The organism is Nonomuraea sp. NPDC005501 (genome assembly GCF_040605905.1).
Classification (GTDB): domain Bacteria; phylum Actinomycetota; class Actinomycetes; order Streptosporangiales; family Streptosporangiaceae; genus Nonomuraea.
In genome coordinates, this window is sequence record NZ_JBEXDT010000067.1 from 1 (window position 1) to 55,226 (window position 55,226).

The 55,226-nt window shown below is 71.9% G+C and carries 53 protein-coding genes; 43 read left to right on the forward strand and 10 right to left on the reverse strand.

All coding sequences use genetic code 11. From position 1 onward, the window contains the following. Window positions 1–135: 135 nt before the first annotated feature. From ABZS51_RS28190 to ABZS51_RS28255, 14 genes are all read left to right on the forward strand, one after another. Entirely contained in the window at window positions 136–600 is a 465-nt protein-coding gene (locus tag ABZS51_RS28190) for a MarR family transcriptional regulator (protein WP_355447002.1), read from the forward strand. Window positions 601–644: 44 nt separating this feature from the next. Then, complete coding sequence (locus tag ABZS51_RS28195) at window positions 645–1,856, forward strand: MFS transporter (RefSeq protein WP_355447005.1); 1,212 nt, start codon at window positions 645–647, stop codon at window positions 1,854–1,856. A gap of 69 nt (window positions 1,857–1,925) precedes the next feature. Beyond that, window positions 1,926–2,591, forward strand: a complete 666-nt coding sequence (gene pdxT / locus ABZS51_RS28200) for a pyridoxal 5'-phosphate synthase glutaminase subunit PdxT (protein ID WP_310712353.1) — start codon at window positions 1,926–1,928, stop codon at window positions 2,589–2,591. Between the two features lie 3 nt (window positions 2,592–2,594). Continuing rightward, entirely contained in the window at window positions 2,595–3,347 is a 753-nt protein-coding gene (locus ABZS51_RS28205; protein WP_310712352.1) for a YebC/PmpR family DNA-binding transcriptional regulator, read from the forward strand. Between the two features lie 235 nt (window positions 3,348–3,582). After that, on the forward strand, window positions 3,583–5,415 hold the full coding sequence (locus tag ABZS51_RS28210; RefSeq protein WP_355447009.1) for a hypothetical protein: 1,833 nt from the start codon (window positions 3,583–3,585) through the stop codon (window positions 5,413–5,415). Between the two features lie 11 nt (window positions 5,416–5,426). Beyond that, window positions 5,427–6,590 (forward strand): GNAT family N-acetyltransferase, encoded by a 1,164-nt coding sequence (locus tag ABZS51_RS28215; RefSeq protein WP_355447012.1) that lies wholly within the window; start codon window positions 5,427–5,429, stop codon window positions 6,588–6,590. 265 nt (window positions 6,591–6,855) lie between these two features. Continuing rightward, the gene (gene ruvC, locus ABZS51_RS28220) at window positions 6,856–7,458 is read left to right on the forward strand and encodes a crossover junction endodeoxyribonuclease RuvC (protein ID WP_355447015.1); all 603 of its coding nucleotides are present in this window, start codon (window positions 6,856–6,858) and stop codon (window positions 7,456–7,458) included. Continuing rightward, a complete protein-coding gene (gene ruvA, locus ABZS51_RS28225) occupies window positions 7,455–8,075 on the forward strand; it encodes a Holliday junction branch migration protein RuvA (protein ID WP_355447018.1) in 621 nt (206 codons plus the stop codon). The genes ruvC and ruvA overlap by 4 nt, the downstream gene beginning before the upstream one ends. A 220-nt stretch (window positions 8,076–8,295) precedes the next feature. Beyond that, entirely contained in the window at window positions 8,296–9,327 is a 1,032-nt protein-coding gene (gene ruvB, locus ABZS51_RS28230) for a Holliday junction branch migration DNA helicase RuvB (protein WP_355447021.1), read from the forward strand. Window positions 9,328–9,539: 212 nt separating this feature from the next. Beyond that, window positions 9,540–9,950: a preprotein translocase subunit YajC gene (yajC, locus tag ABZS51_RS28235; protein WP_355447024.1), complete on the forward strand. Its 411-nt coding sequence runs from the start codon at window positions 9,540–9,542 to the stop codon at window positions 9,948–9,950. A gap of 43 nt (window positions 9,951–9,993) precedes the next feature. After that, window positions 9,994–11,811, forward strand: coding sequence for a protein translocase subunit SecD (secD, locus tag ABZS51_RS28240; RefSeq protein ID WP_355447027.1), 1,818 nt, complete (start codon window positions 9,994–9,996; stop codon window positions 11,809–11,811). A gap of 1 nt (window position 11,812) precedes the next feature. Further along, window positions 11,813–12,820, forward strand: coding sequence for a protein translocase subunit SecF (gene secF / locus ABZS51_RS28245; protein WP_355447030.1), 1,008 nt, complete (start codon window positions 11,813–11,815; stop codon window positions 12,818–12,820). Window positions 12,821–12,988: 168 nt separating this feature from the next. Continuing rightward, window positions 12,989–13,507 (forward strand): adenine phosphoribosyltransferase, encoded by a 519-nt coding sequence (locus tag ABZS51_RS28250; protein WP_310712343.1) that lies wholly within the window; start codon window positions 12,989–12,991, stop codon window positions 13,505–13,507. A 172-nt stretch (window positions 13,508–13,679) separates the two neighbouring features. Next, window positions 13,680–15,875: a bifunctional (p)ppGpp synthetase/guanosine-3',5'-bis(diphosphate) 3'-pyrophosphohydrolase gene (locus ABZS51_RS28255; RefSeq protein ID WP_310712342.1), complete on the forward strand. Its 2,196-nt coding sequence runs from the start codon at window positions 13,680–13,682 to the stop codon at window positions 15,873–15,875. A 128-nt stretch (window positions 15,876–16,003) separates the two neighbouring features. Here the strand turns inward: ABZS51_RS28255 and ABZS51_RS28260 are convergent, their stop codons facing one another. Continuing rightward, a complete protein-coding gene (locus tag ABZS51_RS28260; RefSeq protein ID WP_310712341.1) occupies window positions 16,004–17,233 on the reverse strand; it encodes a DUF349 domain-containing protein in 1,230 nt (409 codons plus the stop codon). 60 nt (window positions 17,234–17,293) lie between these two features. Continuing rightward, complete coding sequence (locus ABZS51_RS28265) at window positions 17,294–18,181, reverse strand: peptidylprolyl isomerase (protein WP_355447034.1); 888 nt, start codon at window positions 18,179–18,181, stop codon at window positions 17,294–17,296. 139 nt (window positions 18,182–18,320) lie between these two features. Here ABZS51_RS28265 and ABZS51_RS28270 point away from each other — a divergent pair, with 139 nt between their 5' ends. From ABZS51_RS28270 to aspS, 3 genes are read left to right on the forward strand one after another with little or no spacing between them, the layout of a single operon-like run. Beyond that, window positions 18,321–19,001 (forward strand): MBL fold metallo-hydrolase, encoded by a 681-nt coding sequence (locus ABZS51_RS28270; RefSeq protein ID WP_355447037.1) that lies wholly within the window; start codon window positions 18,321–18,323, stop codon window positions 18,999–19,001. Beyond that, entirely contained in the window at window positions 19,001–20,257 is a 1,257-nt protein-coding gene (hisS, locus tag ABZS51_RS28275; RefSeq protein WP_310712338.1) for a histidine--tRNA ligase, read from the forward strand. The genes ABZS51_RS28270 and hisS overlap by 1 nt, the downstream gene beginning before the upstream one ends. Next, complete coding sequence (gene aspS / locus ABZS51_RS28280; RefSeq protein ID WP_355447040.1) at window positions 20,254–21,990, forward strand: aspartate--tRNA ligase; 1,737 nt, start codon at window positions 20,254–20,256, stop codon at window positions 21,988–21,990. Before hisS ends, aspS begins: the two co-directional genes overlap by 4 nt. Before the next feature lie 149 nt (window positions 21,991–22,139). Here the strand turns inward: aspS and ABZS51_RS28285 are convergent, their stop codons facing one another. Further along, the gene (locus ABZS51_RS28285; RefSeq protein ID WP_310712336.1) at window positions 22,140–23,027 is read right to left on the reverse strand and encodes a peptidylprolyl isomerase; all 888 of its coding nucleotides are present in this window, start codon (window positions 23,025–23,027) and stop codon (window positions 22,140–22,142) included. Window positions 23,028–23,196: 169 nt separating this feature from the next. Here ABZS51_RS28285 and ABZS51_RS28290 point away from each other — a divergent pair, with 169 nt between their 5' ends. From ABZS51_RS28290 to ABZS51_RS28330, 9 genes are all read left to right on the forward strand, one after another. After that, window positions 23,197–23,682, forward strand: coding sequence for a hypothetical protein (locus tag ABZS51_RS28290; protein ID WP_355447043.1), 486 nt, complete (start codon window positions 23,197–23,199; stop codon window positions 23,680–23,682). A gap of 119 nt (window positions 23,683–23,801) precedes the next feature. Continuing rightward, on the forward strand, window positions 23,802–25,043 hold the full coding sequence (locus ABZS51_RS28295; RefSeq protein WP_355447111.1) for a replication-associated recombination protein A: 1,242 nt from the start codon (window positions 23,802–23,804) through the stop codon (window positions 25,041–25,043). A gap of 193 nt (window positions 25,044–25,236) precedes the next feature. Then, window positions 25,237–25,680 carry a DUF948 domain-containing protein gene (locus ABZS51_RS28300; protein WP_355447046.1) on the forward strand — a complete coding sequence of 148 codons (444 nt, stop codon included), beginning with the start codon at window positions 25,237–25,239 and terminating at the stop codon, window positions 25,678–25,680. Further along, window positions 25,677–25,907 (forward strand): hypothetical protein, encoded by a 231-nt coding sequence (locus ABZS51_RS28305; RefSeq protein WP_310712333.1) that lies wholly within the window; start codon window positions 25,677–25,679, stop codon window positions 25,905–25,907. Before ABZS51_RS28300 ends, ABZS51_RS28305 begins: the two co-directional genes overlap by 4 nt. A 46-nt stretch (window positions 25,908–25,953) precedes the next feature. Further along, window positions 25,954–28,626, forward strand: a complete 2,673-nt coding sequence (gene alaS / locus ABZS51_RS28310) for an alanine--tRNA ligase (protein WP_355447049.1) — start codon at window positions 25,954–25,956, stop codon at window positions 28,624–28,626. A gap of 1 nt (window position 28,627) precedes the next feature. Further along, window positions 28,628–29,110, forward strand: coding sequence for a Holliday junction resolvase RuvX (ruvX, locus tag ABZS51_RS28315; RefSeq protein WP_355447052.1), 483 nt, complete (start codon window positions 28,628–28,630; stop codon window positions 29,108–29,110). Window positions 29,111–29,156: 46 nt separating this feature from the next. Next, window positions 29,157–30,389 (forward strand): endolytic transglycosylase MltG, encoded by a 1,233-nt coding sequence (gene mltG, locus ABZS51_RS28320; protein WP_355447055.1) that lies wholly within the window; start codon window positions 29,157–29,159, stop codon window positions 30,387–30,389. 232 nt (window positions 30,390–30,621) lie between these two features. Next, window positions 30,622–31,779 (forward strand): endolytic transglycosylase MltG, encoded by a 1,158-nt coding sequence (gene mltG / locus ABZS51_RS28325; protein WP_355447058.1) that lies wholly within the window; start codon window positions 30,622–30,624, stop codon window positions 31,777–31,779. Between the two features lie 168 nt (window positions 31,780–31,947). Further along, complete coding sequence (locus tag ABZS51_RS28330; protein WP_355447061.1) at window positions 31,948–32,802, forward strand: shikimate dehydrogenase; 855 nt, start codon at window positions 31,948–31,950, stop codon at window positions 32,800–32,802. On the opposite strand, the gene ABZS51_RS28335 is transcribed toward ABZS51_RS28330, so the two are convergent. Next, entirely contained in the window at window positions 32,777–33,199 is a 423-nt protein-coding gene (locus ABZS51_RS28335; RefSeq protein ID WP_355447064.1) for a type II toxin-antitoxin system VapC family toxin, read from the reverse strand. The two genes, ABZS51_RS28330 and ABZS51_RS28335, sit on opposite strands and share 26 nt — an antisense overlap. Beyond that, window positions 33,196–33,453, reverse strand: a complete 258-nt coding sequence (locus tag ABZS51_RS28340; protein WP_355447066.1) for a type II toxin-antitoxin system Phd/YefM family antitoxin — start codon at window positions 33,451–33,453, stop codon at window positions 33,196–33,198. Before ABZS51_RS28340 ends, ABZS51_RS28335 begins: the two co-directional genes overlap by 4 nt. A 344-nt stretch (window positions 33,454–33,797) precedes the next feature. On the opposite strand from ABZS51_RS28340, the gene infC reads away from it, so the two are divergent. The 7 genes from infC to ABZS51_RS28375 all read left to right on the forward strand — a co-directional run bounded on the left by infC (window position 33,798) and on the right by ABZS51_RS28375 (window position 41,152). Continuing rightward, window positions 33,798–34,403, forward strand: coding sequence for a translation initiation factor IF-3 (infC, locus tag ABZS51_RS28345; protein WP_355447114.1), 606 nt, complete (start codon window positions 33,798–33,800; stop codon window positions 34,401–34,403). A 123-nt stretch (window positions 34,404–34,526) separates the two neighbouring features. Further along, on the forward strand, window positions 34,527–34,721 hold the full coding sequence (gene rpmI / locus ABZS51_RS28350; protein ID WP_310712325.1) for a 50S ribosomal protein L35: 195 nt from the start codon (window positions 34,527–34,529) through the stop codon (window positions 34,719–34,721). A gap of 24 nt (window positions 34,722–34,745) precedes the next feature. Continuing rightward, the gene (gene rplT, locus ABZS51_RS28355) at window positions 34,746–35,129 is read left to right on the forward strand and encodes a 50S ribosomal protein L20 (RefSeq protein ID WP_310712324.1); all 384 of its coding nucleotides are present in this window, start codon (window positions 34,746–34,748) and stop codon (window positions 35,127–35,129) included. A 179-nt stretch (window positions 35,130–35,308) separates the two neighbouring features. Next, window positions 35,309–36,112, forward strand: coding sequence for an RNA methyltransferase (locus ABZS51_RS28360; RefSeq protein ID WP_355447069.1), 804 nt, complete (start codon window positions 35,309–35,311; stop codon window positions 36,110–36,112). 232 nt (window positions 36,113–36,344) lie between these two features. Then, the gene (locus ABZS51_RS28365; protein WP_355447072.1) at window positions 36,345–37,427 is read left to right on the forward strand and encodes a PAS domain-containing sensor histidine kinase; all 1,083 of its coding nucleotides are present in this window, start codon (window positions 36,345–36,347) and stop codon (window positions 37,425–37,427) included. A 129-nt stretch (window positions 37,428–37,556) separates the two neighbouring features. Beyond that, window positions 37,557–38,597 carry a phenylalanine--tRNA ligase subunit alpha gene (pheS, locus tag ABZS51_RS28370; RefSeq protein WP_310712457.1) on the forward strand — a complete coding sequence of 347 codons (1,041 nt, stop codon included), beginning with the start codon at window positions 37,557–37,559 and terminating at the stop codon, window positions 38,595–38,597. Beyond that, a complete protein-coding gene (locus ABZS51_RS28375; protein ID WP_355447075.1) occupies window positions 38,597–41,152 on the forward strand; it encodes a phenylalanine--tRNA ligase subunit beta in 2,556 nt (851 codons plus the stop codon). The genes pheS and ABZS51_RS28375 overlap by 1 nt, the downstream gene beginning before the upstream one ends. 54 nt (window positions 41,153–41,206) lie before the next feature. On the opposite strand, the gene ABZS51_RS28380 is transcribed toward ABZS51_RS28375, so the two are convergent. Continuing rightward, complete coding sequence (locus ABZS51_RS28380; protein WP_355447078.1) at window positions 41,207–41,812, reverse strand: Uma2 family endonuclease; 606 nt, start codon at window positions 41,810–41,812, stop codon at window positions 41,207–41,209. An 87-nt stretch (window positions 41,813–41,899) separates the two neighbouring features. On the opposite strand from ABZS51_RS28380, the gene ABZS51_RS28385 reads away from it, so the two are divergent. Then, the gene (locus ABZS51_RS28385; protein WP_355447081.1) at window positions 41,900–42,133 is read left to right on the forward strand and encodes a hypothetical protein; all 234 of its coding nucleotides are present in this window, start codon (window positions 41,900–41,902) and stop codon (window positions 42,131–42,133) included. A 6-nt stretch (window positions 42,134–42,139) separates the two neighbouring features. On the opposite strand, the gene ABZS51_RS28390 is transcribed toward ABZS51_RS28385, so the two are convergent. The 4 genes from ABZS51_RS28390 to ABZS51_RS28405 all read right to left on the reverse strand — a co-directional run bounded on the left by ABZS51_RS28390 (window position 42,140) and on the right by ABZS51_RS28405 (window position 46,236). Next, entirely contained in the window at window positions 42,140–43,447 is a 1,308-nt protein-coding gene (locus ABZS51_RS28390; protein ID WP_355447084.1) for an MFS transporter, read from the reverse strand. A gap of 97 nt (window positions 43,448–43,544) precedes the next feature. Then, complete coding sequence (locus ABZS51_RS28395; RefSeq protein WP_310712317.1) at window positions 43,545–43,904, reverse strand: nuclear transport factor 2 family protein; 360 nt, start codon at window positions 43,902–43,904, stop codon at window positions 43,545–43,547. A 54-nt stretch (window positions 43,905–43,958) separates the two neighbouring features. Further along, complete coding sequence (locus ABZS51_RS28400; protein WP_355447088.1) at window positions 43,959–44,369, reverse strand: hypothetical protein; 411 nt, start codon at window positions 44,367–44,369, stop codon at window positions 43,959–43,961. Window positions 44,370–44,574: 205 nt separating this feature from the next. Further along, window positions 44,575–46,236 carry a class I adenylate-forming enzyme family protein gene (locus ABZS51_RS28405; protein WP_355447090.1) on the reverse strand — a complete coding sequence of 554 codons (1,662 nt, stop codon included), beginning with the start codon at window positions 46,234–46,236 and terminating at the stop codon, window positions 44,575–44,577. Between the two features lie 196 nt (window positions 46,237–46,432). Between ABZS51_RS28405 and argC the strand changes: the two genes are divergently transcribed. The 9 genes from argC to ABZS51_RS28450 form a co-directional block, all read left to right on the forward strand. Further along, window positions 46,433–47,485 (forward strand): N-acetyl-gamma-glutamyl-phosphate reductase, encoded by a 1,053-nt coding sequence (argC, locus tag ABZS51_RS28410; protein WP_355447093.1) that lies wholly within the window; start codon window positions 46,433–46,435, stop codon window positions 47,483–47,485. Then, the gene (gene argJ / locus ABZS51_RS28415; RefSeq protein WP_310712313.1) at window positions 47,482–48,633 is read left to right on the forward strand and encodes a bifunctional glutamate N-acetyltransferase/amino-acid acetyltransferase ArgJ; all 1,152 of its coding nucleotides are present in this window, start codon (window positions 47,482–47,484) and stop codon (window positions 48,631–48,633) included. Before argC ends, argJ begins: the two co-directional genes overlap by 4 nt. Continuing rightward, window positions 48,630–49,532, forward strand: coding sequence for an acetylglutamate kinase (gene argB, locus ABZS51_RS28420; protein WP_355447097.1), 903 nt, complete (start codon window positions 48,630–48,632; stop codon window positions 49,530–49,532). The genes argJ and argB overlap by 4 nt, the downstream gene beginning before the upstream one ends. Further along, complete coding sequence (locus tag ABZS51_RS28425) at window positions 49,525–50,703, forward strand: acetylornithine transaminase (protein ID WP_355447100.1); 1,179 nt, start codon at window positions 49,525–49,527, stop codon at window positions 50,701–50,703. Before argB ends, ABZS51_RS28425 begins: the two co-directional genes overlap by 8 nt. Then, window positions 50,700–51,620 (forward strand): ornithine carbamoyltransferase, encoded by a 921-nt coding sequence (argF, locus tag ABZS51_RS28430; protein WP_355447102.1) that lies wholly within the window; start codon window positions 50,700–50,702, stop codon window positions 51,618–51,620. The genes ABZS51_RS28425 and argF overlap by 4 nt, the downstream gene beginning before the upstream one ends. After that, the gene (locus ABZS51_RS28435; protein WP_355447105.1) at window positions 51,617–52,123 is read left to right on the forward strand and encodes an arginine repressor; all 507 of its coding nucleotides are present in this window, start codon (window positions 51,617–51,619) and stop codon (window positions 52,121–52,123) included. The genes argF and ABZS51_RS28435 overlap by 4 nt, the downstream gene beginning before the upstream one ends. Before the next feature lie 24 nt (window positions 52,124–52,147). Then, window positions 52,148–53,347 (forward strand): argininosuccinate synthase, encoded by a 1,200-nt coding sequence (locus tag ABZS51_RS28440; RefSeq protein WP_310712308.1) that lies wholly within the window; start codon window positions 52,148–52,150, stop codon window positions 53,345–53,347. 63 nt (window positions 53,348–53,410) lie between these two features. Next, a complete protein-coding gene (gene argH, locus ABZS51_RS28445; protein ID WP_355447117.1) occupies window positions 53,411–54,832 on the forward strand; it encodes an argininosuccinate lyase in 1,422 nt (473 codons plus the stop codon). Then, on the forward strand, window positions 54,814–55,226 hold a 413-nt coding region (locus ABZS51_RS28450; RefSeq protein WP_355447108.1), incomplete at its 3' end, for a DNA-3-methyladenine glycosylase. The genes argH and ABZS51_RS28450, both read left to right, overlap by 19 nt.

Genomic DNA, 55,226 nt, shown 5'->3' on the forward strand with positions numbered 1-55,226 from the left:
TCTCGGCCCCGCTTGCCCCCCCCCCCCCCCGGCCCCGGGCCCCCCGGGGTGGCGCCCCCGCCGCCGGGGGCCCCCGCTCCTCGCGTTTCGGGGACGGCCCGGAATATTAGCTCAGCTAAGTTAGTTGGGCTAAGTATGAGCGCCCACCCCAGCGACACGGACTCCGGCGACAGCAAAGAGTCCAGCGATCCGGACGTGCTCGCCGAGCAGGTGTCGGCGGTCCTGCGCCACCTGGTCCTCCTCCTGAGGCGGACCACCGCGGGCCAGCCCGTCACCACCCAGCAGTACGCCATCCTCGGCTCCCTCGAACACGGGCCGCGGCGGATGACCGAGCTGGCCGAGGAGCACGCCGTCCAGCTGCCCACCATGACCGTGCAGATCAACCGGCTGGAGGACGCGGGGCTGGTCGCCCGCGGAGCCGACCCCGCCGACGCCCGCGTCAGGACGGTCGAGCTCACCGGAGAGGGCCGCACCCGGCTGCTCGCCGTACGGGAGGCGCGGATCACCCGCCTCGGCCGGGACCTCGCGGCGCTCAGCGAGCAGGAGCGCGAGACCCTCGCCGCCGCCCTGCCGGTATTGGCCAAGTTCGGCCGCCTCTGACCAACACATCCAGAAACACCCGTACGACCCGGAGAAGGAGCACCATGTCATCCGGTGGCGGAATCCTGCGTCAGCCGATGTCCGTCTGGGCCACCGCGTTCGCCGCGGTCGTGGCCTTCATGGGCATCGGCCTCGTCGACCCGATCCTCCCGTCCATCGCCCAAGGGCTGAAGGCCACACCCAGCGAGGTGTCCCTGCTGTTCACCAGCTACTTCCTGGTGACCGCCGTGGCCATGCTCGTCACCGGCTGGGTGTCCAGCCGCATCGGCGGCAAGCGCACCCTGCTCGTGGGCCTGGCCCTGGTCATCGTCTTCGCCGCGCTCGCCGGCACCTCCACGAGCGTCGCCGAGCTCGTCGGCTTCCGCGCCGGCTGGGGACTCGGCAACGCGCTGTTCGTGGCCACCGCCCTCGCCGTCATCGTCGGCGCGGCCAGCGGCGGCGCCGAGTCGGCCATCATCCTGTACGAGGCCGCGCTCGGCCTCGGCATCTCCGCCGGCCCCCTGGTGGGAGCGCTGCTCGGCGACTGGAACTGGCGCGCGCCGTTCTTCGGCACCGCCACCCTCATGGCCGCCGGCTTCGTGCTCATCGTCACGCTGCTCAAGACCACCTCCCGGCCGGCCGTCAGGACCCGGCTGAGCGCCCCCATCCGCGCCCTCGCCCACGGCGGCCTGTCCACCACCGCCTTCACCGCGCTGTTCTACAACTTCGCGTTCTTCACCGTGCTCGCCTTCACGCCGTTCATCCTCGGCATGTCGCCGTACGGCATCGGCGCCGTCTTCTTCGGCTGGGGCGTCTGCGTGGCGCTGGCCTCGGTCTTCGGCGCGCCACCGCTCCAGCGCCGCATCGGCTCCGTGAACGTGCTGCACCTCGCGCTCGCCCTGCTCGCCGTGCTCCAGATCGGCATCGCCGTGTCGGCCGGCGCCGGCGCCCGCACCGGGATCATCGTCTGCACGATCCTGTCCGGCATCCCGATCGGCCTCAACAACACCGTCTTCACGGAGTCGGCCATGGAGGTCTCCGACGCGCCCCGGCCCGTCGCCTCCGCCGGCTACAACTTCGTCCGCTGGATGGGCGGCGCGCTCGCCCCGTTCATCGCCACCAAGCTGGGCGAGGAGATCGGCGTCGCCGTGCCGTACGTCCTCGGCGCCGTCTGCTGCGCGGCCGGCATGACCGTCCTGTACACCCGCCGCCACCACCTGCGGTCCCTGGCGCGCGTGGACCTCGACCACACCGTCCACGACGTGGCGCCCGCCTGAACCCTGCGTCCCGGGGACCCGGCGCCCGCCCGGTCCCCGGCGGAAGACACCGCCCCGCGGTGGTGTTGAATGAACCGGACCCCGCACCCCGACGGAAGGACGACCGTGCCCGCCACCGTGCCCGCCAGCGAGCCCGCCGGAGCGCCCGCGAGCCGCCCGCCCACCATCGGGGTGCTCGCCCTGCAGGGCGACGTGCGCGAGCACCTGCGGATGCTCACCGAGGCCGGCGCGACGGCCGTCGCCGTGCGCAGGCCGGCCGAGCTGGCGGCCGTCGACGGGCTCGTCATCCCCGGCGGGGAGTCCACCACGATGTGGAAGCTCGCCGACACGTTCGAGCTGCTCGAACCCCTGCGCGGTCGGGTCAAGGCCGGCATGCCGGCCTACGGCTCCTGCGCCGGCATGATCATGCTCGCCGACCGCATCGAGGACGGCGTGTCCGGCCAGCAGACGATCGGCGGCATCGACATGGTCGTCCGGCGCAACGCCTTCGGCCGCCAGATCGACTCCTTCGAGGCCGACCTCGACTTCGCGGGCGAGCCCGTGCACGCGGTGTTCATCCGCGCTCCCTGGGTCGAATCCATCGGACCGGACGTCAAGGTGCTGGGCATGGCCGAGCCTGGGGATAGGATCGTCGCGGTCCGTCAAGGGCCGTTGCTCGCGACCTCGTTCCACCCGGAGCTCACGGGGGACACGCGGGTGCACCGATACTTCGTAGACATGGTGAGGGAGCTCTAGGTAATGTCCGGCCACTCCAAATGGGCGACGACGAAGCACAAGAAGGCCGCGCTCGACGCCAAGCGCGGCAAGCTGTTCGCGAAGCTCATCAAGAACATCGAGGTGGCGGCCCGGACCGGTGGCCCTGACCCCGACGCCAACCCCACCCTCTTCGACGCCATCTTCAAGGCGAAGAAGAACTCCGTGCCCAACGACAACATCGAGCGGGCCCGCAAGCGGGGCGGCGGCCTGGAGGCCGGCGGCGCCGACTGGCAGACCATCATGTACGAGGGCTACGCGCCCGGCGGCGTCGCGGTGCTCATCGAGTGCCTCACCGACAACCGCAACCGCGCCGCCTCCGAGGTGCGCGTCGCGCTGACCCGCAACGGCGGCTCCCTGGCCGACCCGGGCTCGGTGTCGTACATGTTCAACCGCAAGGGCGTCGTGATCGTGCCCAAGAACGGCCTCGACGAGGACACCGTCCTCATGGCCGTGCTCGAAGCCGGCGCCGAGGAGGTCAACGACCTGGGCGACTCCTTCGAGGTCGTCTCCGAGGCCGGCGACCTCGTCCCCGTGCGCAAGGCGCTGCAGGAGGCGGGCATCGACTACGACTCGGCCGAGTCGGGCTTCATGCCGACCATGACGGTGCCGCTCGACGAGGACGGCGCCCGCAAGGTGTTCCGCCTCATCGACGCGCTGGAGGACAGCGACGACGTGCAGAACGTCTTCGCCAACTTCGACGTCTCCGACGACATCATGGAGAAGCTGGAGGCCTGAGCCTCCCGCTTCCCTCCTGCCCCGGAGCCGCCCTTCATACGGGCGGCTCTCCGGGACGCCACGGGGTGCCTTGCTCCCCGGAAGCAGGGGAGCGCCTTCCGGGGCGCCCCGGACCGCTTTCCGGCCCTCCCAGGCGCCCTCCACGCCGTTCCGGGCGGGTAGCGCGCGCCGGGCGTCGCGTCCACGGCGTCCACGGCGTGCAGGGCGCTCCGAGATCGGCGTAGGGTCGGGGGACGTGACCTCCGACAGCCTTCCCCGACCCCCGTCCTCCCCGCTCGGCTGGGTGCTCCTCATGCCCGCCGGGCTCGGGATGCTGATCACGCTGCTGCTGCCCACCGTCCAGACGATCCGGCTCAGCCTGGAGTCCGGCGGCACGCTCACCCCTCTCACTTTCGTGGGCCTGGACAACTACACGCGCCTTCTCGGCTCGGGTGGCGCGTTCTGGGGCGCCCTGGGGTTCAGCCTGTCGCTGGTGCTCGTGCCCCTGCTGGTCGCGCTGATCGCCGGGCCGCTGCTCGCGCTGGCGCTCGACCGGGCCGGCACCGGGCCGCGGCGCGCCGGACTGGTCGTGCTGTCACTCGCCCCCGTGGCGTTCTCCCCGGCCGCCGTCGCCGTCGCGTGGATGCACGGCCTCACCCCGGGCGCCTCCGGGCTGGTCTCGCTCGCCACCACGCTTCGCGACCCCGCCACGGCCCCCGGCGGGCTGCGGCTGATCCTGGGCGCCGCCACGTTCGGCGCGGTGTGCGCGCTGGCCGTGATGGCGTTCCTGCCGGCGCTGCGCGGCGGCGCCGTGACCCGGAGCATGCTCGCGGTGGGCGCCGTCGTCGCGCTCGCCACGGTCGCGGCGGCCCTCCAGACGTTCACCCTCACGACGGTCATGACGCGGGGCTCCCGCCCCACGCAGACCCTCGCCGGCGTCCAGTACACCGAGGCGTTCGTCCAGGCCAGGCCCGGCATGGGCGCGGCCGTCGCCACGCTGACGGGGGTCATCCTGGGCGTGCTCGGCCTCGCGGCGGCGATCATCGTGGTGGCGGTCGGCGTCCGCCTGTGGGTCACTCCGAAGGGCTCCGCCCTGCCGTACGAGCCGGAGGACGCCCCGGCGGGCTCCGGCGCCTTCGCCGTACCGGCCGGGGCCTCCGGCGCTTCCGCCCCGTCCGGCGCCCACGTCTCCTCCGGTCCCGCCGCCGGCCCCGGACCTGGCACGGCCGGGCACGGCCCCGCGTCCGCCGCCGGCGCGTTCCCGTACGGCGCGCACGGCGATCCCTCCGAGCGGGCGCCAGGCGGCGAGCGGCCGGAGAGCGGCGGGCGGAGCGTCTCCGCCGCGGGGAGGGCCGCCGGCATCGCCGCCGTCGTCGTCTACGCCGCCGTCACCCTCGCCCTCACCTGGCCCTGGCTCACGGCCCTCACCGGCCCCTCCGGCGGGCGGGACGGCGGCATCGCCACCCAGGTCAACACGTGGGTTCCCGCTCTCGTCGGCGCCGTGGTCTCCGTGGGCGTCGCCTACCTGGGCGCTCTGGGCATCGGCGGGCTGCGGCCCCTCGGCCGGCGGAGCGAGTGGCTGCTGCTCCTGTTCGCGCCCTGGCTGTTCGTCGGCGTCGGGCCGCTCAGCGTGGCCGGCTGGAACGACATCCGCAACCTGGGCCTGATCGACACCTTCGTCTCGCTCGTACCGCCGGTGCTGGTCAGCGTCCCGTGCCTGTTCGTGCTCACGCTGCTGTGCAAGGGGCTGGCCGAGCGCTCCGGCGGCGACTTCGCCGGCGGCGTGGTGAGGCCGTCGCTGCCCATGGCCGCCGTCCTCGTCGGCGTCGTCACCCTCCTCAACGGCCAGGACCTCCTCTGGCCGCTCCTCGTCGCCCACGACCCCGGCCTGGCCACCGCTCCCGCCGCCCAGTTCCTCCGCATCAGCGAGTACGGCGCCGCGGCCGACGCCGGCCTGTCCACGCCGCTGCCCGTCATGCTGGTCGCGCTGCTCGCCGCGGGCGCCGCCCAGGTGCTGTACCTGCACCGCCTGGCCATCGGCGCGGGGACGCCACGGGCCGGTTCGGGAAACCCCGCGCCCGCTGCGTAGGGTGTTGCCTCGTGGAGATTCGCGACCTCACCCCCGATGACCAGGATGCCCTGCTCGACGTGCGCAGGCGCTCGTTCGGACCGGTCCCGCCCGCCGAGGTGGAGAGCTGGCGAGCCCTCGCCGTCCCCGACCTGAACGAAGGCCGCTACCTGGGCGTGTTCGACGGCGGCAGGCTGGCCGGCTCGGCCCGGGTGCGGGGCTTCACCCAGTGGTGGCACGGCAGGCCGCAGCCCCTCGCGGGCGTCGCGGGCGTCACGGTCAACCCCGAGTACCGGGGCAGGGGCGTCGGCACCGCGGTCATGCGGGCCGCCGTGGGCAGGGCCACCGAGCTGGGCGACGCCGTCTCCGCGCTCTACCCGGCCACCACCCCCCTCTACCGGGCGACGGGCTACGAGCACGCGGGCGCCCAGCATCTGGTCACCATCCCCACCGAGGCGCTGCGCGCGATCAGGCCGGCGGGCGACGTACCGGTGCGGCGCATGGACGCCGGCGACGCGGCCGAGGTCGTCGCCCTGCTGCACCGCCTGCACGGCCAGGCCCGAGCCTCCGGCCCGATCTCCTGGGACGAGCGCACCTGGGCCCGCCGGCTGGCCCGCGAGGACGACTTCCTCTACCTGGCCCCCGACGGCTATGCCGTGTACCGCTGGGACGGCGACCGCATGCGCGTCGACAACCTCGTCGCCGGCTCCCAGGAGACCGCCCGCGCCCTGTGGTCGCTGGTCGGCTCCGCCTCCTCGGTCGCCAAGACCGTCACGGCCGTGCTGGCGCCCGACGACCCCGTCCGCTGGCTGCTGCGCGAGCGGTCGGTCGAGGAGGTCACGATGGTGCGGTGGATGTTCCGGGTGATCGACGTGGCGGCCGCGGTGGAGCGAAGGGGCTTCCCGGCCGGGGCGACGCTGGACACGACGGTCGAGGTCGAGGACCCGGTACGCCCCGGCAACACCGGACGCTGGCGGCTCACGGTCTCCGGCGGCCGGGGCGAGGCCAAGGCCCTGTCCGCCGACGCGGGCGCCGGCGCCGGGCCCGCTCTCCGCATCAACGGCCTGTCCGCGCTCTACGCCGGGATCCCCACGGCGACGCTGCGCCGCAGCGGCCTCCTGTCCGGGGACGACTCGCACGACGAGGCCCTGGACACCGCCTTCGCCGCCCAGCCGTACATGCTGGACTACTTCTGACGGACCCCGCCGGCGCGACCCCTCGTGCGACCGGACGCCCGTCCGCGTGGACGGGCGTCCGGTCGTCGCCCCGCCGCGCGGCCGCCCGCCATCGGCGCGCGGGCGTTTCCCGGTGCGCGGGCACGTCAGCCGGGGTAGAGTCTCGTGCCGAACAGGTGTTCGGCGGGCGCGAGCGGGCGCTGTGACAGGCGGACGTGACGAGCGCCGTGACTGGCGGACGTGGTGCGGGCAGGCCGGCGGGCGAGAACGAGCGGGAGGCGCGACGGTGCGAGTGATGGGCGTCGACCCGGGACTGACCCGGTGCGGCGTGGGAGCGGTCGAGGGTCGTCCGGGCGCGCCGCTGTCCCTGGTGGCCGTCGGGGTGGTGCGCACCGGAGCCGACGAGGAGCTGGGCGCGCGCCTGGTCGGCATCGAGGCCGGCATCGAGCAGTGGCTCGACGAGGTGCGGCCCGACGCCGTCGCGGTCGAGCGGGTCTTCAGCCAGAACAACGTCCGCACCGTCATGGGCACCGCCCAGGCCGCCGGCATCGCCGTCCTCTGCGCCGCCCGGCGCGGCCTGCCGGTCGCCCTGCACACGCCGTCCGAGGTCAAGGCCGCCATCACCGGCAGCGGCACGGCCGACAAGAAGCAGATCGGCGCCATGGTGACCCGGCTGCTGCGGCTCAAGGAGATGCCGAGGCCCGCCGACGCCGCCGACGCGCTCGCCCTGGCCATCTGCCACGTGTGGCGCGGCGGCGCCCAGCACCGCCTGGCCCAGGCCCTGGCCACCGCCGGCCGTACCGCGACGACAGGCCGTACCGCGACGACAGGCCGTGCCGGCGTGGCAGGCCGTACCGGCGCCGGCCGTGAGAAGGACGTGGCGCCGTGATCGCCTCAGTGGCCGGCCGGGTCGCCGCCATCGCGCCCGACGGCGCGGTCATCGAGGTCGGCGGCGTCGGCATCCTCACTCACTGCACGCCCGGCACGCTGGCCCGGCTCAAGGTCGGGGAGGAGGCGCGGCTGTCCACGTCGCTGGTGGTGCGCGAGGAGTCCCTCACCCTGTACGGGTTCGCCACCGACGACGAGCGGGCCGTGTTCGAGCTGCTCCAGACGGCCAGCGGCGTCGGACCCAAGCTGGCCCTGGCCATGCTCGCCGTCCACACGCCCGGCGCGCTGCGCGTCGCCGTCGCCGCCGCCGACCTCAAGGCCCTCACCAAGGTGCCCGGCATCGGCCAGAAGGGCGCCCAGCGCATCGTGCTGGAGCTCAAGGACCGCCTCGGGACGCCCGACGCCGCCGTCGACGCCGCGCTCAACGGCGACCGCCCCGCCCCGCTGTGGCGCGAGCAGGTCCACTCCGGGCTGGTGGGCCTCGGCTACTCCGCCAAGGACGCCGACGAGGCGATCCTCGCCGTCGAGCCGCAGGCCGAAGCCGACGCCGCCGAGGGCCGCGAGCCGCAGGTCGCCGCGCTCCTCAAGTCCGCCCTCCGCGCCCTGAGCGTCCGATGACCCCACCGCCTCCGATCCTGTCCCTGACGGCACCGCGCCCGACAGCGTCGTCCCCGGCCCCGCCGCCCCCGGGACGCCGCTTCCGGAGGGGCGTGAAGGGCGCGGGTGCCGTACTCTCGCAGGGCCCCCGCACCGGACGCGGCGGGGCAGAGCGCGCGAGGCCGAGCGCGAGCCCGAGCGCGGGGCCGAGCGTGACGCGGACCGTGAGGGGGACGGGGAAGTGAGCCTGGATCGGGACCTCGTGTCGCCCGACGCCGAGGGCGACGAGCTGCAGATCGAGGCGGCGCTGCGCCCCAAGAAGCTCAGCGAGTTCATCGGCCAGGGCCGCGTCCGCGAGCAGCTCTCGCTGGTGCTGGAGAGCGCCCTGCGCCGCAACCGGCCGCCCGACCACGTGCTGATGAGCGGATCTCCCGGACTCGGCAAGACCACACTGGCTATGATCATCGCGGCCGAGCTGAGCGCCCCGCTCCGCATCACCTCGGGACCCGCCCTGGAGCGGGCCGGTGACCTCGCGGCCATCCTGTCGACGCTGGCCGAGGGCGAGGTGCTGTTCATCGACGAGATCCACCGGATGGCCCGGCCCGCCGAGGAGATGCTCTACCTCGCGATGGAGGACTTCCGGGTCGACATCGTCGTCGGGAAGGGGCCCGGCGCGACCGCGATCCCGCTGGAGATCGCGCCGTTCACCCTCGTCGGCGCGACGACCCGGGCCGGGCTGCTGCCCGCCCCGCTGCGCGACCGCTTCGGCTTCACCGCCCACATGGACTTCTACGAGGTCGACGAGCTGGAGCAGGTGCTCCACCGGTCGTCCCGGCTGCTCGGCGTGGCCCTGCCCCCCGAGGGCGCCTACGAGATCGCCCGCCGCTCGCGCGGCACGCCCCGCATCGCCAACCGGCTGCTGCGCCGGGTGCGCGACTTCGCCGACGTGCGCGCCGGCGGCGTCATCGACCGCGACGTCGCCTCCGCCGCCCTCGACCTGTACGAGGTGGACGCCGAGGGGCTCGACCGGCTCGACCGGGCGGTGCTCGGGGTGCTGCTGCGCAAGTTCGGCGGCGGTCCGGTGGGCCTGTCCACCCTGGCCGTCGCCGTGGGGGAGGAGCCCGAGACCGTCGAAGTGGTCGCCGAGCCGTTCCTCGTACGGCAGGGCCTGCTGGCCAGGACCCCGCGCGGCCGGGTCGCGACCGCCGCGGCCTGGCAGCACCTGGGTTTGACGCCACCCCCCGACGCCTTCGGAGCCACGCTTTTCGACTGATTACAGAACGGTTGCAACCGTTTCGAATTGGGAACTTCCCCGCGCGGCGAAACGCTGCCTCGTTGCCGCGTTTCGCAACAACGGCCTACACTCCGTGGCTTGGCTGGCTGTGTAGGCTGACGGGCTGAGCGGCGCGGCCCCGAGGCACCGCCCGGAATTTCCGGCGCGACGCCGGTGTCAACTTCTTGTACGACAATGGAAGGTCGCCCCTTATGAACACGGGTCAACTCACGAGTATCCTGCCGCTGATTCTGCTGGTGGTGGTGTTCTACTTCCTGCTGATTCGTCCGCAGCGCAAGCGTCAGCAGGAAGCGGCTCAGATGCAGAACAGCCTGACCCCCGGGGCGCGGGTGATGACCACGACGGGCCTGTTCGGCACCGTGGTGACGGTGGAGAATGACGATGTGGTCCTTGAGGTGGCCCCTGGCATCGAGACGCGGTGGGTGAAGGCCGCGATCGGACGTGTCGTCACCCCCGGCGAGCCCACGGCCGACGACCCCGTGGCCGACGAGCCCCTGACGGACGACGTGCCCGACACCGCCGGAACGGACAAGGACGGCACCACCGGCACCACCGGCAGCACCCCCGAGCGCAACGACGGCCAGGACACCACGAAGTCCTGACTAGGCTTCTGCGACAACTTCTATCCGAAAGAACTGACGACCAGTGGCCCGACCGACCAGCAGCCACAGCAAGCCGGGGCGGACGCTCCTGCTGCTCCTGGCGCTCATCCTCGCCCTGGGCGGGACGATGTTCCTGCAGAAGGCGTTCACGCCGAAGCTCGGACTCGACCTCGCCGGCGGCACCACGGTGACCCTGTCACCCGTGACACAGAGCGGTGCGGCTCCGCCTGAGGAGATCCTCGACCGCGCGGTCAACATCATCCGCGAGCGGGTCAACGGCAGGGGCATCTCCGACGCGGAGGTCGCCAAGTCCGGCGACAACATCGTCATCTCCATCCCGGGCGTCGGGCAGAGCGAGGCCATCAAGCTGGTCGCGACCACCGCGGAGCTGCGGTTCCGCCAGGTGCTCGCCATGGAGGCCACGCAGCTCCCGCAGGAGCTCCCCACCCAGGCACCCTCCCCGGGCGCCACCCCCTCCGGCTCGGCCTCGCCGGCCGGTACGGCGTCGCCGTCGGCCAAGCCGCAGACGACCTCCACCCGATCGGCAGGCACGCCCGGCCCGTCGGTGTCCCCGACGGGCAAGGCGCTGTCCTCGGCGCTGAGCGCGCCGACGCCCGCCCCCACGGGCGCCTCCGCCAAGCCGGAGAGCACCCGGGGCGCGCAGACGGAGCAGCAGCAGAAGAAGGGCCAGAACGCGAAGGCCACCCCGACCGCCGCTCCGACGCCGGGCACCACGCAGCAGCCGGCCGACTCCGGCGTCGACACCACGGGCATCGACCCGGCGGTGCTGAAGCAGTTCCAGGCCCTCAACTGCAGCGACCCCAAGAAGCGCGGCCAGGGCGTCCAGGACGACCCCAACAAGCAGTACGCGGCCTGCGAGAGTGACGGCAGCTACAAGTACGTCCTCGACAAGGCCAAGGTCGTCGGCACCGACATCGACAGCGCCAGCTCGGGCGTGCGCCAGGGCACCACCGAGTGGCTCGTCCAGCTCGACTTCAAGTCCAAGGGCGCCAGCGCGTGGGCCACGCTCACCGGCCAGGCCGTCAGCGCGCCCGAGCCCCGTAACAAGGTCGCGGTCGTCCTCGACGGCGTCGTCATCACCGCCCCGAACATCATCAGCGCGATCCCCGGCGGCCGCGCCGAGATCACCGGCGGCTTCGACCAGAAGAGCGCCACCGACCTGGCCGACCAGCTCAAGTACGGCGCGCTGCCGCTGAAGTTCGAGCGCAGCTCGGTCGACACGGTGTCCTCGACCCTCGGCCAGGACCAGCTCAAGGGCGGCCTGATCGCCGGCATCATCGGCCTGGCCCTCGTCGTCGTCTACAGCCTGCTGTACTACCGCGGCCTCGGCATCGTCGCCGTGCTGAGCCTCGTGGTCGCCACGATCCTCACCTACACGGCGGTGGTGGTGCTCGGCCACAACGCCAACTTCCGGCTCTCGCTGCCGCACATCATCGGCCTGGTGGTCTCGATCGGCATCACCGCCGACTCCTTCATCGTCTACTTCGAACGCATCCGCGACGAGATGAAGGAGGGCCGGCGGACCCTGCGCGCCGCCGTGGAGGTGGCCTGGGTCCGCGCCCGGCGCACGATCCTGATCGCCGACGCCGTCATGTTCATCGCCGCGGTCGTGCTCTACGCGCTGGCCGTGGGCGGCGTGGCGGGCTTCGCGTTCGCCATGGGCCTGACCACCCTCATCGACATCCTGGTCGTGTTCATGTTCACGAAGCCGTTCATCGCGATGCTGGCGAGGCTGAAGTTCTTCGCCAAGGGGCATCCGCTGTCCGGTCTCGACTCCGAGCGCATGAGCGCCGACCACACCGGCTCCGCCGGCCGTCCGAACACCCCGCAGGAGGCCTGACATGGGACTGGGGCGTCGCCTCTACCGCGGCGAGATCGATATCGACTTCGTCGGCCGCTGGAAGCTCTGGTACAGCCTGTCCGGCTTGCTGCTGATCATCTCCATCGCGGGCCTGCTGTTCAACGGGCTCAACCTGGGCGTGGAGTTCAAGGGCGGCTCGGTCATCTCGTTCAAGCCGGCCGTGGCCACGACGGTCCAGGACGTCCGCGGCACCTTCCTCGAGCAGGGCGTCCACCAGCCGATCGTCCAGACGACCAACGAGCGCTACCGCATCACCAGCGAGGACCTGTCCGAGGCCACCACGACCAAGCTGCAGCAGGTCATCAAGCAGAAGTACGGCGTCAAGGAGGAGATCGACGTGCAGTCGATCGGCGCCTCCTGGGGCGGCGAGGTCTCCCAGAAGGCCTGGATCGGCCTGGGCGTCTTCATGCTGGCGATCATCCTGTACCTGTCGATGGCGTTCGAGCCGAAGATGGCGCTGGCCGCCATCGTCGCGCTCGTCCACGACCTCATCATCACGGCCGGCATCTACGCCTGGTCCGGCTTCGAGGTCACCCCGGCCACGCTGCTGGGCTTCCTGACCATCCTGGGTTACTCGCTCTACGACGCGGTCGTGGTGTTCGACATGATCAAGGAAGTCACGGCCAAGCTGGGCACCACGTCCAAGCAGACGTACTCGATGGCGGCCAACAACGCGCTCAGCCACACGCTGATCCGGTCGCTGAACACGTCGCTGGTCGCGATCCTGCCGGTGGCGGCGATCCTGTTCATCGGCACCACGCTGCTCGGCGCGGGCACGCTGAAGGACCTGTCGCTGGCGCTGTTCGTCGGCATGATCGTCGGCACCTACTCCTCGCTGTGCGTCGCCACGCCGCTGCTGGTGACGCTGAAGGAGCGGGAGCCGAAGTACCAGGCCATCGCCCGGCGCGTCGCCGCCGCGAGCGGAGGCGGCAAGAAGAGCGGCAAGGGAGCCAAGGGCTCCGAGAACGCGGCCGTCGCCAAGGGCTGAGCATGACGCGCGGGGCGGGCCGGCACCACGCCGGCCCGCCCCGCCGCGCGTCCGCCCCGCGTCCGCGCCCCGAGACCCCCGGCCGCACCCCCGTCATCGACGCGTCGTCGATGCGTCATCATGGAGCCCGTCAGCCGCCGGACGAGCCCCTCCCGAAGGAGTCCCGACATGACCGACCTGCGCACGCTGATCCTCGACCGGATCAGGGACGTGCCCGACTACCCGAAGCCCGGCGTGCTGTTCAAGGACATCAGCCCCCTGCTGGCCGACCACGTGGCCTTCGCCGCCGTGGTGGACGAGCTGGCCGGGCTGCACACCGTCGACAAGATCGTCGGCATCGAGGCGCGGGGCTTCATCCTGGCCGCGCCCGTGGCCTACCGCGCGGGAGCGGGATTCGTGCCCGTACGGAAAAAGGGCAAACTCCCCTCCGAAACCCTCGAGGAGTCCTACGATCTGGAGTACGGCTCCGCGACCATCGAGGTGCACCGCGACGCTTTCACCGAGGGCGACCGGGTGCTCATCGTCGACGACGTGCTCGCCACCGGCGGCACGGCCGAGGCGACCGTGGAGCTCGTGCGCAGGGCCGGCGCGGAGGTCGTCGGCGTGGCCATGCTCATGGAGCTGGCCTTTCTCCAGGGGCGCGAGCGTCTCAAGGGAGTCGACCTGCGCTCCTTGGTGATCGTCTGAGCCGGACCCGCGGGAGGCCAGGTTTCGCGCCTGGATACACTGGGGGACCTGGACTCGAACCAAAGGAGTCTGAGTGCCCCGTGACGCGGTCGTACCCGACGTAACCGATGCAGGTAGTGCCGAGCCCGCCGGTGCCCCTGCGACGCGTCGGCGACGGTTTGGGGGTGGGGCCATGAACCCGGTGCTGGAACCGCTGTTCCGCACGGTCCGTGCCACCCATCCCAAGGCCGACCTGCGCCTGATCGAGCGCGCCTACGAGGTCGCCGCGCACCACCACCGCGACCAGAAGCGCAAGTCCGGCGACCCGTACATCACGCACCCGCTGGCCGTCGCGACGATCCTGGCCGAGCTGGGCACCGACGACGAGACGCTGTGCGCGGCCCTGCTGCACGACACCGTCGAGGACACCTCCTACGGCCTGGAGGAGCTGCGCGCCGACTTCGGCGACACGATCGGCTCGCTCGTCGACGGCGTCACCAAGCTGGACAAGGTGAAGTTCGGCGACGCGGCCCAGGCCGAGACCGTGCGCAAGATGGTCGTCGCGATGTCGCGCGACATCCGCGTGCTCGTCATCAAGCTGGCCGACCGGCTGCACAACATGCGCACCATGCGCTACCTGCCCGAGCACAAGCGCCACCAGAAGTCCCGCGAGACGCTGGAGATCTTCGCCCCGCTCGCCCACCGCCTGGGCATGAACACGATCAAGTGGGAGCTGGAGGACCTCGCCTTCGCCATGCTCTACCCCAAGCGCTACGACGAGATCGCGCGCATGGTGTCGGAGCGGGCCCCGCGGCGCGACCTGTTCCTGCAGGAGGTCATCGAGAAGGTCTCCGGCGACCTGCGCGACGCCAAGATCCGCGCGGTGGTGAAGGGCCGGCCGAAGCACTACTACTCCGTCTACCAGAAGATGATCGCCCGCGACGTCGCCTTCGACGACATCTACGACCTGGTCGGCATCCGGGTCCTCGTCGACAGCGTGCGCGACTGCTATGCGGCCCTCGGAACGATCCACGCGCGATGGAACCCGGTGCCCGGCCGGTTCAAGGACTACATCGCGATGCCGAAGTTCAACATGTACCAGTCGCTGCACACCACGGTCATCGGTCCCGAGGGCAAGCCGGTGGAGCTGCAGATCCGCACCCACGCCATGCACCACCGGGCCGAGTACGGCGTGGCCGCCCACTGGAAGTACAAGGAGGAGGTCGGCGCCGCTCCCGGGCCCCAGGGCAAGGTCAAGCCGGGCAGCGACATGGCCTGGCTGCGCCAGCTCCTCGACTGGCAGAAGGAGACCTCCGACCCGGGCGAGTTCCTGGAGTCGCTGCGCTTCGACCTGTCGGTCTCCGAGGTGTACGTCTTCACCCCGCGCGGTCAGGTGGTGGCCCTGCCCGAGGGGGCGACGCCGGTCGACTTCGCCTATGCCGTCCACACCGAGGTCGGCCACCGCTGCATCGGCGCGCGGGTCAACGGGCGGCTGGTGCCGCTGGAGTCGCGCCTCGGCAACGGCGACACGGTCGAGATCTTCACCTCCAAGTCGCCCGACGCCGGGCCGTCGCGCGACTGGCTGAAGTTCGTCAAGTCCGGCCGGGCCCGCAACAAGATCCGGCAGTGGTTCTCCAAGGAGCGCCGCGAGACCGCGATCGAGGCGGGCAAGGAGGCCATCGGCCGGGCCATGCGCAAGCAGGGCCTGCCGCTGCAGCGGCTGATGTCCGGCGAGTCGCTGCTGGCCCTCGCCCGCGACCTGCGCTACCCCGACGTGTCCGCGCTCTACGCGGCCGTCGGCGAGGGCCACGTCGCCGCCCAGACGGTCGTGCAGAAGCTCGTGAGCTCCATCGGCGGGGTGGACAGCGCCGAGGAGGACATCGCCGAGACGTCGCTGCCGACGCGGCTGCGCGGCCGTCCCCGGGGCGGTGGCGGCGCCGGGGTGGTCGTCGCGGGCGACGCCGACGTGTGGGTGCGCCTGTCCAAGTGCTGCACCCCGGTGCCCGGGGACGAGATCGTCGGCTTCGTCACGCGCGGCCATGGCGTCTCGGTCCACCGGGCCGACTGCACGAACGTGCAGCAGCTCAAGGAGCAGCCGGACCGCCTGGTCGAGGTGAGCTGGTCGCCGGGCGACGACTCGGTGTTCCTGGTGGCGATCCAGGTGGAGGCCCTCGACCGGCCGCGCCTGCTGTCGGACGTCACGCGCACGCTGTCCGACCAGCACGTCAACATCCTCAGCGCGTCGGTCACCACCTCACGCGACCGGGTCGCGGTCAGCAAGTTCACCTTCGAGATGGGCGATCCGAAGCACCTGGGCCACGTGCTCAAGGCCGTGCGCAACATCCAGGGCGTCTTCGACGTCTACCGGGTCAGCGGCGCGGGAAGCTGACATCCCGCCCGCCGTACGGGGACGCCCGCCGTACGGCACGGCGGCGCGGACCCGCAGGCGACCCCCGTCGCCCGCGAAAGCCCGCGGCCCGCTGACGAGCCGTCAGACCGAGCCGGCCGCGGAGCGGGTCAGCTGAACTCGGCCAGCGTGCGCTCGGCCTCCTCCAGCCACGAGCGGCGGGCGGTCAGCGCCTCCTCGGCCTCCTTGACGTCCTTGGCCCGGCCCGCGTCCTGTGCCTTGGCCAGACGCTTCTCCAGCTGCTCGATCGAGGTGCGGAGCTGGTCGACCGTGCTCTGGGCGCGGGCGCGCGCCTCGGGGTTGGACCGCTTCCACTCGGCCTCCTCGGCCTTGCGGACGGCGTCGTCCACCTTGCGCAGGCCGCCCTCCAGGCGGTCGCGCTGGTCGCGCGGCACCGGGCCGGCGGCCTCCCACCGCTCCACGAGGTGCCGCAGCGCGGCGCGGGCGGCGCGCACGTCGGTGACCGGCAGGATCTTCTCCGCCTCGGCCAGCAGTTGCTCCTTGACCTCGGCGTTGGCCGCCAGTGAGGCGTCACGCTCGGCGAACACCGCCGAACGCGCCTGGAAGAACTCGTCCTGGGCGCCCTTGAAGCGGGCCCACAGCTCGTCCTCCACCTCGCGCGAGGCCCGGCCGGCGTTCTTCCACTGCTGCATCAGGTCGCGGTAGGCCGCGGCCGTGCCGCCCCAGTCGGTCGAGCCGGCGATGGCCTCGGCCTCCTGGACGATGCGCTCCTTGGTGGCGCGGATGCCCTCACGCTGCTCGTCGAGGCCCGCGAAGTAGTGCTTGCGGCGCTTGGCGAACGCGGTGCGGGCGGCCGACAGCCGCTTCCACAGGGCCGCCTCGGTGACCCGGTCGATGCGGTCGGCGGCCTTCCACTCCTCGACGATCTGGCGCAGCCGCTCGCCGCCGGACTTCCAGTGCGTCGTCTCCTCGGCGATGCGCTCCGCCTCGGCGACGATGCGCTCCTTGACCGCCCTGGCCTCGCCGCGCGCCTTCTCGCGGGCGGCCTTGACCTCCTCGCGGCGGTGTGCGACGAGCTCGGTCAGGCCGTCGAGGCGGGCGGTCAGCGCGCCAAGGTCGCCGACCGCGTGCGCCTCGGCCACGGCCTCGCGCAGCTTGACGATGCTGGACTCGGCCTGGGCGGGCGCCAGGTCGGTGCCCTTGACCCGCTGCTCCAGCAGCTGGACCTGGCCGGCCAGCTCGTCGTACTTGCGATGGAAGTATGCCAGCGCTTCCTCGGGTTCACCGGCCTGCCAGGAGCCGACGGCGCGCTCTCCCTCAGCCGTACGCACGTAGACGGTGCCGTCGTCGTCTACCCGGCCCCACGGGTCGGTGCTCACCGTGTCCTCCCGCACTTTCCATCAGACCCTTCGGGACATGTCGTCCCTTGTTGTATTACGTCAGCTCTTGCCAGCTATTGTCACGTCTTTGATTTCGACGGTTTCCTTGGGTGCTCCCGTGCCGTCCCCGGCGTCACCGATGACGCCTGCCTTGTTGACCTTGTCCAGGATGTCGAGCCCCTTCGTGATCGTACCCACCGGCGTGTAATCGGGCGTAAGTCCGATATCGCCATAGACCAGGAAGAACTGGCTGCCCGTGCTGCCCGGCGCCTGCGTCTTGGCCATCGCCATCACGCCGCGCTTGTACGTGGCTCCCTTGAGATTCTCCTCGGCCATCACGTAGCCGGGGCCGCCGGAGCCGTCCTGCCCGGGTTTGCCGTCGGCCTTGGCCGTCGGGTCGCCGCACTGGAGCATCGGGAACTTGTCGCTGCCCAGCCGGTGGCACTTGCTGCCGTCGTAGTAGTTCTTCTTCGCCAGGAACGCCAGCGAGTTGACCGTGCAGGGCGCCTTGGCGTTGTCGAGCTCGACCTTGATGTCGCCCAGGTTGGTCACCAGCGTCATGGTCTTCGTGGCGGGCTTGGGCGACACCTTCGCCGGCGGCATGCCGACGTCCTTGACCGTGCCGCCGCCGGTGTCGGCCACGTAGCCGCACGTGCCGGTCGCCGGGTCGTACGGCTTGGGCTGCGCGGCCGGGGACGCCGAGGCGGTGTCCTGAGGCGCGGAGGTGTCCTGCGCCGAGGCGGTGGGCGTCGCCGCGGCCTCGTTGTTCGGATCGCCGCCCAGCAGGGCGACCGCGGCGACGATGCCGCCTACCACGACCACGACTCCCACCGTGGAGCCGATGATCGCGGTGCGCTTGGCCCGCTGCTCGCGCTCGATGCGGCGCTGCAACTGCCGCTCGTGGTGCTCGCGTGCCAGCTGCTTCTGCCGGTCCTTCCCCGTGGCCACCGCTTTGCCTCCCATAGTCAATCAACTGAGGTGGGCGAATCGTATCGGCCAACGGGCGATGATTCGCAGCCCGGCGACCCGCACCGGTACCCTTCGGTTACATTCCCATTGGCTTTTTTGACGAGATCACCTGAGGCAGATGCTCATCGCAGGCTTCCCCGCAGGGGCCTTCCAGACCAATTGTTACGTCATCGCGCCCGCCGCGGGCGAGGAGTGCGTGATCGTCGACCCTGGTCAGGACGCCGTGGACGGGGTCGACGAGCTGCTGCGCGAGCACCGGCTCAAGCCGGTCGCGGTGCTGCTCACCCACGGCCACCTGGACCACGTCTGGTCGGTGGCCCCGGTGTGCGGCGCGCGGGACGTGCCGGCCTGGATCCACCCCGAGGACCGCCACCTGCTGTCCGACCCGGCCGCGGGCTGGTCGCCGACGAGCTCCCAGATCTTCGGCGGCATCACGCTGAGCGAGCCCGACGACGTGCGGGAGCTGTCGGACGGGGCCACGCTGCCCCTGGCCGGCCTGGAGTTCGTGGTCGACCACACGCCCGGCCATACCAGGGGGTCGGTGAGCTTCCGGCTGCCCGGCGACGCGATCATGTTCGCGGGCGACCTGTTGTTCGCCGGCTCCATCGGCCGCACCGACCTGCCGGGCGGCGACCACCCGACGATCCTGCGCAGCCTGGCCGCCAAGTGCCTGACGCTGCCTGACGATACGGTCGTCCTGCCGGGCCACGGACCACAGACCACGATCGGCCGCGAGCGCGCCAGCAATCCTTACCTCAAGGACGCCGCCCCGCACGCCGGTCCCACACGAGGGATCTGATGAACTTCCAAGCACCCAAAGGGGTCAAGGAATACGTCCCGCCGCAGGCCTCGACGTTCTCCGCGATACGCGCGGCGTTCGCGGAGACGGCCAGGCGCGCGGGCTACGCCTACCTGGAGACGGCGGTCTTCGAGGACACCCAGCTGTTCGCGCGCGGGGTCGGTGAGTCCACCGACGTCGTGAGCAAGGAGATGTACACCTTCACCGACCGCGGCGGCAGGTCGCTGACGCTGCGCCCGGAGTTCACCGCCGGCGTGCTGCGCGCGGTCCTGGAGTACGGTTTGCACCGCGGCCAGCTCCCGGTGAAGGTCTGGACCGACGGGCCGGTGTTCCGCGCCGAGGCGCCCCAGGAGGGCCGCTACCGGCAGTTCTACCAGCTCGACCTGGAGGCGATCGGCAGCGAGGACCCGGCGGTCGACGCCGAGACCATCGCGCTGGCCTGGCAGTGGTACTCCACGCTCGGCCTCACCCAGGTCCGGCTGCTGCTCAACTCGCTGGGCTGCAAGGAGTGCCGGCCGATCTACCGCGCGCGGCTGCAGGAGTTCCTGCGGGGGCTCGACCTCGACGAGGCGACCAGGGAGCGGATCGAGATCAACCCGCTGCGCGTGCTCGACGACAAGCGTCCGGAGGTCCGCGCGCAGGTCGAGGACGCGCCGCTCATCGGCGACCACCTGTGCGCCGACTGCAAGTCGTACCACGACCGCGTCAAGCAGCTCCTGGCCGATCTCGGCATCCCGTGGGAGGACGCCCCGAGGCTCGTGCGCGGGCTCGACTACTACACCCGCACCACCTTCGAGTTCGACCACCCCCTGCTCGGCGCGCAGTCCGGCATCGGCGGCGGCGGCCGCTACGACGGGCTCTCCGAGGCCATCGGCGGGCCGGCGCTGCCCGGCATCGGCTTCGGGCTCGGCCTCGACCGCACCGTCATCGCCCTGGAGCGGGAGGGCGTCGCCCCCGCGGCCCCGCCCCGCTGCGAGGTGTACGGTGTGCCGCTGGGCGAGGAGGCGGCGCGCGCCATGTTCAGGCTCCTCAGCGAGCTGCGGGCGGCGGGGGTCGCCGCCGACATGGCCTTCGGGGGCAAGGGGCTGAAGGGCGCCATGAAGGGCGCGGACCGCTCGGGTGCCCGCTTCGCCCTCATCCTCGGCGAGCGCGACCTGGCCGCGCAGGCCGTCCAACTGAAAGACCTGACCACCGCTGAGCAGACCGAGGTGCCGCTGGCCCAGGTCGTCGACGTTTTGAAAGGGAAAGTGCAGTGATTCGCACGCATACGGCCGGGTCGCTCCGTGAGGAGCACGCCGGGCAGCAGGTGACGCTCGCGGGATGGGTGGCCCGGCGCCGTGACCACGGCGGCGTGGTCTTCATCGACCTGCGCGACGCCTCCGGCTCGGCGCAGGTGGTCTTCCGCGAGGAGGACCACGCCCACGACCTGCGCGCCGAGTACTGCGTGAAGGTCGTCGGCCAGGTCCGGGTGCGCCCCGAGGGCAACGAGAACCCCGACCTGCCCACCGGCGCCATCGAGGTGGTGGCCGAGGAGGTGGAGGTGCTCAGCGAGTCGGCGCCGCTGCCGTTCCCCATCGAGGGCAACGTCGGCGTCTCCGAGGAGGCCCGCCTCAAGTACCGCTACCTCGACATCCGCCGCCAGCAGGTGGCCCAGTCGATGCGCACCCGCTCCAAGGCCACCTACCTGGCCAACGAGGTGATGAACGAGCTCGGCTTCGTCTACGTCGAGACGCCGACGCTCACCCGCTCCACGCCCGAGGGCGCCCGCGACTTCCTCGTGCCGGTCCGCCTCCAGCCCGGCAACTGGTACGCCCTGCCGCAGTCGCCGCAGCTGTTCAAGCAGCTCCTCCAGGTGGGCGGCCTGGAGCGCTACTACCAGCTCGCCAAGTGCTACCGCGACGAGGACCTGCGCGCCGACCGGCAGCCCGAGTTCACCCAGATCGACGTCGAGATGTCGTTCGTCGACCAGGAGGACGTCATCGCGGTCGGCGAGAAGCTGATCGGCCGGCTGTGGCGTGAGGTGCTGGGCTACGAGATCCCGATGCCGCTGCCGCGCATGACCTACGCCGACGCGATGGCCCGCTTCGGCTCCGACAAGCCCGACCTGCGCTTCGGCCAGGAGCTCGTGGACATGACGGAGTACTTCTCGGCCACCACGTTCCGCGTCTTCCAGGCCGACTACGTGGGCGCGGTCGTCATGCCCGGCGGCGCCTCCCAGACCCGCAAGGAGCTCGACGGCTGGCAGGAGTGGGCCCGCTCGCGCGGCGCCAAGGGCCTGGCGTACGTGCTGGTGCAGGCCGACGGCACCCTTGGCGGCCCCGTGGCCAAGAACCTTTCGGAGCAGGAGCTGTCCGGCCTGGCCGCCGCGGTCAAGGCCGAGCCGGGCGACGCGATCTTCTTCGCGGCCGGCGCCCGCAACGCCTCCCGCGACCTGCTGGGCGCCGCCCGCCTGGAGATCGGCCGCCGCTGCGGGCTGATCGACGAGTCGCAGTGGTCGTTCCTGTGGGTGGTGGACGCCCCCATGTTCGAGGAGGACGGCGAGGGCGGCTGGACCGCGGTCCACCACCCGTTCACCGGCCCCAAGCCCGAGTGGGCCGACACCTTCCAGGACCACCCGGCCGAGGCCCTGGCCTACGCCTACGACATGGTGTGCAACGGCATGGAGATCGGCGGCGGCTCCATCCGTATCCACCGCGCCGAGATGCAGCAGCGCGTCTTCGACGTGCTGGGCATCTCCAAGGAGGAGGCCGAGAGCAAGTTCGGCTTCCTGCTGGAGGCGTTCAAGTACGGCCCCCCGCCGCACGGAGGCATCGCCTACGGCTGGGACCGCATCTGCATGCTGCTGTCGGACGGGGAGTCCATCCGCGACGTCATCGCCTTCCCGAAGACGGCCTCCGGCTTCGACCCGCTCACCGGAGCCCCCACGCCCATCACGGGAGCCCAGCGCAAGGAGGCCGGTGTCGACGCCCAGCCCAAGGCCGAGGCGTAGTCACAGAGCGGTTACAGGCCGTCCCAGACGGCAGCAGGCGCCCCGTCTCCCTCGCGGAGGCGGGGCGCCCGCGTCGTCCGGCCCCGGAAAGCAGCCGGCCGCCTCCCGGAGGACTTCCGGGGAGGCGGCCGGCTCGGGCCTGACGACGGTCAGGACACGACGACCCGCTTGATGATGATCGGGTTCTTCGGCGCGGTGGAGCCGCCGTCGCCGGTGATGTCCTGATCGTTGACGATGACGCCGTCCTTGGCGACCTTCTCGATGATCTCCAGGCCGGAGCGGACCATGCCGAGCACCGAGAACTGCGGCTCGATCTGCGCGTTCTCGTCCGACACCGAGATGGCGAACTGGCTGCTGTTCTGCCCCGCCGCGTCCGGCGGCTGGGTCAGGAACACCACGCCCCGCGTGTACGGGACGGCGCCGACGGCCTCGTCCGGGAAGACGTAGCCCGCGGTGCCCTGACCGTCGGTCGGATTCTTGCCGTCGGCCTTGGCCTTGGGGTCGCCGCACTGGAGCAGGAACAGTCCCGAGGTCTCGGGCGTCACCAGCCGGTGGCACTTGGTGTTGTCGTAGAAGTGCTTCTTGGCCAGGAACGCCATCGAGTTGACCGAACACGGGGAGATGTTCGGGTCGACGTCGATGACGATGTTGCCGTGGTTGGTGACCACGGTCATCGTCTTCAGCTTCAGGTTGGGTCGCTTGCCCGGCATGCCGACGTACTTCTGCGGCACGTCCGAGGTGTCCCGCTTGTAAGTGCAGGTGACCGGGCCGGCGTGCGTCGGGGACGCCGGGGCCGTGGGCAGCGCGGCCGACGGGGTGGCCGAGGCGGACGGCGTGCTCTCGGCCGCGACGGTCCTGGCCGGCTCCCGGTTGATCAGGGTGGTCGCGGCGAAGATGCCGCCCGCCACCACGACGACGGCCACGCCTGCGCCGATGAAGGTGTTCCGCCTCGCCTTGGCGGACTGCGCGGCGGCACGCTCCGCCTGCCGCTCCTTGTGCTCCCGCGCCAGCTGGCTCTGGCGGTCTTCGCCGCTCACCGGTATGTCCTCCACTTTGCCTACACATGACCAAACAACTCCGCGAATGCTACCGGCACCGGAATGTGATGGGCGTAAGTGAAGGAAGCAGGCCACTGTTGCGCGGCAGGTCGTGAACCATATCGTCCTGCCGTACGTGGTTGAAATAAGGACTGAAGAGGTGCGAGCCATGTTCGACCAGATCCTGGGGCTGCCGGCGCACGCGTTGATCATTCATTTCGCCGTCGTCCTGACGCCGCTGCTGGCCGTGGTCGCCGTCGCGTACGCGGTGCTGCCGAGCAGGCGCGCGTTGCTGGGCTGGGCCCTCGTGCTGCTCTCCCTGGCGGCGCCCGTCGCGATCTTCGCGGCCAAGGAGAGCGGCGAGCGGCTCAGGGAGGCCCGCTTCGCCGCGGCCGGCGGCACGCTCGGGGAGCGGATCGAGACGCACGAGAGCTTCGCCGGGCCGCTCCTGCTGTCGGTGGCCGGCCTCGCGGCGGCCTCGCTGGTCCTCGTGTACGCCACCACGTCCGCGCGCGGCTCCACTCGCGACCGCTTCGGCCGCGGCGCCACGCTGGGCCTGTCCGCCCTGTCCGTGGTGCTCGCCGTCACGGCCGCCTACTTCGTCTTCCGGGCCGGTGACTCCGGGGCGAGGGCCGTGTGGGGCGGGAGCTCGTAGTCCCCGGCGGCCCTCCTGTGATGGATCGCCGGGCGTGGACCAGCGTGTAATCTCACGCTGTGGAGAGCTTGTTCGATTCGGCGGCCGAGCAGGCCACGCCTCAGCCGCTCGCGGTCCGGATGCGCCCGCGCTCGCTCGACGAGGTGATCGGCCAGCGCCACCTGCTCGGCCCCGGCACCCCGCTGCGCCGCCTCGTCGAGAGCGAGGCCCCCATGTCGCTCTTCCTGTGGGGGCCGCCCGGCACCGGCAAGACCACGCTGGCCTACGTCGTCTCCAACGTCACCAAGCGCCGCTTCGTCGAGGTCTCCGCGGTCTCGGCCGGGGTCAAGGACGTCCGCGCCGCCATCGAGCAGGCCCGCCGCGAGCTGGGCATGACCGGCCGGCAGACCGTCCTCTTCGTCGACGAGGTCCACCGCTTCAACAAGGCGCAGCAGGACGCCCTGCTGCCCGCCGTGGAGAACCGCTGGGTCACCTTCATCGGCGCCACCACCGAGAACCCGTTCTTCTCCGTCATCTCGCCGCTGCTGTCGCGCTCGCTGCTGCTCACGCTGGAGTCGCTGTCCGACGACGACATCCGGACGGTGCTGGAGCGCGCCGCGGCCGAGGAGCGCGGGCTCGGCGGCCGCGCCACCCTGGCCCCCGAGGCGCTCGACCACCTCGTACGCCTGGCCGGCGGCGACGCCCGCCGCTCGCTGACGTACCTGGAGGCGGCGGCCCTGCTGGAGGACGAGATCACGGTCGAGGTGGTGGAGCGGGCCGTCGACAAGGCGGCCGTCCGCTACGACCGGCAGGGCGACCAGCACTACGACGTGATCAGCGCGTTCATCAAGTCGATGCGCGGCTCCGACGCCGACGCCGCGCTCCACTACCTCGCCCGCATGGTCGAGGCCGGCGAGGACCCCCGCTTCATCGCCCGGCGCATCGTCATCTTCGCCTCCGAGGACGTCGGCATGGCGGACCCCACCTGCCTGCAGACCGCGGTGGCCGTCGCCCAGGCCGTCCAGCTCATCGGCCTGCCCGAGGCGCAGATCAACCTGGCCCACGCCGTCATCCACTGCGCGCTGGCCCCCAAGTCCAACGCCGTCGTCAAGGCCATCGGCGCCGCGGCCGGCGACGTGCGGCGCGGCCTCATCGGCCAGGTGCCGGTCCACCTGCGCGACGCCCACTACCCGGGCGCCGCCAAGCTCGGCAGCGGCGAGGGCTACAAGTATCCCCACGACTTCGACCACGGCCTCGTCCGCCAGGAGTACGCGCCGGAGCAGGTGCGGCAGCGGCGTTACTACGAGCCCACCCGGCACGGCGCCGAGGCCCCGGTCGCGGACCGCTGGGCCAGGATCCGCGACTTCCTCCGGGGCACCTGACCTCTCTGCCGGGCCCCTCATGCGGAAGGCCGGCGACCTCAGGGGCGGGCGGAGGGGACCACGGGCGGGGCCGCACGGGCCAGCTGATCACGGTGCGGCGGATCCGGCGGCGCCCCCTGTGCCCAGTAACCTGGGTGCCCGAACGCGATAGGGTTCTTGCGTTTCCGGCGCAGCGTACGAGGGAGATGACCGGATGCTTACCGCTGGAGAGGTCGCCGGGCTGATCGCGGCCACGGGCTGGATAGTCCTGGTGTGTGTGCTCACGATGGTCCTCGTCAGGCTCGCCAGGCTGCTGACCGAGACCACCCGGGCGGTCTCCGACCTCAGCAGCCGCGTGGCGCCGCTGCTCGACGACGTCAGCGTCACGGTCAACGAGACCAACCGGCAGCTCGTCGCCGTCGAGGCGATCGCGCAGGACCTCAAGCAGGTCAGCGGCCACGCCGCCCGCCTGAGCGCGGTGACCCAGACCATCTTCACCGGCCCCCTGATCAAGGTGTCGGCGCTCGGCTACGGGCTGCGCCGGGCCATCGAGGCCCGCCGCCCGCGCAAGCCGCGCGCCACGGGCGGCCGGGCGGCGGGCCCGGCGGCAGGCCAGGCAGCGGGTCGGGCGGTTCGCCGGGCCGGGAGGCGCCCGTGATCCGCCGCCTGTTCTACCTGTCGCTCGGCGCGTTCCTCGCCCTGTGGGTGATGCGCAAGCTGCAGGCGCTCCAGCCCGACCACGTGGCCCGTCGCACGGCCGCCGGCGCGGCGGGCATGCTCGCGCGGGTGAGAGACTTTACTTCCGACGCGCTCGGCGAGGCGGCCGACCGCGAAACCGAGTTGCGGGCCAGGTTCGGCCTTGACCAGTCTGGTCAGGGCGACTGAGCGCCAACGGATCGACCACATACGACTAACGCAAAGGATGGCCACCATGGAGTCGGCAGAGATCGCGCGCCGCTTCCTGCGCTTCTTCGAGGAGCGTGGGCACACGGTAGTGCCCTCGGCCAGCCTGATCGCAGAGGACCCGACGCTTCTCCTGGTCAACGCAGGTATGGTGCCGTTCAAGCCGTACTTCCTGGGGCAGCGCAAGCCTCCGGCGTCCCGGCTGACCACCGCCCAGAAGTGCGTCCGCACGCCCGACATCGACGAGGTGGGCAAGACCACCCGTCACGCCACGTTCTTCCAGATGCTGGGCAACTTCTCCTTCGGCGACTACTTCAAGGCCGAGGTCATCCCGTTCGCCTGGGAGCTGCTCACCCGCTCCGAGTCCGAGGGCGGCTTCGGCTTCCCCGAGGACCGGCTGTGGGCGACCGTCTACCACGAGGACGACGAGGCGTTCGACATCTGGCACAACAAGGTCGGCCTGCCCGCCGAGCGCATCCAGCGCCGCGGCCTGGAGGACAACTACTGGCACATGGGCGTGCCCGGCCCCGGCGGTCCCTGCTCGGAGATCTACTACGACCGCGGCCCCGAGTACGGCAAGGACGGCGGCCCCGTCGCCGACGAGGACCGTTACCTCGAGGTCTGGAACCTCGTGTTCATGCAGTACCAGCTCAGCCAGGTCCGCAGCAAGATCGACTTCGACATCAGCGGCGAGCTGCCGAGCAAGAACATCGACACCGGCATGGGCCTGGAGCGCATGGCGGCGATCCTGCAGGGCGTCGACAACATCTACGAGATCGACACCACCTACAAGATCCTCGACCGGGCGGCCGAGCTCACCAGGACCCGCTACGGCCGCGACACGCGCGCCGACGTGAGCCTGCGCGTCATCGCCGACCACGTGCGCACCGGCACCATGCTCGTGGCCGACGGCGTCATGCCCGGCAACGAGGGCCGCGGCTACGTCCTGCGCCGCATCCTGCGCCGCAGCGTGCGCAACCTGCGCCTGCTCGGCTCCGGCGACGAGCGCTACATGCACGAGCTCACCCGGGTCGCGATCGACGTCATGGGCGAGCAGTATCCCGAGCTCAAGGCCGACGCGCCGCAGATCCACGGTGTCATCGACGCCGAGGAGGCGTCGTTCCTCGGCACGCTGCGGACCGGCACCGCGATCTTCGACGTCGCGGTCGAGGAGACCAAGCGCAAGGCGGGCTCCTCGATCTCCGGCGAGCAGGCGTTCCAGCTCCACGACACCTACGGCTTCCCGATCGACCTGACGCTGGAGATGGCCTCCGAGCACGGCCTCGCGGTCGACGAGGAGGGCTTCCGCCGCCTGATGAAGGAGCAGCGGGAGCGGGCCAAGGCCGACGCCGCGGCGAAGAAGACCGGCAACGCCGACATCTCCGTCTTCGGGCAGCTCCTGGAGAAGGCCGGCAAGATCGAGTTCCTGGGCTACGACGAGACGGAGGCCGAGACCACCGTCGTCGGCGTCCTCGTCGACGGCGTGCCCGTCCCGGCGGCGGGCGCCGGCTCGACCGTCGAGGTCGTGCTCGGCCGCACCCCCTTCTACGCCGAGGGCGGTGGCCAGCTCGCCGACCAGGGCGTCATCCGCACGGCCGGCGCCGAGGTCGAGATCGTCGACGTGCAGTCGCCGATCAAGGGCCTCGTCGTCCACCGCGGCAAGGTGCGCTCCGGCGAGCTGCGGGTCGGCGACGAGGCGCAGGCCGAGATCGACATCGAGCGGCGCCGCGCGATCTCGCGCAGCCACAGCGCCACCCACCTCGTCCACCGCGGCTTCAAGAACGCCCTGGGCGAGTCGGCGGCGCAGGCCGGCTCGGAGAACTCTCCCGGCCGGTTCCGCTTCGACTTCACCGCGGCCGGCGCCGTCCCGCCGAGCGTGCTGCGCGACGTCGAGGACGAGGTCAACGCCGTCCTCATCAACGACCTCAAGGTCAACGCGTTCTACACCTCGCAGGCCGAGGCCCGGGCGATGGGCGCGCTGGCCATGTTCGGCGAGAAGTACGGCGACGAGGTCCGCGTGGTGGAGATCGGCGACTACTCCCGCGAGCTGTGCGGCGGCACCCACGTCCACAGCTCCGGCCAGCTCGGCCTGGTCAAGGTGCTCGGCGAGCAGTCGGTCGGCGCGGGCGTGCGCCGCGTCGAGGCGCTCGTCGGCATCGACGCCTTCCGCTTCCTGGCCCGCGAGAGTGTGCTGGTCGCCCAGCTCACCGAGCAGCTCAAGGCGCGCCGCGAGGAGCTGCCCGAGCGCATCGAGGGCATCGTCACCCGGCTGCGCACCGCCGAGAAGGACCTGGAGCGGCTCCGCTCCGCGCAGGTGCTTCAGGTGGCCGGCGAGCTGGCCTCCCAGGCCGGTGACCAGCAGGGCGTCTCCGTGGTGACACACCGCGCGCCTGATGGCACGACTGGGGACGATTTGCGTAAGCTCGCGCTTGATGTGCGTGGCAGATTCCCGGCCGACAGGCCTGCGGTCGTCGTGATCGCCGGTGTCCCCTCCGACCGACCCGTGGTGGTCTCCGCGGTCAACGAGGCGGGACGCGAGCGAGGGCTCAAGGCCGGGAGACTGGTCGGCGTCGCCGCCAAGGCTCTTGGGGGTGGCGGTGGAGGCAAGGACGACGTCGCGCAGGGTGGCGGCACGCGCCCGGAGGCGATCGGCGACGCGCTGCGGCTGGTCGAGCAGGCCATCGAAGGACAGCTCGGCTGACATGCGGTTCGGCTCACGGATCGGCGTCGACGTCGGATCCGTCCGCATCGGCGTGGCCCGCAGCGACCCGTCGGGGATGCTGGCCACGCCGGTCGAGACCGTCAGGCGCGGCAAGGGCGACCTCGACCGCATCGCCGCCATCGCGGCGGAGCACGAGGCGATCGAGGTCGTCGTCGGCCTGCCGACCTCCCTGTCCGGCAGGGAGGGGCAGGCCGCCGCGCTGGCCCGCGAGTTCGCGGGCGCGCTGGCGGGGCGGCTCGTGCCGACCCCGGTCCGGCTGTTCGACGAGCGTCTGACGACCGTGGCCGCCCAGCAGGGGCTGAGGGCCAGCGGCGTACGGGCCAAGAAGCAACGCGACGTGGTCGACCAGGCGGCGGCGGTGGTGCTGCTGCAGGACGCCCTGGACGTCGAGAGAGCCACCGGCGCTCCGCCGGGCAGGCCCGTCGATCCGCCGTCCGCGGCGGACGCCGGGCCCACCTCATGACCCGCCCTCCGACGGGGCACGGCCGCTCCGGCCACGGAGCACGCCGATGAGCGGGGGAGCGGCGCGGGGTCCCGACGAGGATCCCCACGCCGACGCCTCCCACCCGAACCCGCCTTCTGCGGAGTCCCCGATGCCCGCGAGCGGCGGCCACGAGGACGCCGAACAGGATAGGGGCGGCCATGACCGCGGCGAAGCGGCTGGACCGGTCGCTGAACCGGGGGACGACGAGGCGGACACGCTGCCCCTGCCCGTGGGGCGGCGGGAAGGCGTGCGCCGGGCCGTCGTCACCGGTGGCGTCACGCTCTCCGCGCTGGTCCTGGCGGCGGGCGTGTACGCGCTGGTCAGGCCGTACCTGAACCCGGACGACCACGGGGACGCCGGAGCCGTCACCGTCCGCATCACGCCCGGCGCCGGCGCCGCCGACGTCGGCGAGCTGCTGGCGGCCAGCGGGGTGGTGACGAGCGCCCGCTCCTTCGTGGCGGCGGCCGAACGGCGCGAGCCGGCCGAGCTCAAGCCCGGCTTCTACCAGCTGCGCACCGGCATGTCCGCCGGTGAGGCGCTCGACCTGCTCCTCTCGCCCGCCTCGCGGGCCGTCCGGCGGGTCACGTTGCCGGAGGGCATGCGGCTGGGGGAGACCCTGCGGCACATCGCCGAGCAGTCCGGCGTGCCGCTCGCGGACCTGCGGGCGGTCGACTCCCGCAAGGTCGGCCTGCCCGACTACGCCCAGGGGCTGGAGGGCTTCCTGTTCCCCGCCACGTACGCGGTGCAGCCCGGCACGACCGCCGGGGGACTGCTCACGGCGATGGCGCAGCGGTTCGCGACCGTCGCGGACCGGCTCGACCTGGAGGAGCGGGCAGCCCGGCTGGGCCTGACCCCGCTCCAGGCCGTCACGGTGGCCAGCATCGTGCAGGCCGAGCCGGCCAAGGACGCCGATTACCCGAAGATCGCCCGGGTGATCTATAACCGGCTGAGGCGTGACATGCCGCTCCGGATCGACTCCACCATCCTGTACGCCCTGGGCAAGCGGACCTCCCGCCCGTCACGGAGCGACACCAGGGCGGGCTCGCCGTACAACACGTACACGCGCAAGGGGCTGCCGCCCGGGCCGATCTCCAACCCCGGGGTGACGGCGCTGAAGGCGGCCCTCCACCCGGCCAAGGGTGATTGGTACTGGTTTGTCGCGACGGATCCGGCGCATAGAATCACCAAATTCACCGACAAAGAGAGCGAGTTCGTGAGATACCGGGAAGAGTTGAACGAACACCTCGGGACGAACTGATGCTCCCCGCGACGCCCCCCACCTCCCGCAGGATCGGCGAGATCCCCGGGCGGAGTCACGGAGCCGGGACGCCGGCGCTCTTCTCGTTGCCCCGCACGGCTACGGAGAGTGACGTCCCGGGGGTATCGGTGCATGACCGGCGGATTCCCCCGTTCCGTACGGTGACCCCCCACTGTTCGGTCCGGCCGCTTGACGGCGGGCGCACCGAACCGGGAGATTGGCCAGCGCACCTATGAGCGAGCTCGATATGGATTTCCTGCTGGGCGCCGAGGACGACGACGAAGGTCGTGACCGGCGCCGGTCCCGTGGTTCCGGCGGACGCGGCAACCGGAGGCGGCGCAGACGCCGCAGCCGCGGCCGCTTCATCGCCCCGCTTCTCGCGTTCATCATCCTCGCCGGCATCATCGGCGGCGGCGGCTACTTCGGCTACCAGTGGATCAGCGGCGCCCTCGTCCCCGACGACTACACCGGGCAGGGCCAGGGCAACGTGGTGATCGAGATCAAGGAGGGCCAGAGCGCCTCCGACGTCGCCGTGGAGCTGGAGCGGCAGGGGGTCGTGGCCAGCGCCCGAGCCTTCACCAACGCCGCGGCCAGCGCCAACATGAGCTCCAAGCTCCAGCCCGGCTCGTACACCATGCGCAAGCGCATGTCCGCCGCCAACGCGGTCAAGCTGCTCGACTCGGGCAACCGCCTGCTCGTACGGGTGACGATCAGGGAGGGCCTGCGCGTTTCCGACACGCTCACCCAGCTCGCCAAGGCGACAGGCAAGCCGGAGAAGGAGTTCCTCGCCGCGGCCCGCAACGTGCGTGCGCTGGACCTGCCCAAGTACGCGAAGAACAAGCCGGAGGGCTACCTCTTCCCGGCCACGTACGAGTTCCAGCCCAAGACCACGCCGGCGGAGATGCTGACCACGATGGTCGAGCGTTTCGGGGACGCGGCCGACAAGGCGGGCCTGGAGGAGGGCGCCAAGAGCCTGGGCCACACCCCGGGGGAGATCGTCACGATCGCCAGCATCATCCAGGCCGAGGCCGGCCGGTACGAGGACATGCCCAAGATCGCCCGGGTGATCTACAACCGCCTGGAGCACCAGCCGCCCATGAAGCTGAAGATGGACAGCACGGTCATGTACGGGCTGAACAAGTACCGCACGGCGGCCACCAATGCCGAGCTGCTCATTCCCACGAAGTACAACACGTACATGCACCACGGGCTCCCGGTCGGCCCCATCTCCAACCCGGGCGACCACGCCATCGAGGCGGCGCTCAACCCGGCCAAGGGTGACTGGCTGTACTTCGTCGCCACGGACCCGAAGAGCGACATCACGAAGTTCGCCACCACGGACGCCGAGTTCCAGGCGCTTCTGAACGAGTACCACAAGAACGGCGGCTGAGCCCCGCCCTTCCGCCAAGGCCGTCGAGGGCCGCCCGCACGGACGCGGGCGGCCCTCGTCATGTCCGCAGGTCGCCGAGCCCCCGAGAGGGCATGGCGCCTGCGTCGGGGCGACGTCGGGGGCGGTAGGGTGCTCGCAGTTCGGGAAGGCGCGAAGGAGCAGGTGATCATGCGGGCCGCGGTGATGGGCTCACCGATCGCACACTCGCTCTCCCCCTGTCTGCACCGGGCCGCGTACGCGGCGATGGGGCTGGCCGGGTGGAGCTACGAGGCGATCGAGTGCGACGAGGCGGCGCTGCCGGAGACGCTCCGGCGGCTTCGTCCGGTGCGCGGCGAGGCCACCGGGGACGGGGACGCCTGGGCGGGCCTGTCGCTCACGATGCCGCTCAAGCGAGCCGTGCTGCCCCTGCTGGACTCCGTGACCGAGCCGGTCGTCGAGGTCGGCGGCGCCAACACGGTGGTGTTCCGCGACGGCGCCGCGCACGGCCACAACACCGACGTCCACGGCGTGCGACAAGCCCTGGTGGAGGCGGGGGTGCCCGCTCCCGGCTCGGCCACCGTGCTGGGCGGCGGCGCGACCGCGGCCTCGGCGCTGGCGGCGTTGCGCGGCCTCGGCCTCCAGGCGGCCACGCTGCTGGTACGGGATCCCGCCCGCGCGGGGGAGACGGCCGAGGCGGCCGAACGGATCGGCGTGGCGCTGTCCGTGGAGACGTTCGACAAGCTCGACGCGGCGCTGCGGGTGGACCTGGTCGTCTCCACGCTGCCCGGCGGCGCGGCCGACGCCTACGCCGGGGCCCTGGCCGGGGTGCCCGCCCTGTTCGACGTCGTCTACTCGCCCTGGCCCACGCGCGCGGCCTCGGCGGTGCGGGCGGCGGGCGGCACGGTGGTGGGCGGCTTCGCGATGCTGCTGCACCAGGCGGTCCGGCAGGTGGAGCTGATGACGGGCCGCACGGACGTCCCGGTGGAGGCCATGCGCGCGGCCGGCGAGGCCGAACTCCTCAGACGGGCCACGCGAACGGGTTGACCACCGTCACGCCGGTTTCCGCGAAATCCTTGACGTTACGGGTTACCACGCTCCAGCCGTGCACCTTCGCGGTGGCGGCCAGCAGCCCGCCCGCGGTCGGCAGCGGGCGGGTGGTGTTGAGCCGGCCCCATTCCTCGGCGATGTCGGAGGTGACGGGAACGATCCGATCGTGGAATGACGCATACAGGCGGGCGAGCCACCGCTCCAGGATCATGGCCTGCTCAGGGTCGCGCCGTCTACGCAGCTCGATCCCGCAGCGGATCTCTCCGAGGGACACGGTGCTCAGATGGAGAGTCGGACCGAGTGATGCCTCGATCCACTCCTTCACTCGCGGGTCGCCATTGCGCTTGCGGACCTCGGAGACCATGTTCGTGTCGAGGAGGTAGCCGACGCTCACCAGCCAAGGTCCACTTCGCGTGGCAGATCCCGGTTGCGCGGGAACTCGATGTGGTCGTCCCAGCCGGGCGCGCTGAGCAGGAACTCCTTGAAGTCGGGCTCGTCGCCCTTGAGCCGGCGGTACTCCGCCATGTCGATGACGACCGCCACGTCCTCCCCGTGGCGCGTGATGATCTGCGGGCCCTCGTCATGCGCCCGGCGCACCACCTCGCTGAAGCGCTGCTTCGCCTCCTGCAACTGCCATAACGGCACCATCGCCTCAAATCTGGACAGACTGGACAGAGTCCGCCCTCGCTCCGACCGTAGCCGAGCCGGAGGTCGCCGGAGGGGGGAACATTCGAGGTGGTCCCGCGGTTGTGGTAACGTAGCTCTCTGATCGGTCCGGCATGTTTGCTGGACGCGCAAGCGGAGGTCTCCCTCCCACCCAGGTCGCCGAGAGGTGGCCGGGTCAAGGATCACGCCGGACTATTCCGGGGAGCTTGAGGCCACGCCGCCGAAAAGCTCAGTGGCCCCGCATGCGCGACGTGCGGGGCTTTTCGCGTCTGCGTGAAGCTCTCCGGCACGACGAGCACGTAGGGATCGCAAACCTAGGAGGCCCCATCAGCACTGAGCCCCGCATCAACGAGCGTATCCGAGTTCCCGAGGTCCGCCTCGTGGGCCCGAACGGCGAGCAGGTCGGCATCGTGTCCATTCACGATGCGCTGAAGCTCGCCCAGGAAGCCGACCTTGACCTCGTCGAGGTCGCGGCGACGGCTCGACCGCCCGTGTGCAAGCTCATGGACTACGGCAAGTTCAAGTACGAGTCCGCGATGAAGGCGCGCGAGGCGCGCAAGAACCAAGCGCACACGATCATCAAGGAGATCAAGCTCCGGCCGAAGATCGACCCGCACGACTACGAGACCAAGAAGGGTCACGTGGTGCGGTTCCTCAAGGCGGGGGACAAGGTCAAGGTCACGATCATGTTCCGTGGTCGCGAGCAGTCCCGTCCGGAGCTCGGCTTCCGGCTGCTGCAGCGGCTGGCCGAGGACGTCCAGGAGCTCGGCTTCGTGGAGTCCCAGCCCAAGCAGGACGGCCGTAACATGATCATGGTGCTCGGCCCGCACAAGAAGAAGGCCGAGGCCAAGGCCGAGAAGGCCGCCGCCAAGGCACAGCGTGACGGTGAGGAGCTTCCCGCCCAGGAGGAGCCTTCCGAACAGGAAGCGTGACCCCTGGTAGGGGTTAGCCTTACAGCGCACCCCTAACGGCCACAGCATGACGAAGACGCCGCGACCGGGTCGGCCAGCACCGGCCCGGCCACCGGCACGACCGAATTGAGGAGAGACGGCGACATGCCGAAGATGAAGACGCACAGCGGTGCGAAGAAGCGGTTCCGGCTCACCGGCACGGGCAAGATCAAGCGTCGCCGCGCCAACCGCGCGCACTACAACGAGTGGAAGTCGTCCACGCTGACGCGCCGTCTCAAGAACGAGGTCGTCCTTTCCGACGCCGATTCCAAGAAGATCAAGAAGCTGCTCGGCAAGTAGCGCGAACCCCCGGGGAGAAGAAACATGGCACGCGTGAAGCGGGCGCTCAACGCCAAGAAGAAGCGCAAGATCGTCCTCGAGCGGGCGGCCGGTTACCGTGGCCAGCGGTCGCGGCTGTACCGCAAGGCCAAGGAGCAGATGCTCCACTCGATGACCTACGCCTACCGCGACCGTAAGGATCGCAAGGGCGCTTTCCGCCGTCTGTGGATCCAGCGCATCAACGCTGCGGCCCGCCAGAACGGCATGACCTACAACCGCCTGATCCAGGGGCTGCGCCTGGCGGGCGTCGAGGTCGACCGCAAGATCCTCGCCGACCTCGCGGTCAACGACAGCCAGACCTTCGCCACGCTCGTCGAGGCCGCCAAGAAGGCGCTGCCGGCGAACGTGAACGCTCCGGCCGCGAGCTGAGCGACGCGAGCCGAGGGATGTGACGAGCCCGGCCCGGGCTCCAGCCGAGGGCCCACCTCACGGTGGGCCCTTTGCCATCTGCGGGGACGGGTTGTAACACCGGCGGGTCGTCCGCACGGGCGGACCGAGCCGGTCACCGGCGGCGCGAGCAGGCCACAGGCAGGGGGAGCAGGGAGAGCATGGCGGAATCCGAGCTGACCAACGTCAAGTCGCCGCGCGTGAAGGCGGCCAGGCGGCTGACCAAGCGCGCCTTCCGCGACCAGGACCGCAAGTTCCTGGCCGAGGGCCCGCAGGCGGTGCGCGAGGCCCTCAGGCTCGACGACGTGACGGTGGAGCTGTTCACGACGGCCGACGCCGAGCTGCGCCACCCCGAGATCGTCGGCGAGGCCGCCGCGCGCGGCATCCCGGTCCACCGCGCCAGCGGCGAGGTCATGGCCGAGTTGTCCCAGACCGTCACCCCGCAGGGGCTGCTGGCCGTCTGCCGGCTGGTGCACGTGCCGCTGGAGGAGGCGCTGCCCGCGCAGCCGCGGCTGGTGGCCGTGCTCGCCCACGTACGCGACCCCGGCAACGCCGGCACCGTCATGCGGGCGGCCGACGCCGCCGGCGCCGACTCCGTGGTCTTCACCGACGCCTCCGTCGACCCGTACAACGGCAAGTGCGTGCGCGCGAGCGCCGGCAGCCTGTTCCACCTGCCGGTCGTGATCGGCGCGCCCGTGTCCGACGCCGTACGGCGGCTCAAGGAGCGCGGCCTGCGGGTCCTCGCGGCCGACGGGGCGGGCAAGCACACCCTGGACGACGTGGACCTGTCCGGCCCCACCGCCTGGATCTTCGGCAACGAGGCGTGGGGGCTGCCCGAGGAGATCCTGGCCCAGGCGGACGACGTGGTCCGGGTGCCGATCTACGGGCAGGCCGAGAGCCTCAACCTGGCGACCGCCGCCGCCGTCTGCCTGTACGCCTCCGCCCGTGCCCAACGCACGGCCTGAAAGCGTTCCACCCGAGTGCGCTCACCCCGAGTGCGCTCACCCCGAGTGCGCTCACCCCGAGTGCGCTCGCCCCGGGTGCGCTCGGCGGGAAAGGGCGCGGGACGGCTTGAGACGGTGGCCGCGGCCGATGGCATGAAGCGGTCACGCCCCTGCCATAGGGAGCCTCGCGGCGAGTCCCCTAGGCGACGGGAAACCCGCTATTGTCGGCCTTGTAGGCGGAGGAGGCGAGGTCGTGCACGGAGCGGACACCGGCGGTCGGGAGATCGTCCCCGCGTGCTCGATCGCCATCGACGACCTCCCCGACGGCCTCATCGTGACCGACAGGTTCGGCCGCGTCCTGGCGGTCAACCGGGCGGCCGTCCGGCTCACCGGGGTGCCCGCCGCGCGGGCGGTCGGCAAGGAGATGGACGAGGTCTTCCCGTTCCGCGACCACGACGGGCGCGAGTGGTGGAAGGCCCTCGACCCGCAGGGTGGGCTGCGCACCCGCACCCGGGTCCCCGAGCGCCCGCTGCACCTGCCCGGCGGTCAGGAGCTGCACGTCGCGGCCCGGCTGGTCCGCGAGCCCGCCCGCGGCGGCGACGTCGCGCGGGTCGCGATCACGTTACGCGACGGAGGGGCCCGCGCCAGGCTGGAGCGCAGCCGCGCCGACCTGGTCTCCACCGTCGCCCACGAGCTGCGCTCGCCGCTGACCAGCGTCAAGGGCTTCACCGCGACGCTGCTGGCCAAGTGGACCCGCTTCACCGACGAGCAGAAGCGCGTCATGCTGGAGACCGTCAACAACGACGCCGACCGCGTGACCCGGCTCATCACCGAGCTGCTCGACGTGTCCCGCATCGAGTCCGGACGGCTGGAGGTGCGCCGCCAGGTCGTGGACGTGGCCGCGCGGGCGCGCCGCGCCGTCGCCGGGCGGGTGGCGGCCGGCGAGCCCGAGGACCGCTTCCGCCTCGTCGCGGGCGACGACCTGCCCGAGATGTGGCTCGACCAGGACAAGATCGACCAGATTCTCGGTAACCTGGTGGAGAACGCGGTGCGCCACGGCCGGGGCACCGTGACCATCGTCATCGAGTCCGTCGGATGGGGAGTGGCCGTGTCGGTGCGCGACGAGGGCGAGGGCATCGCGCCCGAGCTGGCTCCGCGCGTCTTCCGGCAGTTCTGGCGCGGCAACAGCCGCCGGCGCGGCGGCACGGGGCTCGGCCTGTTCATCGTCAAGGGCCTGGTCGAGGCGCACGGCGGCACGATCACCGTGCAGCGGGCGCCCGAGGGCGGTGCGGAGTTCCGATTTACCGTGCCCACCGGCACGCCCGACTTCGCCTGAAGCGCGAGTCGGCCGGTGGGCCCGCCACCGTTAGACTCTTGACCGCTCAAGCCCTGGATACGGAGCTCACTCTTGTCTGACTACGACCCCGTCGAGGTGACACCGTTGCATGCCGACGAGGTGTCCCGCATGGAGGCCGAGGCCCTCGACGCCATCAAGTCGGCCGGCAGCCTCGAAGCCCTCAAGCAGGCCCGCCTCGCGCACGCGGGTGACCGCTCGCCCATCGCCCTGGCCAACCGTGAGATCGGCGCGCTGCCCCCGGCGGCCCGCGCCGAGGCCGGCAAGCGCGTCGGCACGGCTCGCAAGGCGATCGGCCAGGCCCTCGCGACCCGCCAGGCCGAGCTGGAGGCCGAGCGTGACGCGCGCGTGCTCGTCGAGGAGGCCGTCGACGTCACCCTCCCGTGGGACAGGCGGCCGCGCGGCGCCCGCCACCCGCTGACGACCATGCAGGAGCGCATCGCCGACACGTTCGTCGCGATGGGCTACGAGGTGGCCGAGGGCCCCGAGCTGGAGGGCGAGTGGTTCAACTTCGACGCACTCAACATCGCCCAGGACCACCCGGCGCGCTCCGAGCACGACACGTTCTTCGTCGGCTCCGCCGGCTCCGGCATGGTGCTGCGCACCCAGACCTCCCCGGTGCAGATCCGCGCGCTGCTCCAGCGTGAGCTGCCCGTGTACGTGATCTCGCCGGGCAAGGTGTTCCGCACCGACGAGCTCGACGCCACCCACACCCCGGTCTTCCACCAGGTGGAGGGGCTGGCCGTGGACGAGGGTCTGACGATGGCGCACCTCAAGGGCACGCTCGACCGCTTCGCCGAGGTCATGTTCGGCGAGGGCATCACGACCCGGTTCCGGCCGAACTACTTCCCGTTCACCGAGCCGTCGGCCGAGATGGACCTCAAGTGCTTCGTCTGCCGCGGCGCCTCGGCGGTGCCCGGCAACCCGCCGTGCCGCACCTGCAAGTCCGAGGGCTGGATCGAGTGGGGCGGCTGCGGCATGGTCAACCCGCGCGTGCTGGTCTCCTGCGGGGTCGACCCGTCGAGATACTCGGGGTTCGCGTTCGGCATGGGCATCGAGCGGACGCTGATGTTCCGCCACAACGCCGAGGACATGCGCGACATGGTCGAGGGAGACGTGCGCTTCACGCTCCCGTTCGGAATGGAGATCTGATGAGGGTCCCGCTCTCCTGGCTGCGGGAGTATGTCGATCTTCCCGCGGTCACGGCGCACGAGGTGGCCGACCGGCTCACCGCGGCCGGCCTCAAACTCGAGTCCATCGCCTCCTACGGCCACGACGTCAAGAACGTCGTCGTCGGCGAGGTCCTGGAGATCGAGGAGCTGACCGGCTTCAAGAAGCCGATCCGGCACTGCAAGGTCGAGACGGGCGAGGCGACGCCGCGCGAGATCGTCTGCGGCGCCACCAACTTCGCCGTCGGCGACCGGGTGCCGGTCGTGCTGCCGGGCGGCGTGCTGCCCGGCGGGTTCGAGGTCGGCGCGCGCAAGACGTACGGGCGCATGTCCGAGGGCATGATCTGCTCCGAGCGCGAGCTGGGCCTGACCGAGGACCACGGCGGCATCATGGTGCTGCCGGCCGACACCCCGGTCGGCGCCGACGTGGTGGAGCTGCTCGGCCTGCGCGACGACGTCATCGAGCTGGAGATCACCCCCGACATCGGCTACGCGCTGTCGATCAGGGGCGTGGCCCGCGAGGCGGCGATCGCGTTCGGCGTGCCGTTCCGCGACCCCGCCGCGGTCGAGCCGCCCCCGGCCGAGGGCACGGCCTGGCCGGCCTCGATCGCCGACCCGTCCGCCTGCGACCGGTTCGTGCTGCGCGAGGTCACCGGCTTCGACCCGGCCGCGCAGAGTCCGCTGTGGATGCGCGTACGGCTGGCGCGCGCCGGCATGCGGCCGGTGTCGCTGGCCGTCGACGTCACCAACTACGTCATGCTGGAGCTCGGCCAGCCGCTGCACGCCTTCGACCGGGCCAAGCTGACCGGGGAGATCGTCGTACGGCGGGCGCTGCCCGGCGAGCGGCTGGAGACGCTCGACCACGTGGTCCGCGACCTCGACCCCGACGACATCCTCATCACCGACCAGGCGGGCCCGCTGTCGATGGCCGGCACGATGGGCGGCCTGGACAGCGAGATCTCCGACGCCACGACCGACATCGTCATCGAGGCGGCCCACTTCTCGGCCACCGGCATCTCCCGCGAGTCGCGCCGGCACAAGCTGGTGTCGGAGGCGTCCAAGCGGTTCGAGCGCGGCGTCGACCGCGAGCTGCCGCTGGCCGCGTCGTGGCGGGCCGTACGGCTGCTCGCCGAGCTGGGCGGCGGCACCGCGGGCCACGCGGTCACCCACGCCGAGACCGAGGCGGAGCCGCCGCGCATCGCCATCCCGGCCGGCTACCCCGGTGTCGTCGCCGGTGTCCCGTTCACCAAGGAGACCGTCGTCCACCGGCTGGAGCAGATCGGCTGCACCGTGACCGACGGCGACGAGCCGGCCGTGCGCAGGGGCGCCGTCGACCCGACCGGCGTGGTGACCGGCGGCGAGCTGGCGGCCCGGCTCGCCGTCAGCGGCCCCGACATGATCACGGTGACGCCCCCGTCCTGGCGGCCCGACCTCACCGACCCGAACGACCTGGCCGAAGAGGTCATCCGCCTGGAGGGCTACGAGCACCTGCCGTCGGTCCTGCCCAAGGCCCCCGCCGGGGCCGGGCTGACCGAGGGACAGCGGCTGCGCAGGCGCGTCGGCCGGACCCTGGCCGCCGCCGGGTACGTCGAGGTGCTGGCCTACCCGTTCATCGGCGAGAGCGACTTCGACCGCCTGCAGCTTCCGGCCGACGACGCCCGCCGCCGGGCCGCGCGGCTGGTCAACCCGCTGGCCGACGACGAGCCGCTGCTGCGCACCACGCTGCTGCCGGGCCTGCTCAAGACGCTGGCCCGCAACGTGGGGCGCGGCTTCACCGACGTGGCCCTGTTCGAGTCCGGCTCGGTGTACCGGCCGCGCGAGGACGGCCCGGACACCGCTCCGACGCCCGGCGTGGAGCGCAGGCCGACGGAGGAGGAGCTGGCCGGAATCGAGGCTGCCCTGCCCGATCAGCCGCGCCGCGTCGCGGTCGTGCTGGCCGGCGAGTTCGAGCGGTCCGGATGGTGGGGGCACGGGCGCCAGGAGTGCTGGGCCGACGCGGTGCAGGCCGCCCGGCTCGTCGCCGCCGAGGCCGGAATCGAGCTCTCGGTCGTCGCCGACCAGCACGAGCCGTGGCACCCGGGCCGCTGCGCGGCCCTCTACGTGGGCGACACGCTCGTCGGCCACGCCGGCGAGCTGCACCCGCGCGTCATCGAGGCGTACGGCCTGCCGCCGCGCACCTCGGCCATGGAGCTGGAGCTGTCCCGGCTGGAGTCCGCCCTGCCCGGCCCGGTGGACGCCCCCCGGGTGTCGGCCTACCCGGTGGCGACGCAGGACGTGGCGCTCATCGTCCCCGACTTCACACCGGAGGCCGACGTGGCCACGGCGCTCCGTGACGGGGCGGGGGAGCTGCTGGAGTCGATCCGGCTGTTCGACGTCTACACGGGTGAGCAGGTCGGCGAGGGCAACAAGTCCCTGGCGTACACGCTGCGCTTCCGCGCCCAGGACCGCACGCTGACGGTCGAGGAGACGACGGCGGCGCGTGACGCGGCGGTGGCGCTGGCGGCCGACCGCGTGGGGGCCCAGCTCCGCGGCGCCTGACGATCCGCATGCGAAGGGCCCGGTACGGAGGTACCGGGCCCTTCGTCGTGCGCGTCAGATCCGCTCGATCTCGGTGAGGTCGATGTCGATGTCGAACGGGACGGTCAGCTTGAGCCGGTCGTGGAAGATGCCGGTGGCGACATACGAGTCGGTGACTTTGTCCAACTCGTAGACGTAGACGACCGGCTTGGCCCACTGGTTCTCGACTCGCCAGAAGTGCGGGATCTTGGCTCTGGCATAGAGCACCGGCTTGCGGTCGCGGTCACGTGTCCTGGAATCCGGTGAGACGACTTCGACAGTGAGCACGACGTCCTCCGCCCGGTAGAACGTCTGGCCGGGGCCCTCGTCCGCGCCTGCGGTGATGACACAGATGTCCGGCTCAGGTCGCTGATCGCTGGCGAGGATGACGCTCATCTCCCTGCGCACGCGAAGGTCCTTCGGGGCGGCTCCGCGGAGACCTGTGACGAGAAGATCGACAGCGAGTGTGTGGAAGGCGGCTTGGGGGCTCACGAGGACCAAGCTTCCATCAATCAACTCTGTGTGCGCAGGCAAATCCGGAATGTGATCGAGGTCTTCAGCCTTGAACCCCTCGGGGGGCGGAGTGATCCAGTCGGGTAGCGAAGGTGGTTCCATCTCCAGGCTCACCGCTTCTGCCGTCATGGTCCTACGGTAACAAGCTAGCGCGTTCACGGTAAGTAAACCCAGCAACACGCGGCGTTTGATAGATCTGCGGCACAATGCGGTGGCATGAGGCAGTTGCTGGTGTTCGCCGAGCGGGACGAAGCCGAGGAGGTCGCGGAGACGCTGGGCGAGTGGTTCCCCGAGCTCGGCACGCCCCGCGTCGTACGGGAGACGCTGGCCGGGGAGGACGACGCCGAGGACGCGCAGTGGCTCGTCGTCGCCGAAGGGCTCGACGGCGCGCACCTTGCCCGGGTCGACGCTCTCGTGGAGGAGTACGACGGGTGGCGCGAGAGCGGATGACGCCGGTCAGGCCGTGCCGGCCTCGGTGACCTGGCGCTCCTCGCGGCGCGCCTTCTCGGCCAGCGCGTGCTCGTCCGTGCGCGCGTCGTACCTCCGGAACCCGGGCAGCGCCGCGGCGAGACCCGCGACCGCCGCCACGCACAGCAGCCCGCCCGCCCCGAGCGAGAACTTCGCCCCGCCCCAGCCGGCCATCAGCCCGGCGCGCGCGTTGCCCAGCATCGGGCCGCTGGCGTACGAGAGCAGCTCGATGCCCGCCAGCCGCCCGCGCAGCTCCTCCGGGATCGTCTGGTTCCAGATCGTCATCCGGAAGATGCCGCTGACCATGTCGGCCGCGCCCGCCAGCGCCAGGCAGGCGAACACCAGCCACACGCTGGAGGCGACCGAGGCCAGGGCCACCGCGGCGCCCCACACGGCCGCCGCGAGGATCACGCCGAGGCCCTGCCGGTGGACCCGCGATGTCCAGCCGCCCGTGAGCGAGGCCACCAGTCCGCCCACGGCCCCCGCCGAGTAGAGCAGGCCGAGCGCCCGCGCCGCGCCGAGCTGGTCGGCCAGGAACGGGAACAGCGCCGTGGACATGGCGAACACCATCGCCGCGATGTCCACGAGGTAGGTGCCCATGAGGTCGCGCCGGCGCACGGCGTAGCGGACGCCCTCGACCAGCGAGCGCAGCGACGCGGGGGCGGCGTCCTCGGCCGGCGGGCGCGAGGTGGTCCGCCGGAGCAGCAGCAACGACACGACGAAGCTGAGGGTGTCGGCCGCGTACGCGGTGGCCGTGCCGAACGAGGTCACGAGCAGGCCCCCGAGGGCCGGGGCGACGATCGCGCCGACGTTCCAGCGCAGGCTCTGCAGGACGGCGGCGGCGCCGAGCTGGTCGTGCCGCACGACCTGCGGCGTCAGGGACTCCAGGCTGGGCCGCTGCAGGGAGCCGATGCCCGTCGACAGCGCGCCCACCACGTACAGCACCCACACCTGCGGGTCGGGCAGCAGCGCGTTGACCGTGAGCATCGCCGAGGTCACGGCGAGGCCCAGCTCCCCGAGCAGGATGATCTTGCGCCGGTCGAGGGCGTCGGCGATCGCGCCGCCCCACAGCCCGCACACCACCATGGGCACGAACTCCGCGAGGCTCACCAGCCCGACCGCGACGGGGGAGCCGGTCAGCTCCTTCATCTGGTACGGCACCGCCACGACGGTGATGAACGTGCCGAACATGGTCACCACGCCCGAGGCGGTCAGCAGCCGGTAGTCGCGGGAGTCGCGCAGCGGGCCCAGGTCGGGCATGAGGCGGCGGAGCAGATGGCGGAGTCGTGACGGCACAGGCGCTGATTGTCCGGTTCGCGGACGGGCGCCGCAAACACTTTTCCGGTAAGCGAAACGGCCCCCGGGGAAACCCCGGGGGCCGTTCGGCGGAAGGTCACGCGCCGGGGACCTTGTCCAGGAACCCGAGCACCCGGGCGATCCTGCCGTCCTCGGCCAGCTCCACCACGTCGAACCCGACCGCCACCGGCTCCCCGCCCTCGGGGCCCAGGTGCCAGGTGAAGCGGGCGACGTTGTTGTGGGCGTCGAACACCTCACCGGCGCTGAAGACGAGGCCGGGGAACATGCCCTGCGCGCCCTCGATCACGGCGGCGATCGCGTCCTGGCCCTGCACCTGGGCCAGCGGGTCGGTGTAGGTGGCTTCCTCGGTCCACAGCTCGGCGACGGCCTTGGCGCGGGCGGCGGCGTCGGTCTCGTTCCAGGCGGCGACGTAGCGCTCGACCAGCTCAGCGTTCATGATTGTTCAACCTTTCGTACGAAATTTCGGTGTATGTGGGGTAATAGGGAGGGATCAGCGGAGGCGGCGCAGGCCCATGATCTGCAGCTCGGCGAAGACCGCGACCACGAGCGCCTGCAGGACCGTCCAGACCAGGCCGGGCGTCGTGAACTCCCCGGACGCCTCGACCGCGGCGACCAGGCTGGCGAGGGTCCAGGCCAGGTTCAGCCCGATCACCGCCCTGGTGCCGGCGACGCTGACGGCCCGGCGGCTCGCCAGCACGCCGACGGCCGCGGCGTACACGAGGAGGAAGGCCCCGATCCCGCGCAGCAGGCCGGCGTCCGGCCCGAGCAGCCCGGACAGCGGCCCCGCTGCGGCCAGGTAGGCGAGGCCGTTGACCCCGGTGACGGCCGCGTCGGCGGCCAGCGCGAGGCGCAGGAACTTGGCCCGGTCGGTGGTGACGGTCACGGCGGTCACGGCGGTCATCATGGCTCCTTCTCGGTGTCGGTCTGTCTGCCGGTCCGGCCGGTGTGCCCGGTGCCGACAACCGAAAAGATGTCATCGGGGGCGGGGGCCCCGCGATTACGCCTCAGGTAATGCGTGCGCCTATCTCCGCGCCGACCTGCCCGTACGCGCGCGAAAAAAGACCGCCGGACGGGCGTCCGGCGGCCTGGGGGAGGGGGTGACAGCGCTACGAACCGAGGATCTCCCTGCGCAGGCGGGTCTTGAGGATCTTTCCGCCCGGGTTGCGCGGCAGCTCCTCCTCCCGGAACCACACGTGCACCGGGATCTTGAACTTGGCGATCCGGCCGGCCAGGAACTCCCGCAGCTCCCCGTCGGTGACCGAGGCGCCGAGCGTCAGGCGGACCACCGCGCCCACCTCCTCGCCCAGCTCGTCGTGCGGGACGCCGATCACCGCCGCGTCGTCCACGGCCGGGTGCTCGAACAGCGCGGCCTCGACCTCGGCGCAGTAGACGTTCTCCCCGCCCCGGATCACCATGTCCTTGGCCCGGTCGACGATGTAGACGAAGCCCTCCTCGTCCATCCGGGCCAGGTCGCCCGTGTGCAGCCAGCCGTCGACGAACGTCTCGGCGGTCGCCCGGGGCTTGTTCCAGTAGCCCATGATGACGTTCGGCCCTCGTACGCACAGCTCGCCCACCTCGCCGCGCGGCAGCTCCTTGCCGGCCGGGTCCACCACGCGCACGTCCACCACGGCCGAGGGCAGGCCGATGCTGTCGGGCCGGGACAGGTAGTCGGGGCCGCCGTTGCCGATGGCCAGCGCGGTCGTCTCCGTCATGCCGTAGCCGTTGGAGGTGGCCCGCTGGGGGAGGTTCGAGGTGATGCGCTCCAGCAGCTTGGGCGGGGCCGGCGCGCCGCCGTACCCGAGGGTGGTGAGCGAGGACAGGTCGTGCGCGCCGAAGTCCGGATGCGACATGAGCTGCCAGGCGTTGGTGGGCACGCCGATCATGGTGGTGACGCGCTCGCGCTCGATGAGCCGCAGCGCCTGCCCGGGATCCCACTTGTACATGAGCACCAGCCCGCCGCCGCTGAACATCGTGGTGGTCAGCGCCGAGAAGCACCCCGTGACGTGGAACAGCGGCACGGTCAGCAGCGTCACCCGTCGCTGGCCGGCGACCTCGGAGACATCCTTGCCGGCCAGGGCGACCGCGCGCATGAGGCCGTAGGCGACGGTCATGGGGGACTGGCCGAGGTTGCGGTGGCTGCCGAGCGCGCCCTTGGGCCGGCCCGTCGTCCCGGAGGTGTAGAAGATCGTGGCCGGGTCCTCGGGCGACAGGTCGACGTCCGGGAGCCGGGCGTCGGGCCCGGGCTCGCCCATGACCTCGGCGAGCGTGCGGGCGCCGGGGGGCGCCTCTCCCCGGGCCACGATGAGCGGCAGGCCGGTCGAGGCCAGCCTGGCGGCGCGCTCACCGTCGGCGATCAGCACCTTGGCGCCCGAGTCGGAGACGCCGTAGGCCAGCTCGGGCTCGGTCCACCACGCGTTCAACGGCACGGCGATGCCGCCGGCGGCGAGCACGGCGGAGAAGGCGATGACCCATTCGGGGTAGTTGCGCATGGCCACGGCCACCCGGTCGCCCTTGCCGACCCCGTAGTCCGCCACGAGCCGGGTGGCCAGCGCCGCCACCCGCCGGTAGTGCTCCTCGAAGGTGATGTGCTCGTCCTCGTAGACGAGGAACACCTTGTCGCCGTGGAAGCGGCTGATGTCGAGCAGGGCTCGGAAGTGGGCGGGCGCGTGCTTCCAGGTGCGCACCCCGGTGCGGCCGATCTCCTCCACCTCGAACAGCTGGCCGGGCCCGGTGAGCTGGGCTTCGACCTGGGCATGCGTGAGCGTCATGCGCAAGACTCCCGCGATGAGACGGCTGGTCCGGAAGCCTCACAGTACCGACCGGTAGGTACGGTCCGCTAGAGCAACATTCCGTTCGCCCGTTGCCCAGCGGGAACACCCGGCCCGGCGGCGTGCCGCACCCCTTCCGACTTGCATGTTCTTGCCGTCCCGTGCATCATTTCTCCTAGCAAGGACATGAGGTATCATGCATGACTATGCAAGCGTGGAGGTCAGGATGAGGGCGGCGGTCGCGGGAGCCAGCGGCTACGCGGGAGGCGAGCTGCTCCGGCTGCTGCTCGGCCACCCCGAGCTCGAGATCGGCGCGCTGACCGCGGCCTCCAGCGCCGGCAGCCCGCTCGGCGTGCACCAGCCGCACCTCGCGCCGCTGGCCGGCCGGGTCATCGAGGAGACCACCACCGAGGCGCTCGCCGGTCACGACGTCGTCTTCCTGGCGCTGCCGCACGGCCACTCCGCGGCCGTCGCCGCGGAGCTGGGCGACGACACGCTCGTGGTCGACTGCGGCGCCGACCACCGGCTCGCCGACCCCGTCGCCTGGCAGGAGTTCTACGGCGGCGAGCACGCCGGCACCTGGCCCTACGGCCTGCCCGAGCTGCCCGGCCGGCGCGAGCTGCTCAAGAGCGCCCGCCGCGTCGCCGTCCCCGGCTGCTACCCCACCTCCGTCCTGCTCGCCCTGTTCCCCGCCTTCGCCGCCGGCCTGGCCGAGCCCGACGTCGTCGTGGTGGCCGCCAGCGGCACCAGCGGCGCCGGCAGGTCGCTCAAGCCCAACCTGCTCGGCAGCGAGGTCATGGGCTCGGTCAGCGCGTACGGCGTGGGCGGCGTGCACCGCCACACCCCCGAGATGGAGCAGGGCCTGTCGGCCGTCGCCGGCACACCGGTGCGCGTGTCGTTCACCCCGACGCTGGCCCCGATGAGCCGCGGCATCCTCGCCACCTGCTCGGCGCCCGCCGCTCCCGGCCTCACCCGCGCGGCCGTCCGCGACGCCTACGAGAGCGCCCTGGCCACCGAGCCGTTCGTGCGGCTCCTGCCGGAGGGCGTCTGGCCCGCCACCTCCATGACCTACGGCGCCAACACCGCGGCCGTGCAGGTGACGCTCGACGAGCGCGCCGGCCGCCTCATCGCCGTCATCGCCATCGACAACCTCACCAAGGGCACGGCCGGAGGGGCGCTCCAGAGCGCCAACCTCGCGCTCGGCCTGCCGGAAGAGCTCGGTCTCCCCACGACAGGAGTCGCCCCATGAGCGTCACCGCCCCCCTCGGCTTCCGGGCCGCGGGCGTCGCCGCCGGCATCAAGTCCGGAGCCGCCCGCGACCTCGCCCTCGTCGTCAACGACGGGCCCAGCCGCGCCGCCGCCGGCGTCTTCACCGCCAACCGCGTGAAGGCCGCCCCCGTGCTGTGGTCGGAGCAGGTCCTGCGCGGCGGCAGGGTGCGGGCGGTCGTCCTCAACTCCGGCGGCGCCAACGCCTGCACCGGCCCCGAGGGCTTCCAGGACACCCACGCCACCGCCGAGAAGGCGGCCGAGACGCTCGGCGACTCCGCCGGCGAGATCGCCGTCTGCTCCACCGGCCTGATCGGCGAGCGGCTGCCGATGGACGCCCTGCTGCCCGGCGTGGAGCAGGCCGCCTCCCAGCTCTCCCGCGACGGCGGCCTGGCCGCGGCCGACGCCATCCGCACCACCGACACCGTCTCCAAGATCTCGTTCAAGCGGGCCGACGGCTACATGGTCGGCGGCATGGCCAAGGGCGCCGGCATGCTCGCCCCGGCCCTGGCCACCATGCTGTGCGTGATCACCACCGACGCCGACCTGACCAGCGGCCAGCTCGACGCCGTGCTGCGCCGGGCCACCTCCCGCACCTTCGACCGGCTCGACACCGACGGCTGCATGTCCACCAACGACACCGTGCTGCTGCTGGCCAGCGGCGCGTCCGGCGTCGTGCCCGACCTGGCCGAGTTCGAGCAGAAGGTCACCGAGGTCTGCGCCGACCTGGCCAGGCAGCTCCTCGTGGACGCCGAGGGCGCCACCAAGGCCATCGCCATCGAGGTCGTCGGCGCCGCCTCCGAGGACGACGCCGTCACCGTCGGCCGCGCCGTCGCCCGCTCCAACCTGCTCAAGTGCGCCGTCCACGGCGAGGACCCCAACTGGGGCCGCGTGCTCGCCGCCGTCGGCACCACCCGCGCCGTGTTCGAGCCCGACCGGGTCAACGTGGCCATCAACGGCATCTGGATCTGCCGCGGGGGCGCCGTCGGCGACGACCGCTCCAAGGTGGACATGCGCCCCCGCGACGTGACGATCACGGTCGACCTGTCGGCGGGCACCCAGTCGGCGACGGTCCACACCACGGACCTGACCGCCGCGTACGTCCACGAGAACTCGGCGTACTCCTCATGACCGGCGCCTCGCTCGCCACGGCACGCGCCAACGGCGCGTACGCCAAGGTGGGCACGCTCATCGAGGCGCTGCCCTGGCTGACCCGCTTCCACGGCGCGACCGTCGTCATCAAGTACGGCGGCAACGCGATGACCGAGGAGGCGCTCAAGGCCGGCTTCGCCGAGGACGTCGTCTTCCTGCGCCACGCCGGGCTGCGGCCGGTCGTCGTCCACGGCGGCGGCCCCCAGATCAGCGAGCACCTCGACCGGCTCGGCATCGAGTCCACCTTCACCGCGGGGCTCCGGGTCACCACGCCCGAGGCCATGCGGGTGGTCCGGATGGTGCTGGTCGGCCAGGTCAACCGCGACGTGGTCGGCCTGATCAACCGGCACGGCCCGTTCGCGGTCGGCCTGTCCGGCGAGGACGCCCACCTGTTCACCGCCGAGCGCAAGCACGCCATCGTCGACGGCGAGCCCGTCGACATCGGCCAGGTCGGCGACATCGTCCGGGTCGAGCCCGGCGCGGTGAGCGCGCTCATCGACGACGGTCGTGTCCCGGTCGTCTCCAGCATCGCGCGCGGCGAGAACGGCGAGGTCTACAACGTCAACGCCGACACCGCCGCCGCCGCGCTCGCCGTCGCGCTCGGCGCCGACAAGCTCATCGTCCTCACCGACGTCGAGGGCCTGTACGCCAACTGGCCCGACGACACCGACGTGATCGACAAGCTGAACGCGGCGGAGCTGGAAGACCTGTTGCCCAGCCTGTCCAGCGGCATGGTGCCCAAGATGGAGGCGTGCCTGACCGCGGTGCGGGGAGGAGTGCCGCAGGCGCACGTCCTCGACGGCCGGGTCCCCCATGCGCTGCTGCTGGAGATCTTCACCGACGAAGGAATCGGAACCATGGTGATGCCCGATGAGTGACCGGCCCAGCCTGTACGACAGGTTCGAGCGGGCGTTCATGCCCAACTACGGCGTGCCGCCGGTCGCGCTGGCCCGCGGCGAGGGCACCCGCGTGTGGGACGTGGACGGCAAGGAGTACCTCGACTTCATCGGCGGCATCGCGGTCACCTCCCTCGGCCACGCTCATCCGGCGCTGGTCGAGGCGGTCACCCGCCAGGTGGCGACGCTCGCCCACACCAGCAACCTGTTCCTGCACGAGCCCGAGGTGCTGCTCGCCGAGCGGCTCCTGGAGCTGCTGGACGCGCCCGCCCGTGTCTTCTTCGCCAACTCCGGCACCGAGGCCAACGAGGCGGCCTACAAGCTCGCCCTCAAGTACGGCCGGCGCGAGGGCCGCACCCACTTCGTCGCCGCCGAGAACGGCTTCCACGGCCGCACCATCGGCGCTCTGTCGCTGACCGGCAAGAAGGCCATCCGCGACCAGTTCGGCCCGTTCCCGGTGGACGTCCGCTTCGTCCCCTACGGCGACGCCGACGCGCTCAAGGAGGCCGTGAACGGCGACACCATCGCCGTCTTCCTGGAGCCCACCCAGGGTGAGGCCGGCGTCGTCCCGCCGCCCGACGGCTACCTGGCGGCGGCCCGCGAGATCTGCGACGCCACCGGAGCGCTGCTCGTCGCGGACGAGATCCAGTCCGCGATCGGCCGGACCGGCCACTGGTTCGCCCACCAGGCCGACGGCTTCACCCCCGACATCCTCACCCTCGCCAAGGGCCTCGGCGGCGGCCTGCCGATCGGCGCCTGCGTCGGCTTCGGCGAGGCCGGCACGCTGTTCGAGAAGGGCGACCACGGCTCCACCTTCGGCGGCAACCCCGTCGCGTGCGCCGCCGCCCTGGCCGTCCTCGACAACGTCGACCTCGACCACGTCCGGTGGGCCGCCCGCCGGCTGCGCGACGGCCTGGAGGCGATCGACCACCCCCTGCTCAAGGGGGTGCGGGGCCGCGGCCTGTGGCTGGCCGCCGTGCTGGAGCAGCCCGCCGCGCCCCGCGTCCAGGAGGCCGCCGCGCGCGCCGGCTTCCTCGTCAACGCCCTGCAGCCCGACGCCGTACGGCTCGCCCCGCCGCTGGTCGTCACAGGCGAGGAGATCGACGCGTTCGTGTCCGCGTTCCCCGCGATCCTGACGGAGGCGACCCCGTGACCCGGCACTTCCTGCGGGACGACGACCTCACGCCCGCCGAGCAGGCGGAGGTGCTCGACCTGGCCGAAGCCATGAAGAAGGACCGTTACGGCCACCGCCCGTTCGAGGGCCCGAAGACCGTCGCCGTGCTGTTCGACAAGCCGTCCACCCGGACCCGCGTGTCGTTCGCCGTGGGCGTCGGCGAGCTGGGCGGGCTGCCGCTCGTCATCGACGGCGGATCCTCCCAGATGGGCCGCGGCGAGCCGATCGAGGACACCGCCCGCGTGCTGGAGCGCCAGGTCGCCGCGATCGTGTGGCGCACCTCCGGCCAGGAGCGGATCGACGCCATGGCCTCCGCCTCGGGCGTCCCCGTGGTCAACGCCCTCACCGACGAGTACCACCCCTGCCAGATCCTCGCCGACCTGCAGACGGTCCGCGAGCGCTTCGGCCGCACGGCCGGGCTCACGCTCGCCTACCTCGGCGACGGCGCCAACAACATGGCCAACTCCTACCTGCTGGGCGGCGCCACCGCCGGCATGCACGTGCGCATCGGCGCGCCGGCCGGCTACCAGCCCGACGCCGCCGTCCTCGACCGGGCCGCCGCCATCGCCGCCGGCACCGGCGGCTCGGCCCTGGTGACGTCCGACCCGGCCGCCGCGGTCGCCGGGGCGCACATCGTCGCCACCGACACCTGGGTGTCCATGGGGCAGGACGGCAAGGAGGAGCGGGTGGCCGCGCTCATGCCGTACCAGGTGAACGCCGGGCTGCTGGAGCACGCCGCCGACGACGTGATCGTGCTGCACTGCCTGCCCGCCTACCGCGGCTACGAGATCACCGAGGACGTCCTCGACGGGCCGCGCAGCGCCGTGTGGGACCAGGCCGAGAACCGCCTGCACGCCCAGAAGGCGCTCCTGCACTGGCTGGTGACCTCGGCATGACCATCCCGATGACCAAGGTGGCCCGCCAGGCGAAGATCACCGACCTGCTCGAACGGCAGGCGGTGCGCTCCCAGCCGGAGCTGGCCAAACTGCTCGCCGAGAGCGGCGTCGAGGTCACCCAGGCCACGCTGTCGCGCGACCTCGACGAGCTGGGCGCGCTCAAGCTGCGCGCCGAGGACGGCTCGCTGGTCTACGCGCTGCCCGGTGAGGGCGGCGGCCGGATCCCGCTGGCCCGGCTCGGCACCGGGGAGTCGCCCGCCGCGCGGCTGCACCGCATCGCCGAGGAGCTCCTGGTCTCGGCCGAGGCGTCCGCCAACCTGGTCATCGTCCGCACCCCGCCCGGGGCCGCGCAGTTCCTGGCCTCCGCCATCGACCACGCCGACTGGGAGTCCATCCTGGGCACGGTCGCCGGTGACGACACGATCCTCGTCATCAGCCGCGACCCGCAGGGCGGCCGGACGGTGGCCGAGGCCCTGCTCAAGGTCGCCGACCGCCGTGCCTGACCCACTCTGAGAGGTTTTCCGATCATGTCCGAGAGAGTTGTTCTCGCGTTCTCCGGAGGTCTGGACACCTCCGTGGCCATCCCGTTCCTCGCCGAGAAGATGGACGCGGAGGTCGTCGCCGTCGCGGTGGACCTCGGCCAGGGCGGCGAGGACATGGAGGCCATCCAGAAGCGCGCCCTGGACTGCGGCGCCGTGGAGTCGGTCGTGGTGGACGCCAAGGAGGAGTTCGCCGCCGACTTCTGCGTGCCGGCCCTGCGCGCCAACGCCCTCTACATGGACCGCTACCCGCTGCTGTCGTCGCTGTCGCGGCCGCTCATCGTCAAGCACCTCGTCTCGGCGGCCAAGCGGTTCGGCGGCACGGTCGTCTCCCACGGCTGCACCGGCAAGGGCAACGACCAGGTCCGCTTCGAGGCCGGCCTGGCCGCCCTCGCCCCCGACCTGCGCGTCGTCGCCCCGGCCCGCGACTTCGCCTGGACCCGCGACAAGGCGATCGAGTTCGCCGAGCAGAAGGGCCTGCCGATCGAGACCACCAAGAAGAACCCCTTCTCGATCGACCAGAACCTCTGGGGCCGCGCCGTCGAGACCGGCTTCCTGGAGGACATCTGGAACGGTCCGAGCGAGGACGTCTACGCCTACACCGCCGACCCGTCCGTCCCGCGCGACCCCGACGAGGTCGTCATCACCTTCGAGCAGGGCGTCCCGGTCAAGCTCGACGGCCGCTCCCTGACCCCGTACCAGGTGATCGAGGAGCTCAACAGGCGCGCCGGCGCGCAGGGCGTCGGCCGCATCGACATGGTCGAGGACCGTCTCGTCGGCATCAAGTCCCGCGAGGTGTACGAGGCGCCCGGCGCCATCGCGCTGATCACCGCCCACATGGAGCTGGAGAACGTCACCGTCGAGCGCGACCTGGCCCGCTTCAAGCGCGGCGTCGACCAGCGGTGGAGCGAGCTCGTCTACGACGGACTGTGGTTCTCCCCGCTCAAGCACGCCCTCGACGCGTTCATCGACGACGCCCAGCGGCACGTCTCCGGCGAGATCCGCATGACGCTGCACGGCGGGCGCGCCACCGTCACCGGCCGGCGCTCCGACGACTCGCTGTACGATTTCTCGCTGGCCACCTATGACACCGGTGACAGCTTCGACCAGTCCCTCGCCAGGGGCTTCGTCCAGCTCTTCAGCCTGCCCGCGAAGATCGCGGCGGCCCGGAACGCCAGGCATGGCTGACGTGCACTATGGTCGCCCAGGTGATCCCGCACCGGCGCGACCATGAAAGTTGACCAGGAGGAGATGACGGTGAGTGAGGCGAAGCCGATGCGGCTGTGGGGCGGACGCTTCGAGGGGGGTCCGGCCGACGCGCTGACCCGGTTGTCGGTGAGCGTGCACTTCGACTGGCGGCTCGTGCCGTACGACCTGGCGGCGTCCCGCGCGCACGCCCGTGTGCTCAACCGCGCCGGGCTGCTGGACGACCAGGAGCTCGACCGCATGATCGGCGCGCTGGACGACCTGGAGCGCGCCTGCAAGGCCGGCGAGTTCCGGCCGACGGTCGCCGACGAGGACGTGCACACCGCGCTGGAGCGCGGTCTGCTGGAGCGGCTCGGCTCGCTCGGCGGCAAGCTGCGCGCCGGCCGCAGCCGCAACGACCAGATCGCCACCGACCTGCGCCTCTACCTGCGCGACCACGCGCGCACCGTCGTCTCCCGGCTGGTGGAGCTGGAGACGGCGCTGATGGGGCAGGCCGAGCAGCACGCCGACACGGCCGCGCCCGGCATGACGCACCTGCAGCACGCCCAGCCGGTGTCCTTCGGCCACCAGCTGCTCGCCCACGTCCACGCCTTCGCCCGTGACATCGACCGGATCACCGACTGGGACAGGCGCGCCGCGGTCTCGCCCCTCGGCGCGGGCGCGCTGGCCGGCTCGTCGCTGCCGCTCGACCCGCAGGCGGTGGCCGCCGAGCTGGGCTTCGACAGCGCAGCGCCCAACTCGATGGACGCCGTGTCCGACCGCGACTTCGCCGCCGAGTTCCTCTTCGACGCCGCCATGATCGGCGTGCACCTGTCCAGGCTCGGCGAGGAGATCGTGCTCTGGGCCTCGCAGGAGTTCCGCTGGATCGAGATGGACGACGCCTACTCCACCGGCTCGTCGATCATGCCGCAGAAGAAGAACCCCGACGTGGCCGAGCTGGCCCGCGGCAAGTCCGGGCGCCTCATCGGCAACCTCATGTCGCTGCTGACCACCCTCAAGGGCCTGCCGCTCACCTACAACCGCGACCTGCAGGAGGACAAGGAGCCGGTCTTCGACGCCGTCGACACCCTCCTGCTCGTCCTGCCCGCGATGGCCGGCCTCGTCGCCACCATGCGGGTCAACACCGCCCGGCTCCAGGCGTCGGCGCCCGACGGGTTCGCCCTGGCCACCGACCTCGCCGAGCTGCTCGTACGCCGTGGCGTCGCCTTCCGCGAGGCGCACGAGGCCGTCGGCCACCTGGTCGTCTACTGCCAGTCCTACGACAAGGACCTGGGCGACCTCACCGACGAGGAGCTGATCAAGGTGTCGGAGCACCTGACGCCCGACGTCCGCGACGTGCTCAACGTGCCCGGCGCGCTGGCCGCGCGCAAGGCGCACGGCGGCACCGCCCCCGACCGCGTGCGCGACCAGCTCTCCGCGCTGCGCGAGGCCGTCGACGCCCAGGCGGCGTGGGCGGCGGGCTCCTGACCTCCGCGCCGCTGCCGCGCTCGTTCTTCGACCGGCCCTCCCACGAGGTGGCGCCCGACCTGCTCGGGCGCGTCCTCGTCCACGGCGGCGCCGACGGAACGGTCGCGGTGCGGCTCACGGAGGTCGAGGCGTACGGCGGGCCGGGCGAGGACCCGGCCGCCCACACCTACCGGGGCAGGACACCCCGCAACGCGGTGATGTTCGGGCCGCCGGGCCACCTGTACGTGTACTTCACCTACGGCATGCACTTCTGCGCCAACCTGGTGTGCCTGCCGGAGGGCCACGGGTCGGCCGTGCTGCTGCGCGCAGGGGAGATCGTGGCCGGGCACGAGCTGGCCCGGCTGCGGCGCTCCGGCAACGGCCGCGCCCCCGCCGCGGCGCCACGCCGGGTCCC

Bases quoted from the DNA above. Each gene is read 5' to 3' on its own strand.
- ABZS51_RS28190 (WP_355447002.1), top strand. From the start codon at position 136: ATGAGCGCCCACCCCAGCGACACGGACTCCGGCGACAGCAAAGAGTCC.
- ABZS51_RS28195 (WP_355447005.1), top strand. From the start codon at position 645: ATGTCATCCGGTGGCGGAATCCTGCGTCAGCCGATGTCCGTCTGGGCC.
- pdxT (WP_310712353.1), top strand. From the start codon at position 1,926: ATGAACCGGACCCCGCACCCCGACGGAAGGACGACCGTGCCCGCCACC.
- ABZS51_RS28205 (WP_310712352.1), top strand. From the start codon at position 2,595: ATGTCCGGCCACTCCAAATGGGCGACGACGAAGCACAAGAAGGCCGCG.
- yajC (WP_355447024.1), top strand. From the start codon at position 9,540: ATGAACACGGGTCAACTCACGAGTATCCTGCCGCTGATTCTGCTGGTG.
- secF (WP_355447030.1), top strand. From the start codon at position 11,813: ATGGGACTGGGGCGTCGCCTCTACCGCGGCGAGATCGATATCGACTTC.
- ABZS51_RS28250 (WP_310712343.1), top strand. From the start codon at position 12,989: ATGACCGACCTGCGCACGCTGATCCTCGACCGGATCAGGGACGTGCCC.
- ABZS51_RS28255 (WP_310712342.1), top strand. From the start codon at position 13,680: ATGAACCCGGTGCTGGAACCGCTGTTCCGCACGGTCCGTGCCACCCAT.
- ABZS51_RS28270 (WP_355447037.1), top strand. From the start codon at position 18,321: ATGCTCATCGCAGGCTTCCCCGCAGGGGCCTTCCAGACCAATTGTTAC.
- hisS (WP_310712338.1), top strand. From the start codon at position 19,001: ATGAACTTCCAAGCACCCAAAGGGGTCAAGGAATACGTCCCGCCGCAG.
- ABZS51_RS28290 (WP_355447043.1), top strand. From the start codon at position 23,197: ATGTTCGACCAGATCCTGGGGCTGCCGGCGCACGCGTTGATCATTCAT.
- ABZS51_RS28295 (WP_355447111.1), top strand. From the start codon at position 23,802: ATGCGCCCGCGCTCGCTCGACGAGGTGATCGGCCAGCGCCACCTGCTC.
- ABZS51_RS28300 (WP_355447046.1), top strand. From the start codon at position 25,237: ATGCTTACCGCTGGAGAGGTCGCCGGGCTGATCGCGGCCACGGGCTGG.
- alaS (WP_355447049.1), top strand. From the start codon at position 25,954: ATGGAGTCGGCAGAGATCGCGCGCCGCTTCCTGCGCTTCTTCGAGGAG.
- ruvX (WP_355447052.1), top strand. From the start codon at position 28,628: ATGCGGTTCGGCTCACGGATCGGCGTCGACGTCGGATCCGTCCGCATC.
- mltG (WP_355447055.1), top strand. From the start codon at position 29,157: ATGAGCGGGGGAGCGGCGCGGGGTCCCGACGAGGATCCCCACGCCGAC.
- mltG (WP_355447058.1), top strand. From the start codon at position 30,622: ATGAGCGAGCTCGATATGGATTTCCTGCTGGGCGCCGAGGACGACGAC.
- ABZS51_RS28330 (WP_355447061.1), top strand. From the start codon at position 31,948: ATGCGGGCCGCGGTGATGGGCTCACCGATCGCACACTCGCTCTCCCCC.
- ABZS51_RS28340 (WP_355447066.1), bottom strand. From the start codon at position 33,453: ATGGTGCCGTTATGGCAGTTGCAGGAGGCGAAGCAGCGCTTCAGCGAG.
- rpmI (WP_310712325.1), top strand. From the start codon at position 34,527: ATGCCGAAGATGAAGACGCACAGCGGTGCGAAGAAGCGGTTCCGGCTC.
- rplT (WP_310712324.1), top strand. From the start codon at position 34,746: ATGGCACGCGTGAAGCGGGCGCTCAACGCCAAGAAGAAGCGCAAGATC.
- ABZS51_RS28360 (WP_355447069.1), top strand. From the start codon at position 35,309: ATGGCGGAATCCGAGCTGACCAACGTCAAGTCGCCGCGCGTGAAGGCG.
- pheS (WP_310712457.1), top strand. From the start codon at position 37,557: ATGGAGGCCGAGGCCCTCGACGCCATCAAGTCGGCCGGCAGCCTCGAA.
- ABZS51_RS28375 (WP_355447075.1), top strand. From the start codon at position 38,597: ATGAGGGTCCCGCTCTCCTGGCTGCGGGAGTATGTCGATCTTCCCGCG.
- ABZS51_RS28380 (WP_355447078.1), bottom strand. From the start codon at position 41,812: ATGACGGCAGAAGCGGTGAGCCTGGAGATGGAACCACCTTCGCTACCC.
- ABZS51_RS28385 (WP_355447081.1), top strand. From the start codon at position 41,900: ATGAGGCAGTTGCTGGTGTTCGCCGAGCGGGACGAAGCCGAGGAGGTC.
- ABZS51_RS28395 (WP_310712317.1), bottom strand. From the start codon at position 43,904: ATGAACGCTGAGCTGGTCGAGCGCTACGTCGCCGCCTGGAACGAGACC.
- ABZS51_RS28400 (WP_355447088.1), bottom strand. From the start codon at position 44,369: ATGACCGCCGTGACCGCCGTGACCGTCACCACCGACCGGGCCAAGTTC.
- ABZS51_RS28405 (WP_355447090.1), bottom strand. From the start codon at position 46,236: ATGACGCTCACGCATGCCCAGGTCGAAGCCCAGCTCACCGGGCCCGGC.
- argC (WP_355447093.1), top strand. From the start codon at position 46,433: ATGCATGACTATGCAAGCGTGGAGGTCAGGATGAGGGCGGCGGTCGCG.
- argJ (WP_310712313.1), top strand. From the start codon at position 47,482: ATGAGCGTCACCGCCCCCCTCGGCTTCCGGGCCGCGGGCGTCGCCGCC.
- argB (WP_355447097.1), top strand. From the start codon at position 48,630: ATGACCGGCGCCTCGCTCGCCACGGCACGCGCCAACGGCGCGTACGCC.
- ABZS51_RS28425 (WP_355447100.1), top strand. From the start codon at position 49,525: ATGAGTGACCGGCCCAGCCTGTACGACAGGTTCGAGCGGGCGTTCATG.
- ABZS51_RS28435 (WP_355447105.1), top strand. From the start codon at position 51,617: ATGACCATCCCGATGACCAAGGTGGCCCGCCAGGCGAAGATCACCGAC.
- ABZS51_RS28440 (WP_310712308.1), top strand. From the start codon at position 52,148: ATGTCCGAGAGAGTTGTTCTCGCGTTCTCCGGAGGTCTGGACACCTCC.
- argH (WP_355447117.1), top strand. From the start codon at position 53,411: ATGACGGTGAGTGAGGCGAAGCCGATGCGGCTGTGGGGCGGACGCTTC.